The organism is Metapseudomonas resinovorans DSM 21078 (assembly GCF_000423545.1).
Taxonomy (GTDB): Bacteria; Pseudomonadota; Gammaproteobacteria; order Pseudomonadales; family Pseudomonadaceae; genus Metapseudomonas; species Metapseudomonas resinovorans.
This window is the reverse complement of the sequence record NZ_AUIE01000007.1, coordinates 166291-219961: the sequence shown is the minus strand read 5'-3', so window position 1 is coordinate 219961 and position 53671 is coordinate 166291. Positions and strand designations below refer to the sequence as shown.

Here is a 53671-nt window from a genome sequence, read left to right as displayed (position 1 = left end):
GTCGAATTCCATGTATTCGCGTTCCACAGTCAATCTCCTCAAGGCTCTTCGATATTTTGTGTTGGAGGGCTAGGCTCGATCCCTGACCTGAGCGGGCGCATTATATCCAGACCCTTTGTTCGGTCCAATACAAACGTTTGTTTGAATTTTGTGAAACCCTGATAGGATAAGGCTCTGCGGCTTATGACGGGTCATTTTGCTGTATTGACCGGAATAGGCGATACGGTCAAGATACGGGCGGTTTTGCGCTCGCTGTCTGGGCTGAGAGTCGGTTCCGGCCGACCTGCATTACTGGCCAGGCTCGTCTTGGCGACATTCTTATTAACCGGAGAGTAACGAGGAATCCATGAAGGTTCTTGTAGCTGTCAAACGAGTGGTCGACTACAACGTCAAAGTCCGCGTCAAGGCGGACAACTCCGGCGTCGACCTCGCCAACGTGAAGATGTCGATGAACCCCTTCTGCGAAATCGCCGTGGAAGAAGCCGTCCGTCTGAAAGAAAAAGGCGTAGCGAGTGAAATCGTCGTCGTCACCATCGGCCCGAACACCGCTCAAGAGCAGCTGCGTACTGCCCTGGCCCTGGGCGCTGATCGCGCCATTCTGGTCGAGTCCGCCGACGAGCTGAACTCCCTGGCCGTGGCCAAGCTGCTGAAGGCTGTGGTCGACAAGGAGCAGCCTCAGCTGGTCATCCTCGGCAAGCAAGCCATCGACAGCGACAACAACCAGACCGGCCAGATGCTGGGCGCCCTGACCGGCTACGCCCAAGGCACCTTCGCTTCCAAGGTTGAAGTGGCTGGCGACAAGGTCAACGTCACCCGTGAGATCGACGGTGGCCTGCAGACCGTTGCGCTGAACCTTCCGGCGATCGTCACCACCGACCTGCGCCTGAACGAGCCGCGCTACGCGTCGCTGCCGAACATCATGAAAGCCAAGAAGAAGCCGCTGGACGTGGTCACCCCGGACGCCCTGGGTGTTTCCACCGCTTCCACCGTCAAGACCCTGAAAGTTGAAGCACCGGCCGCCCGCCAGGCTGGTATCAAGGTCAAGTCCGTGGCTGAACTGGTCGACAAACTGAAGAACGAGGCGAAGGTAATCTGATGGCTATCCTGGTTGTTGCTGAACACACGAACGCCGCGCTGGCAGCCGCCACCCTCAACACCGTGACTGCCGCTCAGAAAATCGGTGGCGACATCCACGTCCTGGTCGCGGGTGCTGGTGCAGGCGCTGCTGCCGAAGCCGCCGCCAAGATCGCTGGCGTGTCCAAAGTGTTGGTAGCCGACAATGCTGCCTACGCCCACCAACTGCCGGAAAACGTCGCGCCGCTGATCGCCGAGCTGGGCAAGGGCTACAGCCACGTGCTGGCCGCCGCCACCAGCAACGGCAAGAACATCCTGCCGCGCGTGGCTGCCCTGCTGGACGTCGACCAGATCTCCGAGATCATCAGCGTCGAGAGCGCCGACACCTTCAAGCGTCCGATCTATGCCGGTAACGCCATCGCCACCGTGCAGTCTTCGGCTGCCGTGAAGGTGATCACCGTGCGTTCCACCGGTTTCGACGCCGCTGCCGCTGAAGGCGGTTCCGCTGCCGTTGAAGCCGTGGGCACCGTTTCCGACGCCGGCAAGTCCGCCTTCGTCGGTGAAGAGCTGGCCAAGTCCGATCGTCCGGAACTGACCGCTGCCAAGATCGTCGTATCTGGCGGCCGTGGCATGCAGAACGGCGACAACTTCAAGCACCTGTACGCCCTGGCCGACAAGCTGGGCGCGGCTGTCGGTGCTTCCCGTGCCGCCGTCGATGCCGGCTTCGTGCCGAACGACATGCAGGTCGGCCAGACCGGCAAGATCGTCGCGCCGCAGCTGTACATCGCCGTGGGCATCTCCGGTGCCATCCAGCACCTGGCCGGTATGAAGGACTCCAAGGTCATCGTCGCGATCAACAAGGACGAAGAAGCCCCGATCTTCCAGGTGGCTGACTACGGCCTGGTGGCTGACCTGTTCGAAGCCGTACCGGAACTGGAAAAGCTGCTGTAATAGCGCTTCCCGGCCTGCCGTGCAGAAAACCCGCTCTTCGGAGCGGGTTTTTTTGTCCTTCAGCTTCGGCTGGCATCGAGGAATGCCTGATAGTGCCGGGCGGTTTCCTCGGGGCGTTCGATCATGGGCGCGTGACCGCAGTTTTCCATGATTACCACACTGGGTTTCTTCAGCAACGGCTTCATGACCTCGATGCTGGACACATCCAGCACCCTGTCGCGATCGCCCCAGAGCAGCAGGGTAGGGGCCTTGATCCGCGGCAACTCGGGCTCCAGCGGGATATAGCGCTCCCGTAGCTGGCGGAAGACCTCATCGTAGTGCGCCTCGTTGGCCATGGATTGCTCAGCCAGGTAGGCCTTTACCGAGGTGGGGAGGGGCGGTGCCTCGACGAAGACGAAATCCAGCATCCGTTGGAAGTCCTCCGGGCTCCGGACCACCAGCGGGTTGGGCTGGCCGCTTTCGATCAGGCGGAACAGCTCGCTCTTGTTCGGTGCCGTGATGCCGCCGTTGTCGAACAGCGCCAGGCTATGCACTTGCAGCGGGTAGCGGGCGGCGAAGATTCCGGCGATATGGCCGCCCATGGAATTGCCCACCAGATGCACCTTGCCCAGCTCCAGGGTCTTGATGAATGACTCCAGACGCTCGGCCTGGGTGCCGATGTCGTAGCTGCCGGCGGGACGGTCGCTGTCGCCGAAGCCGGGCAGGTCGAGGGCGATGACGTGGTAGCGCTCGGTGAAGTGACGAGCGAAGCGCAGCCAGTTGTCCTTGTTGGCGCCGAAACCATGGATCATGACGATGGTTTCGCCCTTGGCCGGACCGCCCTCGTAGTAATGGATGTTAAGATCGCCCAGCGCGATCTGTCGCTCCGACAGTCCGGCGAGTTGGCGCTCCACCAGACGCACGCTGCCTGTCAGCGCGGCGGGGGAGAAATAGAGGGTTGCCGCCGCAGCCGCCAGGAGAATGGTGACTGTGATGAGGAACTTCTTCATGACCCGTCCTTATCGCGAATGGTTCTTTTAGCCGCCTGTACGCTAGCATGAAGCTCGTTTCAGGCGATGCCGCCTACGCTGCGGCCAATCGAATGTCCAGTCCGGGAAACCTCAGATGCCAAGACTCCGCCTCTCATGCCTGCTCCTAGCGCTATGCCTGCTACCCGGACTCGGGCAGGCTGCCGGGAAATGCGAGCGGCTGGTGGCCACCGGTAATCCGGAGTATCCGCCCTACCTATGGCGCGACCCTGAGAACCCCAAACAACTGATAGGCGCCAATGCCGACCTGCTCAAGCAGATCGCCAAGGAATTGGGGTTGAAGGTTGAGATCCTCTACACCGGGCCCTGGTCCCGGGCCCAGGATGAGGTGCGCACGGGGCGGGTCGACCTGATCGCCGGCGCTTTCATTACCCTGCCACGCCTGGAAACCATGGACTACGTTCATCCAGCCTTCCTCGAAACCGAGAGTGTCGTCTGGGTGAAGCGCGACCGGGCGTTTCCTTACAGTGGCTGGGACGACCTGCGCATCCACACTGGCGGCACGCTGGTGAAGAACAGTTTTGGTGAGGCCTTCGACCGCTTCGCCAGGGAAAACCTCAAGCTCGAAGAGGTCCCCAGCCTGACCCAGGCCTATCAGAAGCTCCTGCTGGAGCGAACCGACTACGTGCTCTACGAGCGTTACCCCGGGCTGGTGCTGGCCGACACACTCGGCATGGCGGATGACCTGGTCGCTCTGGAACCACCCATTTCCAGTGAAGGTCTGTACCTGACCCTGTCCCACAATTCGGCCTGCAACGACCCCTGGCTGCGCGGACAGCTGGCAAGAAAAATGACAGAATTGGTCGCCGCCGGGGTGCCGGAAACCCTGCTGCAGCGCAACCTGGAACGGTGGAAGGCCCTGCAGATGCAACCCGCCGCCATGCCTGAATGATTAGGAACCCTCTAGTGAGCAAGACACCCCTGTTTGCCGTCGGCCTTGCGGTGCTGACCTTGGCCGGCTGCGCCAATGACCCGGCGCCCAACGAGCAGATGCGCCTGACCCAGAAGGCGGTGGAGCAGGCCAAGGCCGTAGGCGCCACCGAACAGATCGAGGAAATGAAGCTTGCGCAGGACAAGCTCGCCCTGGCCGAGAAGAACATGGGCGAGGAGGACTACAAGCGCGCCCGTATTCTGGCCGAGGAAGCCGAGCTCGATGCACGCCTGGCTGAAGCCAAGGTGCTGACCAAGAAGAGCCAGGACCAGCTGGCTGAGCTGACGTCGAGGATCAATCGCTTGCGCAAGCAGTTGGGAGAGGTTCAGTGAAGCGGAATCATGCATTGCGCGTCGGCCTGCTGTTCAGCCTCGGACTACTCGGCGGGTGCGCCAACCAGCAGCAGACCGAACAGAGCCTGGAGCAGGCCCGGCAGATGTTCCAGAAGGTCAAGGAGGACCAGAATGTCCTCAGCGCGGCGCCGAAGGATGTGATCCGCTCGGGCGAATCCCTGGCTCGTGCCGAACGTCTGTCCAGCTACTGGGGCAATGACGCCGACGTCGTCCATTACGCCTACCTCAGCCAGCGCTACGCCGAAATCGCCAGCCAGCATAGCGAGCAGAGTCAGAACCAGACCCGCGTCGCCAAGCTGCAGCTGGAGCGCGAGCGTCTGCAACTGGCGCTGCGTGAAGCGAAACTGCTCAGCGTGCAGCAGCAGGGCAAATGGCTGGAGGATCAGATGATCGCCCTGGCCGCCACGGAAACCGACCGTGGCCTGGTCATGACCCTGGGCGATGTGCTGTTCGACACCGGCCGGGCCGATCTCAAGGCGTCTGCCAACCGCACGGTGCTCAAACTGGTGCAATTCCTCCAGCTCAATCCGCGGCGTGTCGTGCGCATCGAAGGCTATACCGACAGCAGCGGCAAAAAGCAGGACAACCTGAAGCTCTCAACCGACCGTGCCCAGGCCGTGGCTGATGCCCTGGCTGACCTCGGCATCGATGCCAAACGTATCCAGGTCCAGGGATATGGTGAGGCCTTCCCGGTGGCGGAGAACGCCTCCAATCGGGGCAGGGCGCAGAACCGACGCGTGGAGATCGTCTTCTCCAACGAGAAGGGTGAGCTCGGGCCGGCGCGTTGAGTCGCAACATAGAAAGCCCCGGTGACCGTTCGGCACCGGGGCTTTTTCTTGCCTGGACAATTTCACTGTATCGCACACAATTTCATGATCTGTACCGGTGCAGTTTTAAGGGCTTCGGATAGTGTTTCGGTCCAGTGATACAGGTGCCGCCGTTATGACCAATCTGTTGCTCTACCAACGCATCGCCCAGCAACTGGCCGATGATATTCGCCGTGGTGTCTACCAGCCGGGCGAACGCGTACCTTCGGTGCGCAAGCTCAGCTCTCAGCTCAGTGTCAGCCACGCCACGGTGTTGCAGGCCTATGCCAGCCTGGAGGATCAGGGGCTGATCCGTGCGCGTCCGCAATCCGGCTTCTATGTACACCAGACCCCCGCACTGACCGCATCCACTCCCGATATCGCCCGCGTTGAGCGCCCCGGCCTGGTCACTCGCGCCAGCATCATCCAGCAGGTCCTGGCCGAATCCCGCCGCGAAGGCGTGTTCCCATTGGGGGCGGCGGTTCCCCATGTCGACTACTTGCCGGTACGCACCCTGCACCAGCAGTTGGCCAAGGTCACCCGCTTCCACAGCCCGCGCGCCTTCAGCTACATGTTCAGCCCGGGCTTCGAGCCGCTGCGGCGCCAGGTGGCGATCCGCATGCGCGATGCCGGTGTCGTGGTAGACCCGAGCGAAGTGGTGATCACCCACGGTTGCGTGGATGCGCTGCAGATGAGCCTGCGGGTGCTGACCCGGCCGGGTGACCTGATCGCCACCGAGTCTCCGACCTACTACGGCCTGCTGCAACTGGCTGACCTGCTCGGCCTGAAAGTGATCGAGATTCCCAGCGACCCCACCACCGGCATCAGCCTGGAGGCCCTGCAACTGGCCGCAAACCAGTGGCCGATCAAGGCCCTGGTGCTGACCGCGCGGCTGAGCAATCCACTGGGTGGCACCATTCCCGAGGAGCGGCAGAAACAACTGTTGCGCCTGTCCTCTGATTTCGACATCCAGATCATCGAAGACGATATCTACGGCGAACTGATGTTCGACCAGGGGCCTTCCAAGGCGATCAAGGCCTACGACCTGGACGACCGGGTGATCTACTGCTCCAGTTTCTCCAAGACCCTGTCGCCCGGCGTGCGCATTGGCTGGATGATCGCCGGCAAGTACCAGGCGGAAATCCAGCGCCTGCAGACGTTCAGCACCCACTCGGCATGCAGCGTCACCCAGATGGGGGTGGCGGCGTACCTCGAGAACGGCGGATACGATCGGCACCTGCGTTACATCCGCCAGGAGTACCGGAAAAACCTCACGGCCTTCCAGCTGGGGGTGCAGCAGTATTTCCCCGAAGGCACCCAGATTACGCGCCCCAACGGCGGCTTCATTCTCTGGATCAGCCTGCCGGCGAAGGTGAACACCAAGGACCTGCACGTGCGCGCCTTGCAGCAGGGCATCAGCATCGCGCCGGGTCTGATCTTCAGTAATACCGAGCAGTTCAACCACTGTGTACGGCTGAACTGTGGCATCCCGTGGACCCGTGAAGCCGAGCGCGCCATCATGACCCTCGGGATGCTGGCCAAGCAGCTCTGTCAGGAGGCCGGCCTGTAACCGGCCTTCTGAAACTGATTTTTCTTGAAGGCTTAACCCCTCCTGCAGGACGGCTACGTCTACTGGTGCGAATGGCTCATTCGTACTCAGGAGGCGACCATGTCCAGCCGTAACTTCCTTCAGCAACAACCCTGGGCCGCGGGCTTCACCGCCGGCCTGCTGCTGGCCCTGGCTGCCTGCAGTGCCCAGGATGCGTCGGCGCCGGCCACCGGCAAGGTCGATGAGGTTCCACCTCCGCCCGTGCTGGCCACGCCTGAGCTTGTGCTCAAGGAGGAGGCGAATAGCCGTGCGCCGGCTTCCCTGGCCAAACGTGCCGACTACGCCGCCGAGGCACGGCAGATGCCCATGATCGCGCCAGCGCCCATGGCGGATGCACTGCAACCGGGCTACCGCGATGTGCCGCGCGAGCAGTACCAGCACCTCGCCGACAACCCGGTGCATGCCGTCGCCAGTGAGCCGGTCTCCACCTTCAGCATCGATGTCGACACCGGCAGCTACGCCAACGTACGGCGCTTCCTCAATGGCGGCCAACTACCGCCGGCCGATGCCGTGCGGCTGGAAGAGATGGTCAACTACTTCCCCTACAGCTATCCGCTGCCGGAGGGCGACGTGCCCTTCGGCATTGGTATCGAACTGACACAGACCCCATGGAGTCCGCAGACCCGGCTGTTGCGCGTGGCGATCAAGGCCTCTGACAGCAGCATCGAACAACTGCCGCCGGCCAACCTGGTGTTCCTGGTGGATGTCTCCGGCTCGATGGATCGTCGCGAGGGGCTGCCCATGGTGCAGGGCACCCTCAAGCTGCTGGCGGATCAGTTACGTCCGCAGGACCGCGTATCCCTGGTCACCTACGCCGGGGAGGCGAGCGTGGTGCTTGGATCTACGCCAGGCAGCGAGAAAGCCAGGATTCGCGCCGCCATCGAGCAACTCAGCGCGGGTGGCTCCACGGCTGGCGAATCAGGCATCCAGCTGGCCTACGCCGAAGCGCACAAGGGCCTGATCCCGAATGGCATCAACCGCATCCTGCTGGCGACCGACGGCGACTTCAACGTCGGCATCAGCGACTTCGAGACCCTCAAGCAACTCGCCGCGCAGAAGCGCAAGGGCGGGGTGTCACTGACGACCCTGGGCTTCGGCGTGGACAACTACAACGAGCGGCTGATGGAGCAACTGGCCGATGCAGGTGACGGCAACTACGCCTACATCGACAACCTGCGCGAAGCGCGCAAGGTGCTGGTGGACCAGCTGGGCTCCACGTTGTCGGTCGTGGCCAAGGACGTGAAGCTGCAACTGGAGTTCAACCCGGCCGAGGTCAGCGAGTACCGCCTGCTGGGCTACGAGAATCGCGCGCTCAAGCGTGAAGACTTCAGCAATGACAAGGTAGATGCTGGCGAGATTGGTGCCGGCCACACCATCACAGCGTTGTACGAGATCGTACCCACCGGCTCCAAGGGTTGGCTGGAACCACTGCGCTACCAGCCGGCGGCCAAGACCGAGGGCAAGGCCGGTGAGCTGGCCTGGCTGCGGGTACGCTACAAGGCGCCAGGTGTGGAGCAGAGTCGACTGCTGGAGCGTCCCATTGGCGCCAACAACGTCGTCGACCTGGACGAGGCCAGTGAGGATCTTCGCTTTGCCGCCGCAGTGGCAGCCTTCGCCCAACAGCTCAAGGGCGGTCAGTACACGGGGTCTTTCGGTCTGACCGACAGCGCCGGTCTCGCTCGGAGCGCTCGGGGCGACGACCGCTTCGGCCTGCGTGGCGAGTTCGTGCAACTGGTGGAACTCGCGCAAAGCTTGCAAACTCCTGCCCCATCCCACGCTCGGAAGGAATGACGTGAACGCGACTCTCACGGATGACGACGCCGACTTGTTGCGGCGTTACCGTAACGGCGATGCCGAGGCCTTTGGTGTGCTCTATGCCCGCCATCGCCTCGGTCTCTACCGTTTTCTCTGCGGTCTTTGCGGCGATGGTGCCCTGGCCGAGGAGATCTTCCAGGAAACCTGGCTGAACCTGATCCGCAGCGAGTCCGAGCAGCGTGGCCAGGCCAGTTTCAAGACCTGGCTCTACCAGATCGCCCGCAATCGTCTGATCGATCATTGGCGCAAACACGGCCGTTTGCAGGGCCGCGAGGAAGCCTTCGACGAAGCCCTGCACGGCGACGCCTTGCCGGGCAGCAGTCCTGATCCGGAGCGGGAGCTTTCCCTCAGCCAGGACCAGCAGCGTCTGCGCGCGGCCCTGGACGAACTGCCGGGCGAGCAGCGCGAGGTGTTCCTGCTGCGCGCCCATGGTGACCTCGAGCTGACCGAGATCGCCGAACTCACCCGCACGTCGGCCGAGACGGTAAAGAGCCGTCTGCGCTACGCCCTGCAGAAGTTGCGTCGGCTGCTGGCCGACCCGGCCGCGGCCGAGGAGGTATCCGCATGAACCAAGACCCGCACAAGCCGGACGCCATGGAACGGGAACTGCTCGAACACTACCGCTGCCACAGCCACGACGAACCCTCGGCGGCACTGGACCAGCGCATCCTCGCGGCGGCAGCCGCCCAGGCGGCGCAGAATCGGCCAGAGCCCCTCCCATCCTTTGGTGACTTGCACGGCTGGTTGTTCGGTGCCGGAGGCCGGCAACGCTGGGCGGTCGCCCTGGCCGGTTTCGCGACACTGGGCATTGGTTTGAGCCTGACCTTGCGCACCCAGGATGAGGCTGAGCAGCGATTCGATGCGCCCCCTGCCGCTGCCGCGCCGTATTCCACGCCGGCTCCGGCGGCAGCGCCGATGTCCCGGGCGGCACCGGCCACCCTGGCCAGTCCTCCACAGGCGGAAAAGAAAGCCTCTGCCATGGCGGACAGCAGCGCCGAGGTCGAGGCGCGTCAGGTAGAACCTAGGCATCTGGGTGAGTCCGCCCCCAAAGAGGAACTGGCAAAGGCCGCGCCGCTCCCCGAACCGGAAGCGAGTCTGCGTCGTGTGCTGGAACTCAATGCAGCAGGCAAACGCGAGGAGGCGCACAAACTGCTGGATGAGTTGCAGATTCGCTATCCACAACGGGACATCGCCGCCGAACTGCGAGAGCTGGAGCGTGACCGCTGATATTGGTCGCGCCAGGCTTGCCAGCGTAGGGGCGAAGGTGGAGCATGGCGCCATCACTACCCCTGCTAGAGCCTCCATGCGTTCCATTCATCTGCTTTGTGCCGCTCTGGCACTGACGTTGCTCACGGCGTGCGACAAGGACGCGCCGTCGCAGCCCAAGGCGCCTCCCGCGCCGCCGCCCATCTCTGCCAGCCCGGAGTCGACGCCCTCGACTCCGGAGCCGGCTGCGCCGGTCATGCCTGCACCTCTGCAAAAGCCTGTTCCGCCACCGCCGGTACCGACCCCGAAACCCGTGCCGCCGCCTCCCGTGCCGGCACAACCCAATAAGCCGCCAGAAGCCGCGACTGCCGCGGCACCGCTGCCCAAGGCCAAGCTCGATCTCAGTCTGCCCAGGGATCTGGTTGATCAGTTGGCGCCGGGCGATGTGACCGACGCTCTGTCGGAACAGCCGCTGTTACCGCAGATGTTCGTGGAGAAGCCCACCCCGGAAAGTCCGTTCCAGCTCAACGGCAAACTGATCACCAACGAACGGGAAGACGACTACTGGCGTTCCGTGGAAGGCGCCGAACTGCAGTTCGAATTCAAGCGCTAGAGCGGGCTTGCAAGCCGGGCAGTGTGCACGGCCACACGACGGGTTGAGTGAAGCGATACCCATGCGGGGTCTATTCGTTCCCGCCACCTTGCAAGCGCCCAGCACCCACTTCAGAACCGATACTCCCCACGCTGAATGGCCTCGTACAAGCTGCCGTCCAGCGGGCGGAATCCCGAGTCGCCAGGCAGGCGCGCGAAGAGGGGGGCGTTCACCGCTTCCGGGTCGTATGCCTGCTTCTTCAGGTCGGTCTTCTTGTACTTGAAGGTGCCCGTGGTCTCTACCTCATCCAGTAGGCGCACGAACAGCGGCGAGGCATAGGCCGGCAGCTCGCGGTCCAGGTGCTTGGCCAGGGCCTGGCCATCCAGCTGCGCGCCGCTGGCCAGGCGCAGCGCGGCCATGCCACAGCGTCCGTTGGTGCCGGGGATTTCCACGCCATAGACCACAGCATCCTCCACGCCGGGGAAGGCACCCAGTGCGTTCTCCACCTCGGTGGTCGAGACGTTCTCGCCTTTCCAGCGGAAGGTATCGCCGAGGCGATCGACGAATTGCGCGTGCTTGCAGCCAATGCCGCGCATCAGGTCGCCGGTGTTGAACCAGGCATCGCCTTTCTTGAACACGTCACGCAGGATTACCGCCTCGCTCTTGGCGGGGTCGGTGTAGCCGTCGAACGGCCATTTCGGGCTGATCTCGCTGATCAGCAGGCCCGACTCGCCCTTGGCTACTTCCTGGAGGAAGCCTCGGCGGTCGCGCAGGGGGCGGTCGTTTTCCTGGTCGTAGCGGACGATGGCGAAGGTCGCCGGGGAAAAGCCCACCGTATTGTCGAAATTGAACACATTGGTGAAACCAATGTTGCCTTCGCTGGAGGCGTAGAACTCCATTACGCGCTCGATGCCGAAGCGCGCCTTGAACTCGGCCCAGATCGATGGGCGCAGGCCATTGCCGATCATGCAGGAAAGGCTGTTGCCCTGCTCCTCGGGGCAGGGTGGCTGGTTCAACAGGTAGCGGCACAGTTCGCCGATATAGCCGAAGCAGGTGGCCTGGTAGCGCGCCACATCCTTCCAGAAATTGCTCGCGGAGAACTTCCTGCGTAGGGCGATGGCGGCGCCACCGGCCAGCACTGAGGCCCAACTCACGGTGACTGCGTTGTTGTGGTAGCAGGGTAGCGTCAGGTAGAAAACGTCGTTCTCACCAAGGCCAAGGCCCGAGTGACCGAAGCCACCGTAGGCCTTGATCCACTTGCCGTGGCTGAGGATGGAGGCCTTGGGCATGCCGGTGGTGCCCGAGGTGTAAATGTAGAAGCAGGCGTCCTTGAGGCGCACCTGGCCGGTTTCCGCCGGATTGTCGCTGGACTGGCCCAGGGCAAGGCGCATCAGGTTCTGCCAGCCAGGCGGAGCGTCGCCGGGTTCGGTCAGGCTGTCACTGTCGGCTACCCAGTAGCAGCGACGGGCATCGTCCAGCTCGTCGCGAACGTCGTCGAAGGCGCCACGCAGCTCCTCGCCCACTACGAAATGCCGGGCCTTCACCAGCGTGAGGCTGTGGCTCAGCACCTTGCCACGCTGGGTGGTGTTCACCATCGCGGCGATGGCCCCCAGTTTGGTCAGGGCCCCGAGCACCGCCAACACTTCGATGCGGTTCTCCAGCATTACCGCCACCACGCTGCCATGGGCTACACCTTCGGCCTTCAGGGCATAGGCCAGGCGGTTGCTCCAGGCATTGAACTCGGCATAGCTGAGCCGTCGCTGCTCGTCGATTACCGCCGGACGCTGCGGATACAACCGTGCTGCGCGCTCCAGGGCCCAGCCCAGGGAAAGCGCCTTCTCGCGGTTACGGATGCCGGTGTAGTAGAGGCCCAGCAGCATGCGCGGCAGGCGTGGCAGGTTGGCCGGCAGGCGGGCGATGAAACTCAGCGGGGAGATCAGTTCGGCTTGGCTCATGATTCTCGCGTGTTGTCGTTGTTGTACGCAGGCGTTTTCCCGACTCTAGAACGGGCGGCCAAACCCCGCCATGACCCTGGCGCGGCGGGATGAAGGCAGATGGGCAAATCAGCGGAGGGGGAGAGATCTCTGTGGGGTCGAATGAATTCGCCCCCACAGGTGTGTTTCGCCAACCGGGGGTGTTCTCAATCCAGGAACAGGTCCGGCACCAGCGAGCCGCCTTGCGGGTCGTAGCGGTATTGCTCGAACTCGGTCTGGCCCTGTTCGCGCAGCAGCTCTTCGTCGATCAGCAGGCGGCCGGTAATGCTGCGGTCGGTGCTGGAGAGGATGGCGTGAGCCGCGTCTGCCATGATGGCGGGGGTGCGGGCGCGCTTGAAGGCGTCACGGCCACCCAGCTCGAACTCGATGGCGGCGGTGGCGATGATGGTTCTGGGCCATAGCGAGTTGACGCTGATGCCGTACTTCTTGAACTCATCGCTCATGCCGATGCTGAGCATGCTCATGCCGTACTTGGTGATGGTGTAGGGGCCGTGCTGGGCGAACCACTTTGGTGCCAGGTTGAGCGGCGGCGAAAGGTTGAGAATATGGCCGCTGGCGCTTTGCTTCAGGTAGGGCAGGGCGGCCTGGCTGCAGACCATCACCGCGCGGGTGTTGATCTGATACATCAGGTCGAAGCGTTTGGGTTCCAGATGCTCGACGCCGGTGAGGCGGATGGCCCCGGCGTTGTTGACCAGGGCATCGATGCCACCGAAGTGCTCGGCGGCCTTGGCCATGGCCTCACGCACTGCGTTCTCGTCGCGCACGTCCAGTTGCAGGGGCAGGGCTTTGCCGCCGGCGGCTTCCACTTCATCTGCCACGCTGAAGATGGTACCCGCGAGCTTGGGGTGGGCTTCCGCGCTCTTGGAGGCGATGACGATATTCGCGCCGTCGACGGCGGCGCGCAGCGCGATCTCGCGGCCTATACCGCGGCTGGCGCCAGTGATGAACAGGGTCTTGCCGGACAGTGACATTGCAGTGCTCCTGGTTTTTGTTGTCATGGGGCCGCGATGCGGCCCTTGGCGAATGAACTCGCCCTTACAGGGCCTCTTCGACTTCCACCAGCAACTGGCGGCTCTTGACCTGGTCGCCGCGGGTGACCTGGACACGGCGGATCACCCCGTCCACGCCGGCTTTCAGCGGGTGCTCCATCTTCATGGCTTCCAGGACGACCAACAGCTGGCCCTTGCTGACCCGTTCGCCTTCGCTCACCAGCACCTCGACGATGGCGCCGTCCATCGGTGCCTTGACCATGCCCGAGCCGGCACCAGACTGGCCACCGGCCGGCTCGTGGGTGATGTCCTGAAGTTCCAGGTTGCCGTTGTGGCCGAAGAGCCAGAGTTGCTGTGCCTGTTGATGGTAGGCAACACGGCGGCGGATGCCGTCCAGTTCCACCACCGCCCAGCGACCATCGGTTCGCAGCAGACGGATGGCGATTTCAGCCTCGCCCACGTTGGCCAGCAGTCGTGGCTGCACGCCGGACTCCTGTACCGACAGCTCCACTTCGTGCTTCTGCTCGCCGTGACGCAGCACCAGGCGCCAGGGTGCGTTGCCGGAGCTGCGCCAGCCTGCCAGCCCGCCCTGGTGGGCGCTGGCCGATGCCGAGGCTTGGTAGAGCAGGGTAGCGGCGATGGCGAGTTCGCCCGGCGAGGCGGGTTGGCTGCTCAGGCTGGCATCGTTGCTGAACTCTTCGCCGATGAAGGCCGTGGTGGCGTTACCGGCGGCAAAGCTTGGGTGCTTGAGCAGGTTGGCAAGGAAACGCTGGTTAGCCTTGACCCCCAGCAATACGCAGTCCTCCACCGCCCGCGCCAGTTTGCGTCGGGCTTCATCGCGGGTGTCTCCCCAGGCGACGACCTTGGCCAGCATGGGGTCGTAGAACGGCGTAACGGCCTGGCCTTCCTCCAGCCCGTGATCGATGCGAATGCCGGGAAGCTCCGCCGGCTCCCACCGCAGCACATTGCCGGTCTGGGGCAAGAAGCCAGCAGCGGGGTCCTCGGCATAGAGACGAACCTCGATGGCGTGGCCGTCCAGGCGGATTTCATCCTGCTGCAGTGGCAACGGCTGGCCTTCGGCGACGCGGATCTGCCAGGCGACCAGGTCCTGGCCAGTGATCAGTTCGGTGACCGGGTGCTCCACCTGCAGGCGGGTGTTCATTTCCAGGAAGTAGAAGTCGCCGCTGGCATCCAGCAGGAACTCCACCGTACCCGCGCCGACGTAATTGACGGTGCGGGCGGCTTCGACGGCAGCCTTGCCCATCGCCTGGCGCAACTCGGGGGTCATGACCGGGCAGGGGGCTTCTTCGATGACTTTCTGGTGGCGGCGCTGCACGGAGCAATCGCGTTCGCCGAGATAGACCAGGTTGCCCTGCTGGTCACCGAACACCTGGATTTCCACGTGGCGAGGCTGCAGGACGGCCTTCTCCAGAATCAGCTCGGCGCTGCCGAAGGCGTTCTGTGCCTCCGAGCGGGCGGTACGAAGTTGTGTGGCCAGTTCTCCAGGGCCCTTCACCAGGCGCATACCGCGTCCGCCGCCACCGGCGCTGGCCTTGATCATCAGCGGATAGCCGATGCGCTCGGCCTCGCGTGCCAGGGTGCTGTCGTCCTGTTCGGCGCCTTCGTAGCCGGGAATGCAGGGTACGCCGGCCTCCAGCATGGCCAGTTTGGAGAGGCGCTTGCTGCCCATCAGGTGGATGGCTTCCACCGTCGGGCCGATGAAGCTGATGCCGGCAGCCTCGCAGGCACGGGCGAAGTCGGCGTTTTCGGAGAGGAAGCCATAGCCGGGGTGAATGGCGTCGGCGCCGGTCTTCTGTGCGGCACCGATGATGGCGTTGATCGACAGGTACGACTGACCGACCGGAGCCGGGCCTATGCAAACCGCTTCGTCCGCCAGCTGCACATGGCGCGCATCAGCGTCGGCCTCGCTGTAGACCGCGATCGTGCGGTAGCCGAGCGCTTGGGCGGTGCGCATCACTCGGCAGGCAATCTCGCCGCGGTTGGCGATCAGGATCTTGTTGAAGCTGGGCATGGACTGTTTCCCTCTCCCCAACCCTTTCCCGAAGGAAGAGGGGGCTGTTCGGTATGGGCGCTGGTTACTCGGCCCAGCTGGGTTTGCGTTTTTGCACGAAGGCCAGGGTGCCCTCGGTGCCTTCGGCGCCGGTGACGGCCAGGGCGAACTGCTCTGCAGCGCTGTCCAGCAGCGGGCCAATAGGCTCGCTTTCGGTGGCCAGCAACAGGGCCTTGGTCCGAGCGTTGGCGCCAGGGGCGCAGCGGCGAACCTGCTCGAGGCTTTCAGTCAGGCGCTGCTCCAGGGCGGCGCTATCGGCCTCGGCGAAGTGCACCAGGCCCAGGCGCAGGGCTTCGGAGCCGTCAAATCGCGCGGCGGTCAGGGCCAGACGGCGGGTTTGGGTCAGGCCGATGCGCTTGACCACGAACGGTGCGATCTGTGCCGGCAACACGCCGAGGCTGGTTTCCGGCAGGCCGAACTGGGCGCCTTGCAGGGTAATGGCGATATCCGAGACGCAGGCCAAGCCGAATCCACCACCGAGCACTGCGCCTTCCAACACCGCAATCACCACCTGGGGTTGTGCCTGGGCTTCCTCCAGCAGGCGGCCGAAGGCGCGGTTCAACGCCTGGTAGGCGGTACTGCCGGTCGCCCGCGCGCTGGCCATGTCCTTGATGTCGCCCCCGGCGCAGAAGTGGCCACCGGCACCGCGCAGCACCAAGGCACGCACATTGGCGTCATTGCGCGTGGCGGCCAGCACCTCGCGCAGTTCCTCGACCATGGCCAGGCTCATGGCGTTGCGGCTGTCCGGCCGGTTCAGGGTGACATGCAGCACGCCACCGGCCTGTTCCAGCAGCAGGGTTTCGCAGTTCGGCAATCCACTCATGCCGCTGTCCTCGTTGGTTCGTCCGTGGGCTGTAGGATGGGTGGAGCGGAGCGATACCCATCATGGGGCGATGGGTATCGGCGCGACGCGCCTCCACCCATCCTGCAGGCCTTCAGCCCTTTTTCTTGCCGGGCAGAATGCCCATCAGTTTGCAGATGATGCCGAGCATGATTTCGTCGGCGCCGCCGCCGATGGAAACCAGTCGCGTATCGCGGTAGGCGCGGGAGACGTGGTTGTCCCACATGAAGCCCATGCCGCCCCAGTACTGCAGGCAGGCGTCGGTGACTTCGCGGCCGAGGCGGCCGGCCTTGAGCTTGGCCATGGAGGCGAGACGGGTGACGTCCTTGCCGCTGACGTAGAGTTCCACGGCCTGGTAGACCAGCGCGCGCAGGGCTTCGATCTCGGTCATCAGCTCGGCCAGGCGGAAGTGGATCACCTGGTTGTCGATCAGCGGATTGCCGAAGGTCTTGCGCTCCTTGCAGTAGTCGATGGTGACGTCCACGCAGTGCTCCAGGCCCTTGATCATGTTGGCCGCGCCGAACATGCGTTCTTCCTGGAACTGCAGCATCTGCATCATGAAGCCGGCGCCCTCGTGGCCGATGCGGTAGCGCTGCGGCACGCGGACGTTGTCGAAGAATACCTGGGCGGTCTCGGAGCTGCGCATGCCGAGTTTGTCCAGATGGGCGCTGAGGGTGATGCCGGGGGTGTTCATCGGCACCATGATCAGCGACTTGTTGACGTGGGGCTTGTCGTCCGAGGTGTTGGCCAGCAGGCAGATGAAGTCGGCGCTGGGGGAGTTGGTGATCCACATCTTGCTGCCGTTGATCACGTAATCGTCGCCGTCCTTGCGGGCGGTGGTCTTCATGCCCGCCACGTCTGAGCCGGCGCCTACTTCAGAGACCCCGATGCAGCCGACCATTTCACCGGTGATGGCCGGGCGCAGGAACTCCTCGCGCAGCTCATCGGAGCCGAAACGGGCCAGGGCCGGCGTGCACATGTCGGTCTGCACGCCGATGGACATGGGAATGCCACCGCAATGGATGGTGCCGAACTCTTCGGCTGCGACGATCGAGTAGCTGTAGTCCAGGCCCATGCCGCCGAATTTTTCCGGTTTGGAAATGCCCAGCAGGCCCAGCTCGCCGGCCTTCCTGAAAATGTCGTGGATGGGGAAGCGGCCTTCTTTCTCCCACTGGTCGACGTGGGGGTTGATCTCCCTGTCGACGAAATTGCGCACCGTGCGGCGGAGTTCTTCGTGTTCCTGGGTGAAGATCATGTGTTGTTCTCCTTATCGAATCATCAGAACCGGGCCACGCCGAAGCTGTTGGCCTTGAGCGGGCGGGCGTCGGCCTCCGCGCAGATATCCAGCAGATAGCCCAGCAGCCGTCGGCTGTCACGGGGGTCGATCAGGCCGTCATCCCAGAGGTTGGCGGTTCCGTAGAGGGCGGTGGACTGGCTGTCGAGCTTCTGCGCGGTCATCTGTTCGAGCATGTCGAGCATCTTCGGGTCGGGCTCCTTGCCCTCCTTGGCATGCTTCTCCTCGGTGACGATGCGCAGCACCTTGCCGGCCTGGGCGCCGCCCATCACGGCCGTGCGGCTGTTTGGCCAGGCGAAGATGAAGCGCGGGTCCAGACCCCGGCCACACATGGCGTAGTTGCCGGCTCCGTAGGAACCACCCACGACCAGGGTGAGTTTGGGTACACGGGCATTGGCAACGGCCTGGATCATCTTCGAACCGTGCTTGATCACGCCCAGCTGCTCGGATTCGGTGCCGACCATGAAACCGGTGGTGTTGTGCAGGAACAGCAGCGGCACGTTGGCCTGTTCGCACAACTGGATGAACTGCGCCGCCTTGGACGCACCTTGCGGCGTAATCGGGCCGTTGTTACCGATCAGGCCACAGGGCCGGCCTTCGATGCGCAGGTGGCCGCAGACGGTCTGGCTGTCGAACTCGTTCTTGAAGTCGAGGAACTCCGAGCCATCGGCGATGCGGGCAATGATCTCGCGCACGTCGTAAGGCTTCTTCGGGTCGGCCGGAACCACGCCCAGCAGCTCCTCGGTGCTGTACAGCGGTTCGTGCCATTCGGGCTTGGCGCGGACTGGCAGTTGGGCGTTCCAGGGCAGCATGGCGAGGATGTCGCGGGCCAGGCGCAGGCCATCGGCGTCGTTCTCCGCCAGGTATTCGGCAGTGCCGGCCACTTGCGCGTGCATCTCGGCGCCACCCAGTTCTTCGTCTGTGGCCACTTCACCCGTAGCCGCCTTGAGCAGGGGAGGGCCGGCGAGGAACATCTTGGCCTTGCCGCGCACCACGATCACGTAGTCCGACAGTCCGGGCTGATAGGCGCCGCCGGCAGTACTGGAGCCATGCACCACCGTGACCTGGGGGATGCCCATGGCGGAGATTCGCGCCTGATTGGCGAAGCCGCGAGCACCCTCGACGAAGATTTCCGCCGCGTAGTTGAGGTTGGCACCGCCGCTTTCGGTGAGGGCCACCATCGGCAGCTTGTTCTCCATGGCGATCTGCTGCAGACGCAGCGTCTTCTTGAGCCCGGTGGGGGAGATGGTGCCGCCCTTGATGGCGCTGTTGCTGGCACTGATCAGGCAGCGGGTGCCGGCGATGTAGCCGATGCCGGCGATGATGCCGCCACCTGCTTGGGTGCCGTCCTTGTCGTCGTGCAGCTTGTAGCCGGCCAGGGAGCAGAGTTCGAGGAAAGGGCTGCCCGGGTCCAGCAGCAGGTTCAGACGCTCGCGGGGCAGGAGTTGGCCGCGCTTTTCGAACTTCGGCTTGGCCTCGGCCGCCTTGTCCAGCACCTTCTGTTCGATCTCGCGGAAGCTGGCGATGGCGGCCAACATGGCCTCGCGGTTCCTGGCGAAGTCTTCGCCCAGGGCGTCGAGTTCGGATTGGATTACGGCCATCATTCCTGGTCCTTCAGCACGTCGGGCAGATAGGCCCGGTGGAAGCCGTTGTAGGCCTTGCTCTGGCCGGGCCTGGCCTTGGCCAGCGGGAAGGCGCGGCTGCCCTGGCTGGCGGCGCCGTCGATGCGGATGGTGTTGCCACTGATGAAGGCGGCGCCGGGGGAGAGCAGGAAGACGATGGCAGCGGCCACTTCCGATTCGCTGCCGATGCGCTTGAGTGGTACGTGTTCGCGCAGGGTGGGGATGATGGCCTTGAAGGCGCCTTCGTAGGTGTCCATGCCGCTGGAGGCGATCCAGCCCGGTGCCACGGCGTTGACCCGCACCCCGGCGTAGCCCCACTCGATGGAGGCGGTCTTGGTGAAGTTCTCCATGCCGGCGCGGGCGGCGCCGGAATGGCCCATGCCGGGCATGCCACCCCACATGTCGGCCAGCATGTTGACGATGCTGCCACCGGCCTTGCTCATGGCCTGGTTGAACACCTCGCGGGCTACCAGGAAGCCGCCCACCAGGTTGGTACGCACCACGGTCTCGAAACCTTTCTGGCTGATCGAGGCGAGCGGGGCGGGGTATTGGCCGCCGGCGTTGTTGACCAGGTGGTGAATGGCGCCGCGCTCGGTGAGCACGGCAGCGACCATCGCTTTCACCGCGTCTTCGTCGCGAATATCGCAGGCCTGCCAACTGGCGCTGCCGCCGTCTTCGATGATCTCGCCAGCGGTCTTCTCCAGCTTCTCCGGCTTGCGACCGACCAGCACCACGTGGGCACCGAGGGCCGCCAGCTCATGGGCGGTGCAACGGCCGATGCCGCTGCCGCCGCCGGTGACCATGATGGTCTGGTCGCTGAACAGGCCGGGCTTGAATACCGAATCGTATGCCATGGATTGCGTCCTCAGAGGCTGTCGGCCAGGGCCTGGGGCACCGGCACCGGGAATTCCAGGAGTTGCTGGGCAAAGGCCTTGCCTTGCGGGTCGATGCGCAGGCTGGCGACACCGCCGCCACCCAGGGCGTTTTCCAGCAGGAAGTTCAGGCTATGGCTGCCCGGCAGGTACCAGCGCGCGACGCGCCCGAGCTGTGGGTCGAGCACATGGCCCATCCAGTCGACCACCGCTTCTGGTGTCAGGGCTTCTGCAATCCAGGGCAGGTACTCCGGCTTGCGCGCCATGACGCCGATATTGCTGTGGTTGCCCTTGTCGCCCGAGCGCGCCACCGCCAGTTTCACCAGGGGCACGCTGGCACTGGCCTGGCCATCGGCGGCAGGCGGTTGAAGGTCGTCGGCGAGGGCAGCGACGTCGAAGCCTTCCAGGTTTGGCAGGTCGCAGGGGCGGCGCTGGCCGTCCATTTCCACGTCCAGGTGGCAGGCGGCTTTGTCCACCAGGAAGGAGAACAGACGGATCACCGGGTAAACGGTGGGGCGGCCGCCAACGATGCCGGTCAGGCCCGGCGCCATGCCGGTGGCAGCCTGGGCAATCTCGCGGGAGAAGAGCACCAGGGCATCCTTGCGGCTGTGACTGACGGCGATCTTGATCACCACCTCGCGGCTGTCCTGTCGCTGGCCATGGGGGCCGTAGGTGGCTTCACTGCCCAGCAGCTCGATGTTCACCTCGCGGTAGGGCCCCCAGCCGCGTTCGGCGAAGATTTCCTCGGTCTTGGCGATGATGGCGCGGCTGACCCGCTCGGCCTTCTTCACCGCATCAATGCCGGCCAGCAGGCAACTGGCCGTGCAACGGAAACCGTCCGGGTAGGTGGCGCTCACCTTGTATTGCGGTGTCGGCGGCAGGCCGCGGGCGCCGAGTACACGCACACGGTTCGGGCCGGCCTGCTCCAGGGTGACCTGGGTGAAGTCGCAGACCACGTCGGGGAGCAGGTAGGCGCGTGGGTCGCCGATCTCGTAGAGCATTTGCTCGCCGACCGAGAAAGGCGTGACCAGGCCGCCGGAACCATCCGGCTTGGTCACGCAGAAACTGCCATCGGCCTCGACTTCGATGATGGGGAAACCGATGTGTTCGTAATCCGGTACCGACTCCCAATCGGTGAAGTTGCCGCCGGTGCACTGGGCACCGCACTCGATCAGGTGACCGGCGAGGGCGGCCTGGGCCAGCTTGTCGTGATCGCTCCAGGCCCAGCGGAACTCATGAACGAGGGCAGCACTGACCACTGCGCTGTCCACCACCCGGCCGGTAATGACGATGTCGGCACCCTGTTCCAGGGCAGCCACTATGCCGGGCGCGCCCAGGTAGGCGTTCACCGAAACGCACATGGACGGCAGCGGTGCATCACTGAACATTTCGCGGATGCCGGACTTGGCCAGTTCGCCCAGCCTGGGCTGCAGGTTGTCGCCATGCAGCACGGCGATCTTCAGGGACACACCGGCCTTTTCGCAGGCGGCGGCCAGCGCGCTGGCGCAGGCCACCGGGTTGACCCCGCCGGCGTTACTGATCACGCGGACTTTCTTCTCCGCGATTGTTGGCAGCAGGGGGGCCAGGACCTCGACGAAGTCGGTGGCGAAGCCGGCATTCGGGTCCTTCAGGCGAGCACCAGCCATGATCGACATGGTGATCTCGGCCAGGTAATCGAAGACCAGGTAATCCAGCGTGGCGCCATGCACCAGTTGGGCGGCGGCAGTGGAGGTGTCGCCCCAGAAGGCAGAGGCGCAGCCGATGCGTACGGTTCTTGTCATTGGATTATTCCGCAGCACTGTTGGGTGATAGATCGAACACTACCAAGCAAGCGCTTGGTTGAAAAGTCCCGGTTCAGTTCTTTTTTCGCCCGAGCGCTTGCTTGGGCGCATTGCCCAGCATAGATTTCGTTAATCAAGACAGAGACTTGCAGACCATTCTTAAGTTGGAGTGGCTGACTGCAGCGGGGATGCCAATGAGCGTTGACGATGAAAAAGCCCAAGCGGTGATGCACGAGCTGGTAGCCAGCGGCCAGATCACCGACCCCGAAAGCGCCCGTGGCAAGCTGTTGCAGACCGCTGCCCACCTGTTCCGCAGCAAGGGTTACGAGCGCACCACGGTGCGCGACCTGGCGAGTGCCGTGGGCATCCAGTCCGGCAGCATCTTCCATCACTTCAAAAGCAAGGATGAGATCCTCCGTTCGGTCATGGAGGAAACCGTCCTCTACAACACGGCGCTGATGCGCGCGTCCCTGGGCGACGCTAGTGACCTGCGCGAGCGGGTGCTGGCGCTGATTCGTTGCGAGCTGCAATCGATCATGGGCGGTACCGGCGAAGCCATGGGGGTGCTGGTGTACGAATGGCGTTCGCTGTCGGAAGAAAGCCAGGAATACATCCTCCAACTGCGTGACAGCTACGAACAGATCTGGCTACAGGTGCTGGGCGAGGCGCGGGCCGAGGGCTACTTCACCGCTGATCCGTTCATCCTGCGGCGTTTCCTCACCGGTGCCCTGAGCTGGACCACCACCTGGTTCCGTCCGGAAGGACCGATGAGCCTCGACCAACTGGCCGAGCAGGCCTTGTCGCTGGTGATCAAGGACGCCTGACGGCAAACGTGAACTCTGTCACAGCCTGCGCGGCTGAACCTGGGTGGCTGTAACTTTAATCACGTACTCTGCGGCGCAGGGCCGTATCTGCAGGGAGCAGCGGTAGAGATGGAAGTTGGCAGGGGGTTGTCCCTGAAAGCCTTGTGGTACTCCGTAGTTCTGTTGGTTTCAGCGCCCGTGATGGCGTCGCAGACCGTCCAGGTCGCCGGCGCGCACTTTCCACCCTACGTGATCAAACCCGAATCGGCCGAGGCCAGTGGCTTGCTGCTGGACATGCTCGCGGCGCTCAATGAGTTGCAGGCGGACTACCGTTTCGTCGTGCGCCCCACTGCAATTCCACGGCGCTTCAAGGACTTCCAGGACGGGCGGATCGACCTGGCCGTGTTCGAGAATCCGGACTGGGGTTGGCAAGGCATTCCCGGGGCGCGGATCGACATGGGGCTGGAAGATGCGGAAATCTTCGTCGCCAAGGCCCAGCCGGAGCGCAGCCAGCACTACTTCTTCGAGCTGGCCGGTAAACGCCTGGCGCTCTACAACGGTTATCACTACGGTTTTGCGGGGTTCAATCCCGACCCTGAGTTCCTTCAGCGCGAGTTCAACGCGAAGCTCACCTATTCCCACGACAGCAATCTGAAAATGCTGCTGAAGGAGCGCGCAGACATCGCCCTGGTGACCCGTTCCTATTTCAACGCCTACCTGGAACAGAACCCGGAGCAGGCCGGCAGCTTCCTGGCCAGCGATCGGCTGGACCAGCGCTACCACCATTACGCCCTGCTGCGGCCTGGGGCCCCCATCACGGCGGCGCAGTTTTCCGCCTTGCTTGAAAGGTTGCGCGCCGGTGGACAGTTGCAGCAGATCTTCGGGCGCTATGGCATCGTGGTCAGGCCAGTCGCAGCGGATAGCTCAGCAACAGCAGATGGCAGAGATTGACGCCGAGGTGCAGCGCCACGGCTACGGCGAGTCGGCCGCTGTAGTGGAAGGCCAGGCCATATCCCAGGCCGGCTACCGCCGCCAGTAGGGCGAACAGCGGACTGAAGGGCAGGTGGACGGCGCCAAAAATTGCCGCGCTAAGCAGGACGCCGTTGCGAGCCCCCAGCCTGACGACCAGCGCCGGTTGCAGCAGTCCACGAAACACCAGCTCCTCCGCCAGCACCGTGGCCAGCAGATTGACTGCGAGCCATTCCCAGAGCATCGCCGGCCATTTCGGTTGCCAACCCACCAGGCCAGTCGCCATGGCCAGCACGGGTACCAGCAGCAGGGTTGCCAGTACCACGAGCCATGCCCGCTGCGCGGAGGGTGCCGGCGGTGTCGGGCGGCCCAGCCACCAGGCGAGTAATGTCATACCCACCAGCAGTTTGTCCCAGGACAGGCGCAGGGCGTAGGGCGCTGCATCGGGGCTCAGGCGCTGCGGTTCGCCCAGAGGCAACGGGCTGAAGCCGGGCACCAGGTGGGCGGCCAGTGCTACCGAGGAGAGCAGGGTGACTGGCAGCCAGATCCAGGCTGGCAGTTGGCGATCAGCGAGGACCCAGCCCGCATAGGCGACGCCCGCCAGCAGGGCGCTTACCTGCACGCCGCCCAGTCCTTGGCCGAGCGCGAGGACAATCAGCGGGAACAGCAGTTGCAGGTGAAGCGGCATGACGCTTCCTTGCGCTGATGCAGCGGTCCTTTGTTCGGGGGCGGGCACGGGGTCAGCGGTCCTTGGCGTCCTTGGCATCCATCTCGGCATTGCGCTTGCGGATGCGCTTGAGCTGCTCCTCCGTCAGCGGCAGTTTTTTCGCTGTGTCGCGCAACAGCATCAGGCTACCGACTATGGAGCCGATGGCCAGGACCAGTATCAGCCAGGCATACCAGGGCATGATCATCTCCTGCGGAAAGGGGCGTTACTGTATTCGATTGTGCGCGCCTTTCCACGTTCCCGAGAATCATCGATTCGCCAGCGCCGACTGAAGGAGGCCGCCGCTGGTTCAGCGGGCGCCGCAGCCGGTGGTCGCCTTCGACCGGGTGTCCAGCAGGCGCGCGCGAAGCGTGTCGTAGGTCCAGTTGAAGGCCAGGGTGTAAGGCAGGAAGAACAGCAACAGGCCGATATCCAGCAGGAAGGCCTCCACCAGTCCGATCGACAGCCACCAGGCCGCCAACGGAACCAGAGCCACGATCAGACCCAGTTCGAACAGCACGGCGTGGGCCAGGCGCACCGGTAGGGTGCGCTGGAAGCCAAGGCTCCGCTGGGCCCGGTCGAACAGGCTGTTGAAGAGCATGTTCCAGAGCATCGCCACAGTGGAGAACATCAGGGTCAGCGCGCCCATGTGCGCCAGCGACTTGTCCAGCACCAGGGACAGCACCGGGGCAGTCAACAGGACGGCCAGGCCTTCGAAGGCCAGGGCGTGGAGTACCCGCTCCTTGAAGGACTTGTTCAGGGCGGTGGTGGTGGTCCGAGGCATGACGATCTCCAGGCTCCGTATGAAGGTATGGCCTGTATTCTCATCGGTTGTTGGGATAGGGTTAAGTTAGATGTCATCGGGAAAGCCGATATGAACTACTCGCCTGAATCACTTGAAGCCTTTGCCCAGGTCGTCTCCCTTGGCTCGTTCAGCGCCGCCGCGCGAAAGCTGGGCAAGAGCCAGTCCACCGTCAGTGAGGCCATTGCGCGGCTGGAAATCGACCTGGGGCTGACCCTCTTCGACCGAAGCAGCCGCCAGGCCCAACTGACCGATGCTGGACGCGCCCTGCTGGGGCGGGTCGAGGCAATTCTTGCGGCGTCAGATCGCTTGCAGCATGCGGCGGCTCAACTCGCTGGAGGATTGGAGCCCCGCGTCAGCCTCGCGCTTTCGGATGCCTACCAGTCGGCGCAGTACGAGGAACGCCTGGCTGAGCTGGATCAGCGCTACCCCGATCTCGAGTTCGAATGCCTGATCGCCGAGGATCGCGATGTGATCGAACTGGTTGCGCAGGGGCGCGCCACGCTGGGGTTGCTGGCCGCTCAGGGCAGCTACCCGCCAGAACTGGGCTCGGCGATGGTGGCCGAGCGCGCTGACTTCGGACTGTTCGTGGCCCTTGACCATCCCCTGGCGCAGCGGGTGGATGTGCGCGTGAGCGACCTGTCCGGATGGCGCTTGTTGCGCCTGAACACCCTGGGTGATGCCGTGGCGGTTGACGATGGTCTGCCGGACAGCAGCGGGCGCTGCTGGTCGGCGCCGAGCTACCTGATGTTGCTGGAAATGGCCATCCAGGGATTCGGCTGGGCGGAGTTGCCGCGCTGGCTGGTCAGCGGCTACGCCAACGGGCGCCTGAAGGAGCTGCAGGTACCCGGTTGGCCGCGCAGCCAGGCGGTGGATGTGGTCTGGTCCCGGCAGCGACCACTGGGCCCGGCGGCAAGCTGGTTGCTGGAACGGCTGTTGGGCCGATAGGCTGGCCGTGGAAACGGCGCGCCGGACCGGGCGCATCGATCAAGGAGGACTTCGTGCAGATACCCGTCACTATCCAGGCCGGCTTGTGGGGCTGGCTGGCCGCTAGCAGCCTGCTCATTGGAGCCGCCATTGGTTTCTTCACCAAGCTGCCGCAGAAGGTGGTTGCCTCGATCATGGCCTACGGCAGTGGGGTGCTGATTGCCGCGCTGTGTTTCGGCCAGATCCCGGAGGCCGAACGCCTTGGCGGACTCTGGCCGACTCTGGGCGGTTTGCTGGCCGGTGGCATCGTGTTCGTCCTGGCCGACCAGTACATCGATCACCTGGAGCAACATCACCGCAGCAAGGCTGCGAATGGTGGAAACGGCATGGTCGCCTTGCTGATAGCCGTCGGTGCCTTCCTGGACGGTATCCCCGAGTCCTTTGGCCTGGGACTGGGCCTGCTGGACGGTGGTGAGGTCAGCCTGCTGATGCTGGTGGCCATTTTCCTTGCCAACCTGCCCGAGGGGTTGGCCAGCGCCGCTGGCCTGCGCGAGGAGAAGCGCAGCGGCTGGCTGGTGTTCGGCCTCTGGGGTGTCATCGCGCTTTTGTCGGGTTTGGCTGCCATGGCCGGGCCGGGGCTATTCGCCGGGCTGTCGCCGACCTGGCTGGCTTTCGCCCTGGGATTCTCGGCGGGGGCCGTGCTTTGCATGCTGGTGGACACACTGCTTCCCGAAGCCTTCGAGAGTACCCACGCCTGGACCGGGCTGATCACCTTGGCCGGATTCATGACAGCCTTCGCGCTGGACCACATCGTGTAAGGCAGCGGCGCGCGTTGGCTTCCGCTACAATGCGCGCCGTTTCCGATTCGTATGAGATTGCCCCATGTCCGCCTGTCAGACGCCGATCATTGTCGCCCTCGACTTTCCCACCCGTGACGCTGCCCTGCGGCTGGCCGACCAGTTGGACCCCAGGCTGTGCCGGGTCAAGGTGGGCAAGGAGCTGTTTACCAGCTGCGCTGCGGAAATCGTCTCGACGTTGCGTGATCGGGGTTTCGAAGTCTTCCTTGACCTGAAATTCCACGACATTCCCAACACGACTGCCATGGCGGTGAAGGCTGCTGCCGAGATGGGTGTGTGGATGGTCAACGTCCATTGCTCAGGTGGCCTGCGCATGATGGCGGCCTGCCGTGAAACCCTGGACAAGTTCAACGGGCCCAAGCCGCTACTGATCGGTGTGACTGTGCTGACCAGCATGGAGCGCGAGGACCTGGCCGGCATCGGTCTGGACATCGAGCCCAAGGAGCAGGTGCTGCGCCTGGCAGGCCTGGCCGACAAGGCCGGCATGGACGGCCTGGTGTGTTCGGCCCAGGAAGCCACGGACCTCAAGGCTGCCTATCCGCGCCTGCAACTGGTGACTCCGGGTATCCGTCCGGCCGGCAGCACCCAGGACGACCAGCGCCGCATCCTCACGCCGCGCCAGGCCCTGGATGCCGGTTCCGACTATCTGGTGATCGGCCGCCCGATCAGCCAGGCCGCCGACCCGGCCAAGGCCCTGGCCGCTGTCGTGGCCGAACTGGCCTGACGTCGTTGGTGCGCTGCCCTGGCAGGCAGCGCACCATTTGCGCCGATCAGCGCACTTTCAGCACAAGTTTCCCAAAGTTCTCCCCGCTGAACAGCTTGCCCAGGGTTTCCGGGAAAGTTTCCAGCCCGCTCACCACGTCCTCCTTGCTCTTCAGTTCGCCGCTGGCCAGCCAGCCGGCAATGTCCTTGACCGCCTCGCCAAAGCGCGGCGCGTAGTCGAATACCACCATGCCTTCCATGCGCGCGCGGTTCACCAGCAGCGCCAGGTAGTTGGCCGGTCCTTTCACTGCTTCCTTGTTGTTGTACTGGCTGATGGCGCCGCAAATGACGATGCGTGCCTTGCGGTTGATGCGGGTGAGCACGGCATCAAGGATATCGCCGCCAACGTTGTCGAAGTAGACATCCACGCCCTTGGGGCATTCGCGCTTGAGCGCGGCGTGGAGGTTTTCGGCCTTGTAGTCGATGGCACCGTCGAAGCCCAGTTCTTCCACCAGATAACGGCATTTGTCGGCGCCGCCGGCAATACCCACAACGCGGCAGCCCTTGATCCGAGCGATCTGCCCGGCCACTCCGCCCACCGCCCCGGCGGCACCGGAAATCACCACGGTTTCTCCAGCCTTGGGCTGGCCCACGTCGAGCAGGGCGAAGTAAGCGGTCATGCCGGTCATGCCAAGAGCGGACAGGTAGAGGGGCAGCGGCGCCTGGTTGGGGTCCACCTTGTGGAAATCGCGCGGCTCGCCGAGGAAGTAGTCCTGCACGCCCACCACGCCACAGACATGGTCGCCTACCTGGTAATCGGGGTGCTGGGACGCCACCACCCTGCCAATACCCAGGGCGCGCATCACCTCGCCAATCGCGACGGGGGGGATGTAGGAGCGGGCGTCATTCATCCAGCCGCGCATGGCCGGGTCCAGGGACAGGTAGAGGTTCTCCACCAGTACCTGGCCGGGGGCGGGTTCGCCTGTTGGGGTTTCCACGTAGGAAAAGGTGTCGCGGGTGGCCGGGCCGACCGGTCGCTGGGCGAGGAGGAACTGGCGGTTGAGCTGGGACATGGCAGGAACTCCGAAAGGGAAAGCTCTGGTGATAGTCGCGCGGGGCGGCAGTGGCAAGTTCGGTGGCGGGGCGGAATGTGCCGTCATCCATGTCAATGATTCAGTGGTCTGGCTTTCATCAGTGGGCTGGATGGTGTGTCCACCAGAGCCTTGATGATGCTGACGCCGTGCCATGGCGGATGACTAGACTGCGCTGCAGTTTCCATTCCCGTCGAGGATGCACAGATGAGCATGAAGTTCTCCGGCCAGGTTGCCCTGGTAACCGGCGCTGCCAACGGTATCGGTCGCGCCACTGCCCTGGCGTTCGCCGCCGAGGGCCTGAAGGTGGTGGTTTCCGATGTGGATGTCGCCGGTGGTGAAGGCACCGTGGAGTTGATTCGTGCCGCCGGTGGCGACGCGCAGTTCATCCGCTGTGACGTGACCCGCGACGCGGAGGTCCAGGCGCTGATGGAGGGCACCGTAGCCGCCTATGGCCGTCTGGATTACGCCTTCAACAACGCCGGCATCGAGATCGAGAAGGGTAAGTTGGCCGAGGGCAGTGAGGCGGAGTTCGACGCCATCATGGGCGTCAACGTGAAGGGCGTCTGGCTCTGCATGAAGCACCAGATCCCGCTGTTGCTGGCCCAGGGGGGAGGCGCCATCGTCAACACCGCGTCGGTGGCGGGCTTGGGCGCGGCGCCGAAGATGAGCATTTATGCAGCTTCCAAGCATGCCGTGATCGGGCTGACCAAGTCGGCGGCCGTCGAGTATGCAAAGAAGAAAGTGCGGGTGAACGCCGTGTGCCCTGCAGTGATCGACTCCGATATGTTCCGCCGCGCCTACGAGGCAGACCCGAAGAAAGGCGAGTTCGCCGCGGCCATGCACCCGGTGGGACGCATCGGCAAGGTGGAGGAAATCGCTGCGGCGGTGCTCTACCTCTGCTGCGATGCGGCCGGTTTCACCACTGGCCACGCGCTCGCGGTGGATGGTGGAGCTACCGCGATCTGAAGCAGCTGTTGGGGAATATCAATTCGCTCACAACGAGCAAAAGAGAAAGGCGCCAATCGGCGCCTTTCTTCATTTGTCCTTGCCGCTGTCCACGTTGAGGATCAACAGCGTCAGCACGCCGGCGATCAGGCCCCAGAAGGCCGAGCCGATGGACAGCAAGGTCATGCCCGAGGCGGTGACCATGAAGGTGATCAGCGCCGCCTCGCGCTCCTTGGGTTCCTGCATGGCGGCAGTCAGGCCGTTGCTGATGGAACCGAACAGCGCCAGGGCGGCGATGGATAGCACCAACTCCTTGGGCAGGGCGGCGAACAGCGCTGCCAGGGTCGCGCCAAAGGTACCGGCGATACCGTAGAAAATCCCGCACCAGACGGCGGCGGTGTAACGCTTGTTGCGGTCCTCGTGGGCATGGGGGCCGGTGCAGATGGCGGCACTGATGGCCGCCAGGTTGATGCCGTGGGAACCGAAGGGCGCCAGCAGCAGTGAGGCGATCCCCGTGACCGAGATGAGCGGCGAAGCCGGCACCTGGTAGCCGTCGGCGCGCAGCACGGCAATGCCGGGGATGTTCTGCGAAGCCATGGCGACGACAAACAGCGGAATGCCGATGCTGATCACCGCCGTGACAGAGAAGTCAGGCGTCGTCCAGACAGGTTCCGCCAGGGCGAACTCGAAGCCGCTGAAATTCAGCAGGCCCAGCGCAGCCGCCACCACGCAGCCCACCAGCAGTGCCACCAGCACGGCATAGCGGGGTTGCAGGCGCTTGAACACCAGGTAGCTGAAGAACATCGCCAGCACCAGGGCGGTGCGATGTTGGGCTGCGATGAAGATTTCGCTGCCAATCTTGAACAGGATGCCGGCCAGCAGGGCGGCGGCCAGCGAGGCGGGCAGGCGCCGCATCAGGCGCTCGAAACCACCGGTCAGCCCCACCAGCGCGAGCAGCGCGGCGCAGACGATGAAGGCGCCGATCGCCTCGCCGTAACTCACGCCGGGCAGGCTGGTAATCAGCAGGGCTGCACCAGGCGTGGACCAGGCGACGACTATGGGCGTGCGGTAGCGCAGCGACAGGCCGATGGTGGTCAAGGCCATGCCGATGGACAGGGCCCAGATCCAGGAGGAAATCTGCGCATTGCTCAGGCCCGCGGCCTGCCCAGCCTGGAACATCAGCACCAGGGAGCTGGTGTAGCCGGTGAGCATGGCGATGAAGCCCGCCACCACGGCCGAGGGCGACGAGTCGGCCAGGGGACGCAGGCGCGGCGGGTTGGCCGGGGTTTCCGAAGTGGGGGTCATCAGATCTTTCCGTGCGCGTCGGCCAGGATGGGGTAGAGCGAGGCTACCAGCAGCAGGGCCATGCCGATGTTGAACAGGCGCAGTATGCGCGGTTCGGCCAGCCAGCGGCGCAGCAGGCTGCCGGCCACGGTCCAGAGTCCGACGCTGGGGCAATTCACCAGGGCGAATAGCGCGGCGATCAGTACCACGTTGACGACGAAGTTCTCCTGCGGGGTGTAGGTGGTGATGGCGCCTATCGCCATGACCCAGGCCTTGGGATTGACCCACTGGAAGGCGGCGGCCTGGAGGAAGGTGAACGGCTTCGGTCGTTTTTCAGTGCTGTCCGCATCCGGGGCGCCCGAGCCGGCGATTTTCCAGGCGAGGTAAAGCAGGTAGGCGGCGCCGATGTAGCGCAGTGCGATGTACAGCTCGGGAACCTGCTGGAAGACCTGGGACAGGCCCAGGCCCACGGCCATCACCAGGATCATGAAGCCGATACTGATACCGAGCATGTGCGGCACGCTACGGCGCACGCCGAAGTTCACACCCGAGGCGAGCAGCATCATGTTGTTGGGGCCGGGCGTCACGGAGGTGACGAAGGCAAAGAGGATGAAGGCGAAGATCAGTTCCAGGCTCATGGCGGTCACCTTGTCGTTGTGTCCGCAGACTAAAGCCAGGCACTGTGCAACGTCCCGATACAGCAATGCGCGCGTTGAGCATTACAGTCGATTGGCACCCTGCAGATCAGCGGCTACTGTGATGCTTTTGCTGCCTGGAGCCATGCACATGGATGAGAACCCCTATGCCGCCCCGCGGGTGGATCTGGTGGAAGAAGCAGGACCGCGGCAGATGAGCGGCTGGACGCCCGGCCATCTCAGGCTGCTCGCCTGGCTGAGCCTGGTCTGTGCGGTGAGTACGCTCATTCTGACCGGACTTGCTGTGGCCGCCGGCGCTACCGAAGACCCGCTGATGACCAACCTGTCCGACTGGTTCGGCGTGGCCCTGACCCTGCTGGGCTGTTACCTGCTGATCCGTTTCAAGCTGTTCGCCGAGGCGCGATTCTCGGCCGAGGGGCTGGCGCCGCCGGTCTGGGCAGTGATCATCGGCAGCCTGGTGATCGAGGCGCTGGGCTTTCTGATAGGCGATGCCAGTACCCAGCCGGGCTGGCCGATGTTGTTCTACTTCGGTCTGGTGGCCATGCTCGGCGCCCTGACCGCCTGGTTGGGTGTGCGCCTGCTCAAGGTGCAGAACGCCTATCCGGCGTTGCGGGTCATGGGATGGCTGGACCTGGTGGGCGGCATCATGATGGCCACTATCGTCTTGATGATGCTCGGCCTACTGCCGCTGATCGCCAGCAACGTGGCACTGATGCTGGTGTTTTTCCGCGGTGCGCGGGAACTGGAGCCTGCTGCCTAACCTTCCGCGTCTTCGTTCTGCCTTGCAGTGCAGAGCGCCTGGTTGACCTCCAGCCAGCCGCGCACCGCTTCTTCCCCGGCCTCGCCAAAGGCGCGCTGCAACAGGCGCGCCTGTTCCCGGCGCAGGGCCTGTTCCAGCTTCGCACCTTCTACGGTGAAACCCAGCTGGCGCTTACGCTTGTCATCGATGGCGGCGACGCTCTCCACCAGCTTCATCTCGATCAGCTGCCGCAAAGGGGTGTTCAGCGCCTGCTTGGTCACCCCCAGGTAGCCGAGCAGTTCCTTGACGCTCAAGCCGGGATACTTGGCGATGAAGAACAGGATGCGGTGATGCACTCGCGACAGTCCGCGGCGGGCGAGAATTTCGTCCGGCTTGCTGGTGAAGGCCTGGTAGCCGAAGAAGAACGCTTCCATGGCTGCTTGCTGAACGGCGGAGTTTTTCAGGTCAAGCATATTGACGTATCTGTGGCGGTCGTCGTAGTTTCGGTCAAGCAGTTTGACTTAATTTCCTCGCTTCCGCACCCGGTGACAATCCATGGCCTTCTCTGAACGCATCGCCCGCCTGAAAAGCTCCCTGATCCGCGAAATCCTTGCCGCCGCCCAGCGTCCGGAAGTGATGTCCTTCGCCGGAGGCTTGCCAGCCGAGCCAATGCTGCCGAAGGTCGACTGGGCAGAGATGCCGGCAAGCATGGGCCAGTACGGCATGAGCGAAGGCGAGCCAGCGCTGCGTGAAGCCATCGCCGCCGAAGCGCGTGCTCTCGGCGTGCCCTGCGAGGCGAGTCAGGTACTGATTGTCAGCGGCTCCCAGCAGACCCTGGACCTGGCCTCCAAGCTGTTCATCGATCCGGGCACCGAGGTGCTGCTGGAAGCACCGACCTACCTGGCGGCCCTGCAGGCATTCCAGCTGTTCGGTGCCGATTGCATCGCCGTACCCCAGGAAGCCGACGGTCCCGAGATCGCTGCCCTGCGCCAGCGCCTGGAGCGGCACAAGCCGTCCTTCGCGTATCTGATCCCGACTTTCCAGAATCCGTCCGGCACGCGCTACAGCGAGGCCAAGCGTGACGCGGTCGCCGCGCTGCTGGACGAGTTCGGCGTGACCCTGATCGAAGACGAGCCCTACCGTGAGCTGGTATTCGACGAAAGCAGCGCCACCCCCATCGTCAGCCGCCTGAAGAAGGCCAGCTGGATCTACACCGGTACTGTGTCCAAGACCCTGCTGCCTGGGCTGCGTGTGGGCTTCCTGATCGCAACGCCGGACCTGTTCCCGCACCTGCTGCGCCTGAAACAGTCTGCCGACCTGCATACCAACCGCATCGGCCAGTGGCAGGCGCTGCAATGGTTCGGCACCGAGCAGTACCGCCAGCATCTGGCCGAGCTGCGTGATTTCTATCGTGCGCGTCGCGACTCCATGCAGGCTGAGCTGGAGGAACACTTCGGCGAGCTGGCCACCTGGGAAATCCCGCAGGGCGGACTGTTCTTCTGGCTGACCCTGAAACAACCACTGGACACCCGCACCCTGCTCAAGCCGGCGCTGGAGCAGAACGTCGCCTTCATGCCGGGCGAGCCGTTCTTCATCGATCCGGACAAGCACCCGGGCCATCTGCGCCTGAACTTCAGTCACGTGGCACCTGAGCGTCTGGGCGAAGGTCTGAAGCGTCTTGCTGGCGTCATTCGTCAGGCCCAGGCAGCCGAAGCTGCCTGATCACAGGGGAGGAGAGCGATGTACAAGGTTTACGGCGACTACAAATCCGGCAACTGCTACAAGGTCAAGCTGACCCTCAACCTGCTTGGCCTACCGTATCAGTGGGTGCCGGTGGACATCCTCAAGGGTGAAACCCAGAGCCCCGAGTTCCTGGAAAAGAACCCCAACGGCAAGATCCCGGTCCTGGAGCTGGAAGACGGCACCACCCTCTGGGAATCCAATGCCATCCTGAACTTCCTTGCCGACGGCAGCGACCTGCTGCCCGCCGAGCCACGTCTGCGCACCCAGGTGCTGCAGTGGCAGTTCTTCGAACAGTACAGCCACGAGCCATACGTGGCCGTCGCGCGCTTCATCCAGCTCTACCAGGGCATGCCGGAAGATCGCCTGGAGGAGTACAAGGTTTGCCAGGTGCGCGGGCATAAGGCCTTGAAGGTGATGGAGAAGCAGCTGCAGCGTACGCCGTATCTGGTGTGTGACCATTACTCCATTGCCGACATCGCGCTGTACGCATACACCCATGTGGCCCACGAAGGCGGTTTCGACCTGTCCGGCTATCCGGCGATTCTTGCCTGGATGGAGCGCGTGGCCAGCCATCCGCGTCATGTGGGCATGTTCGATTGAGGTCCTCTCAGCAGCGACGAAGCCGGCGTAAGCCGGCTTTTTCGTGATGGCGGGTCTTCCGGGCCTGTACTAAGTTGGACGCTTCAGCCCGCCAACGAGCGCAATCCGGAGTGTCGCCCATGAAATACCGAGGCAGTTGCCATTGCGGGAAGATCGCCTTCGAGGTCGAGGGCACCCTGGAACAGGCCATGGAGTGCAATTGCTCGCTGTGCAGCCGGCGCGGCTACCTGCTCTGGTTCGTCCCGCGAGAACAGTTGAGGCTCTCTACACCGGAGTCCGACCTGTCCACCTACCGCTTCAACCGCATGCATATTGCCCATCACTTTTGCGCCCACTGCGGCTGCGCGCCCTATGGCGAAGCCAGCGATCCCAAGGGTAAGGCCATGGCGGCCGTGAACGTGCGCTGCCTGGAAGATGTCCCGCTGGACAATCTCAAGGTGGTGAAGGTCGACGGGAAGAGCTTCTAGCCCGGATGCCTTCGCGCAGAGCGCAGAAACGAAAAAGCCGGCTGGCGCCGGCTCTTTCGTGGGGATGGAAACTCAGTTGTTGATCAGGCTGAGGAATTCGCTGCGGGTGGCGGCGTTTTCACGGAACTCGCCGAGCATCACCGAGGTGACCATCGAGGAATTCTGCTTCTCCACACCGCGCATCATCATGCACATGTGCTGGGCCTCAATGACCACGGCCACGCCGAGGGCGCCGGTGACCTGCTGAACGGCTTCGGCGATCTCGCGGCTGAGGTTTTCCTGGATCTGCAGGCGGCGCGCGAACATGTCGACGATGCGGGCGACCTTGGACAGGCCCAGCACCTTGCCGTTAGGAATGTAGGCCACGTGGGCCTTGCCGATGAACGGCAGCAGGTGGTGTTCGCAGAGCGAGTACAGCTCGATGTTCTTCACCAGCACCATTTCGCTGTTATCGGAGCTGAACAGGGCGCCGTTGGTGACTTCTTCCAGCGTCTGCTGGTAGCCGCGGCAGAGGTACTGCATCGCCTTTGCGGCACGCTTCGGGGTATCGAGCAGGCCTTCGCGGGAAACGTCTTCGCCGAGCTGGCCGAGGATCGCGGTGTAATGCTGTTCCAGGGACATGGAAATTCCTGTGGGGATTTACGCAAAAGCGCAGGGTAGGGCGCGAACGGGCGGCTGGCAAGGGTGGGTTGCGCTGAAGGCCTGTCTTGACGCCGGGTGTTTTACTCGTCGCGGCCGTCCAGCATGGTTCGGCGCAACATCACATAGACCGCGCCAGTTCCGCCGTGCTTCGGCAGGCAGGACGTGAAGCCCAGCACCTGCGGGTGCTGGCGCAGCCAGGTATTGACGTGGCTCTTGATCAGCGGGCGCTTGCCGTCCAGGCGTGCCGCCTTGCCGTGGGTTACGCGTACGCAGCGCACTTCGAATCGGGTGGCTTCGGCGATGAAATCCCAAAGGGTTTCGCGGGCCTTCTCCACAGTCATGCCGTGCAGGTCGAGACTGCCGTCGAAGCCGATCTGACCCTGCTTGAGTTTGCGCATCTGGCCTTCCTGAACGCCGTCGCGGGCCCAGTGCAGCTCGTCTTCGGCACCGACGTCGATGACGAACTGATCGGACAGGCCGTCGACCTTGACGCTGGCGACGCTCAGGGTGGCGTTCTGCCTGCGGTTGGCCAGCTGTTTGTGGTCGGCGCGTACCTTGCCGGTATCGGCGCGATCATTCCGGATGCGCTTCACGCCGCGCATCTGTTCGGCAAACAGGGAGCTATCGTCGTCTACTTGGGCGTTGTCGTGGGTATCGTCTTGCATACTGGCCTCCGCGAAGGGCGGCTAGTTTACCCAAATACCCCGTGTGGGGCTCAGTCGCGTTTCTTCATGAGGTGAGGTGACATGCTCAGGCCGTTGCGGCGTCGGGACCACCGTCGACAGAGGCGCCAGGCGAGTACGCCGATCCAGAGAAAGAGCAGGCCGAAGAGCAGCAATACGATCGCCGCACCGGTGCTGTCGTTGAGGGGGCCGAGGGCGGGCGGGCGGCCAAGGAGGGTGGCTGCGCCGGCCATTGCGAGCAGTACGCCGAAGCTGGCCAACAGCGCGGCGAGTGCCGCTGCGAAACGCCAGCGCCAGCTGCCTGGGCCGCGTGGGCGCAGGCGGCGGGCATCGAAACCATCGGATAACTTCATCCGGACGTCCTCTTGCTTGATCGGGGTATGACCGGCGCCAGCTGGCGGTGGTTCCGGTCAACCCCGTCGCGGATGTCGCGGGATATTGCGACGCCTCGTTAGATAAGCGCCTTGGCCTGCGGCACCACACTGGCGAAGTTGTCGGCGAGGGCGATCACCTCGACACGGTGCATGTCTTCCGCGCTGATAACGCCGCCGTCGACGGTTGGCAGGTCGCGGGTCGCGCAGGCTGCGCTCACCAGCGTGCAGCGATAACCATAGTCCTTGGCAGCGCGGACCGTGGTGCTGATGCTGGAGTGGGTCATGAATCCGCAGACGATCAGGTCCAGGTGCCCGATAGCTTGTAGGCGGTCATGCAGGTCGGTGCCGGCGAATGCGTTGGGCAAGCGTTTCTCGACCACGATCTCGCCCGGCAGGGGCGCGACTTCGGGCAGGTGCTCTCCGCGTTCGCCACGGGGATCGAAGATGCCGCCGGGTACACCGAGGTGTTTCACATGGACGATGGCGCTGCCCATGGCGCGGGCGGCGGCAAGGAGGCTGGCAATCTCGCCAAGGGCGGCATCGAGGCCGGGCAGGGCGAGGACGCCGCTGCGGTACTCTTCCTGAGCGTCGATGATCACCAGGGTGGCATTGTTCAGGTTGGCCGGCGGATAGCCGCGGCCACTGAGCTGGAACATGGATTTCGGGGCGGACATGCGAATCTCCAGGTACGACATGGCCACCATTGTCCGCCCTGCGGCGCAATAAGTGAACCATGGGCCAAGGTCCAGTTGCCCGGCGAGGACGCGGCGCTCAACTGCCAGGCGGGCTGCAGGGTGGATTGTGCGGCGTTTTCGGGGGGCCGTTCGTCGGCGCCTGCGGGCTGCCCCAAGACGGTAGGGGTGCTAGAATCTTCGGCCCGTTTTCCGAGGTAGCTGCCGTGTCCGAATCCCGCCTGCGCACCCTGCGTGACCACATCCGCTGGGCTGTCAGCCGTTTCCATGCTGAGAACCTGTTCTTCGGTCATGGCACCGACAACGCCTGGGATGAAGCCCGTCAACTGGTGTTGGGCGCACTGCACTTGCCTTACGAGATTTCTGACAGCTACCTGGACTGTCGACTGGAAGAGGACGAATGCGCTCACCTGCGCGAGCTGCTGCGTCGGCGCATCGACGAGCGTGTTCCGGTTGCCTACCTGCTGGGCGAGGCCTGGTTCTGCGGCATGCCTTTCGTGGTCGACGAACGGGTGCTGGTGCCGCGCTCGCCCATCGCCGAGTTGATTCAGCAGCAGTTTGCACCCTGGTTGCCCCAGGACCCGGCGCGTGTCCTCGACCTGTGCACGGGCTCGGGCTGCATCGGTATCGCCTGCGCCCATACGTTCGCGCACGCGGAGGTGGTGCTCGCTGACCTTTCCTTCGACGCCCTGGAAGTCGCCAACCTGAATATCGAGCGCCACGGCCTGGAAGAGCGCGTCTACACGGTACAGGGCGATGGTTTTGACGGCCTGCCGGGGCAGCGCTTCGACCTGATCGTGTCGAACCCACCCTATGTGGATGCCGAAGACTTTGCCGACATGCCGGCTGAATACCACCACGAGCCCGAACTGGGCCTGGCCTGTGGCAATGATGGTCTGGACCTGGTGCGGCGGATGCTGGCCGAGGCGGCTGACCACCTGACAGAGAGGGGCTTGCTGATTGTCGAAGTGGGCAACAGCCAGTTGCACGTCGAGGCACTTTATCCGGAGGTGGATTTCCTCTGGCTGGACTTCGAGCATGGCGGACACGGTGTATTCATGCTTAGCGCCAGGCAGTGCCGGGAACACCAGTCGTTGTTCCGCGCGCGACTGAATCCCTGACCCTTCGGGTCAGCGGGTGATGACCCAGATCAGCAGACCCGCCTGAAATACCGCGAAGGCCACCAGGCAGGCGATGGTAAAGCGCAGGCCGCTGTCTTCACGTTTGTAGAGGGCAATGCGCTCTTCAAGTTTGCGAATCTCCACCTCTTGCCGCCGCAAGTTCTGGTCAGCCTGTTCAAGCATCGCGGCGGCTTCCTGCAGACCCACCAACTGGACCTTCTCGCGGTGCCAGTCGCCGTGCAGTTCGCTGATCCGGCCAGCGCTGTAGCTCGCCTTCAGCTGCAGGTTGTCCAGGTAATTGATCTCGAATCCCTGCGCCTTGAGGACGTGGTCGCGACGCAGGCGCGCCTCGTTGTCCAGGGCGTCCTTGGCGGGCAGGGCGCCGCCCTCTATTCGATAGTGGGCCCAGCGTTGCTTGGCCCAGGCGATGCCCTGGGCCAGTAGAAAGCGTCCCAAGCCGCGGTTCTGCGGTTCCAGTTGCAGGCCGCCGTCCGGGCCGAAGCGGACTTCCTTGCTGCGGTGATCAGCCCAGACTTCCAGCAGGTTCTGCTCCTTGCGCACCTTCTGGCCGGGAAGCCCGATGCTCAGGCGCAGCACGCTCTGCTCCTTGTTGTGCCGTTCCACTCGGCCCAGTTCGACAAAGCGCAGTGGTCGTGTGCCGGTGTGGCGGTCGATGGGTTGGGGGGCGAGGCGTAGCAGGTCGAAATGCTCGGCCGCCAGCTCCGCCCAGGGATGGGGCGGGGCGGCGGCTTCTGTGGCGCTCTGCTGTTCGGCTGGGCTTTCGCTCATCGGGAAGTACCTTGCAAGAACCTGCGACGACTGACTTGGTACGTCAGTGCGGATTCTGTATGTAATTGCCCGTGTCAGGCGAAATTTCCTACAGAATCTTTCGCCTTTATCGACCGTTCTTCGCATTTCTGGAGTCGGGCAGTTCCTGGATGAAGGCCAGGATGCGCTCGCCCAGCTCTCGTGCCAGGGGCAGCCGTGGGTCGCGGTAGGATGCCATCTGCTGCTCCATATCCATGGGAACGATACGCAGCATATGGTTCATGCCCACGATGATGGCCAACTGGGCGTCCGGTTTGGCGGCCTTGAGCAGCTTGGCATCGCTCACGCTCACCTGGATATCGTGGCTGCCCTGCAGGATCAGCGCGGGTATCGGCAGTTGGCCAAAGGCCCGTGCCGGGTCCTGGCGAAACAGGGAAATCAGATACGGCTGTACGCTCGGGCGAAATAGCACCTCCAATGGTTGCGGCACTTCGGCCACCTGCTGGCCTGCCCGCAAGCTGGTCAGCAAGGCGTCGCTCTGGGTCAGCAGGGGAGGGGGCAGGCGGTCCTGCAACTGGTCGCGCAGCAACTGGTCGATCGGGCGGGCACTACCGGAAATGCTGACCAGCGCATCAGCACCCGCTGCCGCCGCCGCGAGGCTGGCAATCAGCGCTCCTTCACTGTGACCGATCAGGATCAGTTGGGAAAACCTCGCGTCCTGCTTCAGCTGTTGGCCCCAGGCTGCGGCATCACCGGCGTAGAGCTCAATGCTGAGCTGGCGCTCATCCACTCCTGCGTCCTGGCTGGCGGCAATGCCGCGCTTGTCGTAACGCACGCTGGCAATTCCATTGCGCGCCAGCAACTGGGCAAGTTTCTTCAGGCTGTCATTGCGCCCGCCGAGGGGATTGTTGCCATCACGGTCGGTGGGGCCGGAGCCGGAGATGATCAGCGCTACAGGCACGGGCTGATCGGTCTTCGGGCGCAGCAAGGTGCCGCGCAGGATGCCGCTGCCGGTGTCCAGTTCGATCGGGCGTTGCAGCACGCTCTGGGGGGCGGCCTGGGCCAGACCGGCAAGAAGGGGAAGGATCAGCATTAGAAGTCGCAGCATTGCTTTGAAGTCGATATCCGGAATGGCGGGTTGGACGCGGCAGCGGGCGCAAGGTTCGAGGGGTGAACTGGCCGGACGCCGCGGGTATACTGCTCGACCTTCGAACGAGGCCCATTTCTGCGGAGCACTGTGCATGTCCGGCAACACCTACGGCAAGCTGTTCACCGTCACCACTGCTGGCGAAAGCCATGGTCCGGCGCTGGTCGCCATCGTCGACGGCTGCCCGCCGGGGCTGGACCTGTCCCTCGAGGACCTGCAGCGTGACCTGGACCGCCGCAAGCCGGGCACCAGCCGCCACACGACCCAGCGCCAGGAAGCTGACGAGGTGGAAATCCTCTCTGGCGTATTCGAGGGCAAGACCACCGGTTGCGCCATCGGCCTGCTGATCCGCAACACCGACCAGAAGTCCAAGGACTACTCGGCGATCAAGGACCTGTTCCGCCCGGCCCATGCCGACTACACCTACCACCACAAATATGGCATTCGCGACTACCGCGGCGGCGGCCGTTCCTCGGCGCGGGAAACCGCGATGCGAGTGGCTGCTGGCGCCATCGCCAAGAAGTTCCTGGCTACTCAGGGCATCACCGTGCGCGGCTACATGAGCCAGCTCGGCCCCATCGAGATTCCCTTCAAGACCTGGGATTCGGTGGAGCAGAACGCCTTCTTCAGCCCTGACCCGGACAAGGTCCCCGAGCTGGAGGCCTACATGGACCAACTGCGCCGTGACCAGGACTCTGTCGGCGCGAAGATCACCGTAGTTGCCGAAGGTGTGCCGCCGGGCCTGGGCGAGCCGATCTTCGACCGCCTGGACGCCGAACTGGCCCATGCGCTGATGAGCATCAACGCCGTCAAGGGCGTTGAGATCGGTGCTGGCTTCGACAGCGTGGCCCAGCGTGGCACCCAGCACCGCGACGAAATGACCCCGGAAGGCTTCCTCTCCAACAACGCCGGCGGCATCCTCGGCGGCATCTCCTCTGGCCAGCCGATTGTCGCCAATCTGGCGCTGAAACCGACTTCCAGCATCACCACGCCCGGTCGCTCCATCGACGTTCATGGCAACCCGGTGGATGTGGTCACCAAAGGCCGCCACGATCCGTGCGTGGGCATTCGCGCGACCCCGATCGCCGAAGCCATGATGGCCATCGTGCTGATGGACCACCTGCTGCGCCACCGCGCGCAGAATGCCGGCGTTCGGGTCGAAACCCCGGTGCTCGGCCAGCTGTGACGGGCGGCGCGAACGCGCTGCCCTATTGGCGGCTTTCCAGCTTCTATCTCTTCTACTTTTCCCTGCTGGGCGCCACGGCGCCCTTCCTCGGTCTTTACTTCGCACACCTGGGCTTTTCCAGCGCACGTATCGGCGAGCTGCTGGCGATCCCCATGCTGATGCGCTGCGTAGCGCCCAACCTCTGGGGCTGGCTGGGCGACCGCAGCGGCCGGCGCCTGGACATCGTGCGCTTCGGCGCCTTCTGCACCCTGCTGACCTTCTCGCTGATATTCGTCAGCCAAAGCTACGCCTGGCTGGCGCTGATCATGGCCTTGCATGCCTTCTTCTGGCATGCCGTGCTGCCGCAGTTCGAGGTGATCACCCTCGCACATCTCCGGGAGCAGGCGGCGCGCTACAGCCAGGTACGTCTCTGGGGCTCCATCGGCTTCATCCTTACGGTGATTGGCTTGGGCGAGCTGTTCGAGCTGTTCAGCCTTAATCTCTATCCCTGGGCGCTGGTGTTCATCATGAGCGGTATCGTCCTCAGCAGCTTCTGGGTGCCGAATGCCGCGCCCCAGGCGCGTCCGGACGTGCCGGGGCAGAGCGGCTTTATCGACCAGTTGCGCCAGCCGGGCGTACTGGCCTTCTATCTGAGCGTGGGCCTGATGCAGCTGTCCCACGGGCCTTACTACAGTTTCCAGACCATCTACCTCGAATCCCTTGGCTACTCGCGCAGCCTGATCGGCCAGCTCTGGGCGCTGGGCGTGGTGGCTGAGGTGCTGCTGTTCATGGTGATGGCGCGCATTCTCACGCGCTATTCGGTTCGCGTGGTGCTGTTGGCCAGTTTCCTGATCGCCGCCCTGCGCTGGCTGCTGATCGGTAATTTCGCCGACCAGTTGCCGGTACTGCTGTTTGCACAACTGCTGCATGCCGCTACTTTCGGCAGCTTTCACGCTGCCGCCATCCATTTCGTGCAACGTCGGTTCGGACCGCGCCAGCAGGGGCAGAGTCAGGCGCTCTACGCCGCCCTGGCCGGCATCGGCGGCGCCCTCGGTGCGCTCTACTCGGGCTACAGCTGGAGCAGCCTGGGACCGGTCTGGACTTACGTTATCGCTACGCTCGCGGCGCTCGCCGCAGCCGTTATCATTGCCACCCAATTGCAGGAGGAGCGGGCATGAATCGCCAACAACTCGCCCAGGAAATCATCGAAGCCGGCCGTTTCCTGTACGACCGTGGCTGGTCGCCGGCCACCAGCAGCAACTATTCGGCGCGGCTGTCCGCGACCGAGGCGCTGCTGACCGTTTCCGGCAAGCACAAGGGTCAGCTCGGCCCGGACGATGTGCTGGCCACGGATATGGACGGCAACAGCCTGGAGCCAGGCAAGAAGCCCTCGGCGGAAACCCTGCTGCACACCCAGCTTTACCGCTGGAAGCCGGAAATCGGCGCAGTGCTGCATACCCATTCGGTGAATGCCACTGTGCTGTCGCGCCTGACGCTGGCCGATTCCCTGGTGTTCGCCGATTACGAGCTGCAGAAAGCCTTCAGCGGCATCAGCACCCACGAGTCCCAGGTGCTGGTGCCGATCTTCGACAATGACCAGGACATCGCCCGTCTGGCCGCCAAGGTGCAGCCCTGGCTGGACCAGCACGCTGACTGCGTGGGTTACCTGATCCGTGGCCATGGCCTCTATACTTGGGGGCCGCGCATGAGCGACGCCCTGCGCCAGGTCGAAGCCTTCGAGTTCCTCTTCGAGTGCGAGCTGAAGACGCTCTCGATCACCCAGCGCTGAAGCTTCCTTCGCATGAAGATGCCTGACTGATACCGGTGTCGTCCGACCCGCCAAAGAGCCGGGAGGACGCCCGCAAGGAGTACCCAGATGAGCAGCCTGACCGTTTACCACGAATCCAGCCCCGACCTGCCGAACAAGGTGCTGACCCACCTGGATGACATCGCCTCCACCCTCGCGTCCGTCGGAGTGCGCTTCGAGCGTTGGGAGGCTTCCGCCCCCATCGCGCCGGGTGCCAGCCAGGAGGAGGTGATCGCCGCCTATCGCCCGCAGATCGACCGGTTGATGCAGGAGCAGGGCTACGTCACCGTCGACGTCGTCAGCTTGACCCGCGACCACCCGCAGAAAGACGAACTGCGAGCCAAGTTCCTCGACGAGCACCGCCATGGCGAAGACGAGGTGCGGTTCTTCGTCGCCGGGCGCGGCCTGTTCACTCTGCACATAGACGACTACGTCTATGCCGTGCTTTGCGAAAAGAACGACCTGATCTCGGTGCCGGCCGGCACCCGTCATTGGTTCGACATGGGCGAGCACCCGCATTTTGTCGCCATCCGCCTGTTCAACAACCCGGAAGGCTGGGTCGCCAAGTTCACCGGCGACGAGATCGCCAAGCGTTTCCCGCAGCTGGAAGACTGAGTTGCAGGAGCCGGCTTGCCGGCGAATGGGTACGAGGTACCTTCGCGAGCAAGCTCGCTCCTACGACAGCCATACCGATTCATCTGGAGTTCCCAATGCCCATCAAGGCCATCCTCACTGATATCGAGGGCACCACCAGCGCGGTGAGCTTCGTCTTCGACGTGCTCTTCCCCTTTGCTGCGCGCCACCTGCCGGAGTTCGTCCTGACCCATGCCGGCGAGCCGGCGGTGGCGCAGCAGATCGACGCCGTGCGGGCCGAAAGCGGAGAGGCCGGGGCTAGCCTGGAGCGGGTGGTGGACATCCTCCTTGGCTGGATCGCCGAAGACCGCAAGGCCACGCCCCTCAAGGCGTTGCAGGGCATGGTCTGGGAGCAGGGCTACCAGGCTGGCCAGCTCAAGGGCCATGTCTACCCAGATGCCGTTGAGGCACTGCGCCGCTGGAAGGAAGAGGGCTATGACCTCTTTGTCTACTCTTCGGGTTCCATCCAGGCGCAGAAGCTGATCTTTGGTTGCTCCGAGGCAGGCGATCTGGCGTCGTTGTTCTCCGGCTATTTCGACACCACCTCGGGAGCCAAGCGAGAGGCCGCGTCCTATCAGCGCATCGCGTCCGCGATTGGCCTGCCGGGCGAGCAGATACTCTTCCTTTCCGACGTGGTTCAGGAGCTGGATGCTGCGCGCGAGGCTGGCATGCAGACTATTGGCCTGGCTCGCGAGGGTGGCGTGCTGGACGGCCATGAAACCGTGGCGAGTTTTGCGGTGATCGACCTGACACGCTTTTGACGCTGTTTGAAATCGTCTGACGGAGCGTGAGGAAGGCTGTCGTCGGCCGATCTATCCTTGGGGTGACTGCATCCATCCGTGAGCGTCCCCCATGGGTTCCTGCCTCTGCGTCGTTGCGGCTTGTCCCGATCCGATCCTTTACAGGGCAGTTGGCGGGTGGGTGCTGGAACTGGCGCTCTGGCCATGACCCGTCTATTCGTCCTGATGTTGCTCGCGTTGCTGGCGTTGCCAGCGCCCGCTGACCAGAAGTCAGCCTGGCAGGCTCTGCGCGAAGGCAAGGCATTCCTGCTGTTGCGTCATACCACTGCCCCGGGTACTGGCGACCCGGAAGGCTTTCGCCTGGGGGATTGCAGCACCCAACGCAATCTCAGCGACAAGGGACGCCAGGAGGCGAAGCGGTGGGGCAAGCTGCTGGTGCGGCGCAAGGTGGAGCAACCGCGCCTCTATACCAGCAACTGGTGCCGTGCCCAGGACACCGCCCAGGAAATGGGCCTGGGGGCGGTGGAAACCCTCTCCGCGCTGGACTCCTTCTTCAGTGATCCGGACAGCCAGGCCGCGCAGACTGTCGAGTTGCGCAAGGCCATCGACAAGGTGCCCAAGGACAGGCCGGTGGTGATGGTCAGCCACCAGGTGAATATCAAGGCCTTGACGGGAGTGTTGGCGAAGAACGGGGAGGGGTTGATCATCGAGTTGCCCTTGGCCGACCCACCAAAGGTCATGGCGCGTATCCGTCAGCCCTGAACGTTCAGATCAGCAGCAGTTGGTCCTGCTCCGGCTGCAGCTTCACACCTTCCAGCTTCAGCAGCAGTGCCTTGCGCGGCAGGCCGCCGGCATAGCCGGTCAGGCTGCCATCGCGGCCGATCACCCGGTGGCAGGGGATGATGATGGAGATGGGGTTGGCGCCATTGGCGGTGCCGACGGCGCGTACGGATTTCGGGTTGCCGATGCGTTCGGCCAGTTCGCTGTAGCTGGTGGTGCGGCCGTAGGGGATATCCAGCAGGGCCTGCCAGACCCGCTGCTGGAAGGGCGTACCCCGTGGCGCGAGACGCAAGTCGAAGCGCTTCAGGTGCCCCTCGAAGTAAAGGTCAAGCTGGCGGCAGGGTTCGTCCAGTTGTCGACCGGCTGGCACCCAGCCAGTGTTGGGCTGCCAGCGTTCGGTGTTGTCCATGTAAAGCAATTGCAGGCCGGACTCGTCCCCGGCGAGCAACAGCGGGCCGGTGGGGCTGTCGTGGTAGCGGTAATGCATCTTCACTTCTCCTCGGCGTAGCTCTGCCAGAGATAGACGGCGGCGTAGGCGCGCCATGGTCGCCATTGTTCGGCACGGCTGGCCAGTTCCCGTGCATTGATGCCCCCTGGCCCCCAAAGTGGCGACTTGAGCAGCCCGAGGTCGGCGGAGGGGAAGGCGTCCGGCTGCCCGAAAGCGCGCAGGGCAATGTATTCGGCGGTCCAGCGACCGACACCGGGCAGGGCGCAGAGACGCTCGATCAGGGATTCGATGCCCGCCGCCAAGTTCAGTTCCAGGCTGCCATCGGCCACTGCCTGGGCAAATCGACGCAATGTGTCGACACGTTTGCCAGGCATCCCGATACCAGGCAGTGGATCGTCGGCGATGGTCTGCGGAGTAGGGAAGAGCCGTTGCGGGCCTTCGACTTCGGCATCTGCCAATGGCTCGCCAAGACGCTCCACCAGGCGCCCGGCGATGGTCACCGCCGCCTTCACCGTCACCTGTTGACCGATGATGGTGCGCACCCCTTGCTCAAAAGGGTCGAACGCAACGGGTAGGCGCAACCCCGGATAACGTGCCAGCAGCCCTTGCAGCAGCGGGTCACGGCCCAGGTGCTGGGCGATGGCAGCCGGATCGCAATCCAGGTCGAACATTTGCCGGATGCGCGGTGTCAGCTGCGGCTCCAGGTCCTGAGCCGACGGGCTCAGTTCAAGCTCCAGGGCGCCGGGTATCGGACGCAGACGGAACCATCCGCTGCGCGCGCCCAGGCGGAAGCTGCGGCAATAGCTGTCGGGCGTCAGGTGTTCGACGCCGGGTAGGCGTCGCAGGGCAAAATGTTGCTGGAACTGCTTCCAGCTCCAGGGCTCGAAGTAATGAAGGCGCATGGGCTCGATGGGCTCGCGGGTTCGAATGGTGGAAGCAATTGCAGTCATGGAGCGACGATATTCTCTTGGCGCCGCGTCGTCTCTGCAAAACTGACTTTCAAATTCTCCCGCTGCGGTTCGACCTGACATCGAAGCCATCGTAGAATGCGCGCCTTTTCATGGGGCGGAGGCACCGTCCGCTAATACAGCCAGCAGGGGAGACAACCCATGAGCGATTACCAGGAAACTCTCTACGACGGTTATGGCCAGCGCTTCCGCATGGACAAGCTGCTGCACGAAGTGCGCACCGAACACCAGCACCTGGTGATCTTCGAGAACGCGCGCATGGGCCGCGTGATGGCGCTGGACGGCGTGATCCAGACTACCGAGGCCGACGAGTTCATCTATCACGAGATGCTCACCCACGTGCCGATCCTCGCCCATGGCGCGGTGAAGAGCGTGCTGATCATTGGCGGTGGTGATGGCGGCATGTTGCGCGAAGTGCGCAAGCACCGTGATATCGAACGCATCACCATGGTCGAGATCGACGGCACAGTGGTGGAAATGTGCAAGGAATTCCTGCCGAACCACTCCAAGGGTGCCTATGAAGACCCGCGCCTGAATCTGGTGATCGATGACGGCATGCGCTTTGTCGCGACCACCCAGGAGAAGTTCGACGTCATCATCTCCGATTCCACCGACCCCATCGGTCCGGGCGAGGTGCTGTTCTCCGAGAACTTCTACCAGGCCTGCCGCCGCTGCCTGAACGATGGCGGTGTCCTCGTGACCCAGAACGGCACCCCCTTCATGCAGCTGGGCGAAGTGCAAACCACTGCCAGCCGCATGGACAGCCTGTTTGCCGATTGGCACTTCTACCAGGCCGCCGTGCCCACCTACATTGGTGGCGCCATGACCTTCGCTTGGGGCGCAACCGACCCGGAAATGCGCAAACTGCCGGTGGAAACCCTGCGCCAGCGCTACGCTGGCAGCAGCATCGTGACCCGTTACTACAACCCGGAAATCCACGTCGGCGCCTTCGCCCTGCCGCAGTACGTGCTGCACGCGGTGAACAAGCCGAGCAACGATTGAAGGTGTGCGGGTAGACGAAGAAGGGGTCGGAAGGCCCCTTCTTTATTTCTGCTTTAGTAGGATGGATGGCGCTTCTTCATCCACCAGCGGTGCCCCGCTGCCCTCCAGTGGTGGACCGGTGAAGCGTGGTCCACCCTACTGATGAAGCCTGCATTTGGCCTTGGCCGGATAAGCAGAATGAAAAAGCCCGGCAACTTGGCCGGGCTTTTTCATGGAGGGGTGGATCAGATCTCCGTCGGCCGCACGTGGCCGAAGAGCTCCTGGGATACCCGAACGCGCTCTTCCGGGGTTTCCTGGACACCCTTGGCCTTCAGCTCTTCGAGGCGGGCCTCGACAGCGTGGGCGCGATGGGTCAGGCCGCAGTCGTTGGCGATCTGGATGTTCAGGCCGGGACGGGCGTTGAGCTCGAGGATCAGCGGGCCCTTGTCCTGGTCCAGCACCATGTCGACACCGATGTAGCCCAGGCCGCACAGCTCGTAGCAGCCGGCGGCCAGCTTCATGAAGCCATCCCAGTTCGGTAGCTGCACACCGTCCACCGCGTTGGTGGTGTCCGGGTGCTTGGCGATCTTGTTGTTCAGCCAGGTACCGCGCAGGGTAACGCCGGTGGCCAGGTCCACACCGACGCCGATGGCGCCCTGGTGGAGGTTGGCCTTGCCGTTGGACTGCCGGGTCGGCAGGCGCAGCATGGCCATCACCGGGTAGCCCATCAGCACGATGATGCGGATGTCCGGCACGCCTTCGTAGCTGATGCTCTTGAAGATCTGGTCCGGGGTCACGCGGTACTCGATCAGCGCGCGGTCACGGTGCCCGCCGAGGGAGTAGAGGCCGGTGAGGATCGAGGAAATCTGGTGCTCGATTTCCTCGTGGCTGATGATCTTGCCGGATACCGTCTTGTAGCGGCCTTCGAAGCGATCAGCGATCACCAGGATGCCGTCGCCGCCGGCGCCTTGCGCCGGCTTGATCACGAAGTCGTTACGCTCGCCGATGATCTCGTCGAGCTTCTCGATTTCCTTCTCGGTGGAGATGACGCCGTACATTTCGGGTACGTGGATCCCCGCCTCGATGGCGCGCTGCTTGGTGATGATCTTGTCGTCGACGATCGGGTACAGGTGCCGTTTGTTGTACTTCAGCACGTAGTCTGCGTTTCGCCGATTGATGCCCATGATGCCTTTGGCTTCGAGGGCTTTCCAGGTCTTGATCAGGCCGAACATGGCTCAGTCCTTCAGGAAGGCTTTGAAGCGGAAGAGTTCGGTCAGGCGGTAGCCGCGGTAGCGACCCATCGCCAGCATGAAGCCCACCATGATCAACAGCACAGCCGGGAAGGTGAAGATGAAGTAGGTCAGCTCCGGCACGGTCATCAGCAGGTGCGCCAGGGTGGCCGCGACCAGGGTTCCGATCGCCACCTTGAAGGCATGGCCGCCGCCGCGTTCTTCCCAGGTAATCGACAGGCGTTCGATGGTCATGGTCAGAATCACCATCGGGAACAGGGCAACCGACAGGCCGCGCTCCAGGCCGAGCTTGTGGCTCAGCAGGCTGATGACCGCGATCAGCACCACCACGAAGGTCAGCACCACCGATAGTCGCGGCAGCATCTGCAGCTTCAGGTGTTCGAGATAGGAACGTAGCGACAGGCCGAGCGCCGTGATGATGGTGAACAGCACGATGCCGAAGCCCAGCTGGGTTTCGCGGAAGGCGAGGGCGATCAGCACCGGGGTGAAGGTGCCCAGGGTCTGCAGGCCGCCGAGGTTACGCAGGATCAGGATCACCAGCACACCAATCGGGATCATGATCATGATCTGGTAGGTCTGCTGGGTCTGCAGCGGCAGGCCGTAGAGCGAATACTCGAGGAAGTCCGCGTCGGTGTTCTCGTCGGTCAGCTTGGCCAGGCGGATGGCGTTCATCTCGCTGTTGTTCATGCTGAAGGTCACCTGGACCTTCTTGCCGCCGTCGACGGTGATCAGGTTGTTGTCGCCGGTCCACCAGATCAGGCGGTCGTTGGGCAGACCTTGCTCACCGGTATCCGGGTTGAAGTACAGCCAGTTCTCGCCGTTGAAGCTGCGCAGCCAGAGCTCGGGGCTTTGGGCCTGCTCGCTCACCAGGCGGATGGTATGGACGCGCTCCATCGGTACGTGGGCGATGGACAGCAGCAGTTCAATGACCTTGGCCTTGTTCGGTGTGCTCTGATCGCCGGCCAGCAGCAGCTTGACGTTGTCATCGTTGAGGTTGTTGACCCGCTTGATGGTCTCGCTGATGAAGGTCTCGACGTCCGCCGAGTGCTGGCGGATGGGTGCCAGCAGGGCTTCGGCAGCTATCTTCTCGGGGCCTTCGACCGGGATGCTGTCTCGGAAGATCGGGCCCTTGTCCTTCGCTTTCTCGGCGCTGTAGCGCTTGGTCAGTACCAGGCGGTAGTAGAGCGTCTGGTTGCCGCTGGCACGACGGGCGGACCAGGTCACTTTGCGGTTGCCGTCAACGCGATTGATGCTCACCCCGTAGTTATTGGAGATGAAGCTCTCGTTGAGGCTGACGTAGTCCCGGTTCAGTGGCGGGACGAACATCTGGACCTTGACCGGATCGCGCGGGCTGGCCTGGAACTCGACCTTGGCGTCGATGTTCCACAGGTCGTCGGTCTCATCCTCGGTGATCGGGATGCCCTGAATGAATATCTGGTAGGCCGTTATCAGAATGCCCAGGCTCACCAGGAGGGTGATCAGGACTTTCAGATGCAGGGTAAGAGAGCGCATGTGGGTTACTCGTCAGAGTTTGCGTCGGTGGCACAACCGGGTTTGCCGGCAGCGTATTTAAGGCTCGGGTCGACCAGTGCATCGAAGCGCTTGAGCGCCTCGGAACCGATCAGAAGCGGGTATTGGAAAGCACTACGGTCGGTGAGGTTCACTTCGATATGCCGCAAGGCGGTGCCCATGCACACTTCCAGCTCAATGACCGGGCGTGCAGTGTAGGTCTTGCCTTCCTCGGGGTCGTAGTCGCCGGCGCGGCGTTTGATCTTGCTGATTCGCGCCAGGGGGCGTTCGATCGGATGTTCGTGGGCATCGTCTATGGCCAGGTAGAAGCGCACCCAGGGTTCGCCATCCTTCTTGAAGCGCTTGATGTCGCGCGCACTGAGGGAGGCGGTCTTGGCGCCGGTATCGAGCTTGGCTGCGACTTCCAGGTCGAGATCCTTCAGCTTGGCGTATTCGTTGAGGCCGTAAACGGTCTTCTCGGTGGCGAGGCCAAGGCTGGGGAGGGCGAGCAGGCAGGCAAACAGGGCGAAGGGCTTGAGTGTCATAAGTCCTTTGAACGTAACGCGGTCATCGGTCCAGGAGCCCGGCCCACGGCCATCTTGGCTGCGGCGCCTGGTCTGGGAGTCTAGCAGGCAAGTCATTGGCGCCCAGACTGGCGCTGGCGGCGCGCATTCTAACACGCGGATTTTCCGACGCGACAGACGCTTATGCCGCCAAAGCTCAGGGCGTGATGGTGTAGATGGAATTTCCGGGCTCAAGATGGATTGTCGACAATTGGTCGGGTTTGGTTTGACAGGCTAGCTTTTTTAGCAGTAATTTTGCTTCACCAAACAAGAATGTGTCGACAATCATGCTGGGCGCCACTGAAAACCCCGTCGCTGAACCGCTGGACTCGGAAACGCTTGCCGAGAGTGTCTTCCGGCGTATCCAGACCGCCATCGTGCGTGGAGAGATCGCCCCGGGTAGCAAGATCTCCGAGCCCGAGCTGGCGCGTACCTACGGCATCAGCCGCGGGCCGCTGCGTGAGGCGATCCACCGCCTGGAAGGGCAGCGCCTGCTGGTGCGGGTGCCGCATGTCGGTGCGCGGGTGGTGTCGCTCAGCCATGCCGAGCTGATCGAACTCTACGAAATCCGTGAGTCCCTGGAGGGCATGGCCTGCCGTCTGGCCGCCGAGCGCATGAGCCAGGCCGAGATCGACGAACTGCGTCGGGTGCTGGATACCCACGAGCGCGACGAGGCCTTCCAGGCAGGGCGTGGCTACTACCAGCAGGAAGGCGATTTCGACTTCCACTATCGGATCATCCAGGGCAGCGGCAACCAGACCCTGACCCAGATGCTGTGCGGTGAGCTCTATCAGCTCGTGCGCATGTATCGCCTTCAGTTCTCCACGGTGCCGAACCGGCCCCGCCAGGCTTTCAACGAGCACCACCGAATTCTCGATGCCATCGCCGACCGAGACGGCGAACTGGCCGAGTTGCTGATGCGCCGTCACATCGGTGCCTCCAAGCGCAATATCGAGCGCCACTACAAGGAAGCGCTCGCCAACCCGTCCAAAACACGAGGTGAGTCATGAGTCAGAAAACCGCCGGCCAGCGCTTCCGCGACGCGATTGCCGAGGAGCATCCGCTGCAGGTGATCGGCGCCATCAACGCCAACCATGCACTGCTGGCCAAGCGTGCCGGCTTCAAGGCCATTTACCTGTCCGGTGGCGGTGTTGCCGCCGGCTCGCTCGGCCTGCCGGACCTGGGCATCAACACCCTGGATGATGTGCTCACCGACGTGCGCCGTATCACCGACGTGTGTGACCTGCCGCTGCTGGTGGATATCGACACCGGCTTCGGTCCCAGTGCCTTCAATATCGAGCGCACGGTCAAGAGCCTGATCAAGGCGGGTGCTGCTGCTGCCCATATCGAAGACCAGGTCGGCGCCAAGCGCTGCGGCCATCGTCCGGGCAAGGAAATCGTCTCCACCGAGGAAATGGCCGATCGCGTGAAGGCCGCTGCCGATGCCAAGACCGACCCGAACTTCTTCCTGATCGCCCGCACCGACGCCATTCAGGCCGAGGGTGTTGATGCCGCCATCGAGCGCTGCCTGCGCTACGTGGAGGCGGGTGCTGACGCCATCTTCGCCGAAGCGGCCTACGATCTGCCGACCTACAAGCGCTTCGTCGATGCGCTGGGTGTGCCGGTGCTGGCCAACATCACCGAGTTCGGCACCACCCCGCTGTTCTCCCGCGACGAACTGGCTTCGGTCGGCGTCGCCATCCAGCTTTACCCGCTGTCGGCCTTCCGTGCCGCCAACAAAGCGGCTGAGGCTGTCTACACCGCCATTCGCCGCGATGGCCATCAGAAAGAGGTTATCGACCTGATGCAGACGCGCGCCGAGCTGTATGACCGTATCGGCTACCACGCCTTCGAGCAGAAGCTCGACGCCCTGTTCGCCGCCAAGAAGTAACCGGACGCGGGCCGCGTTCTCAGCATCGCGGCCCGCGGATAAAACAAGACACAAGCAACCGGATTGAAATGAGGAGAATCACGCGATGAGCGCTACCGAAAATACCACTGCCTTCAAACCCAAGAAGTCCGTGGCCCTGAGTGGCACCGCTGCCGGCAACACCGCCCTGTGCACCGTTGGCCGCACCGGTAACGACCTGCACTACCGCGGATATGACATTCTCGACTTCGCTACTGACTGTGAGTTCGAGGAAATCGCTCACCTGCTGGTGCATGGCAAGCTGCCGAACGTTGCCGAGCTGGCTGGCTACAAGTCCAAGCTGAAGGCCCTGCGCGGCCTGCCGGCTGGCGTGAAGGCCGCGCTGGAGCAACTGCCGCCGTCCGCCC

The 53671-nt window shown here is 63.7% G+C and carries 59 protein-coding genes (2 of these 59 running past the window's edge); 31 read left to right on the top strand and 28 right to left on the bottom strand.

The genetic code is table 11. The annotated features are described in order from the left end of the window. On the bottom strand, positions 1-27 hold the start of the coding sequence (locus G559_RS0108695; protein ID WP_028627854.1) for an electron transfer flavoprotein-ubiquinone oxidoreductase. 1638 nt of this gene lie to the left of the window's left edge; 27 of the gene's 1665 nt are visible here — the first part of the coding sequence; it begins with the start codon at positions 25-27; the stop codon falls past the left edge of the window. Positions 28-346: 319 nt separating this feature from the next. Between G559_RS0108695 and G559_RS0108690 the strand changes: the two genes are divergently transcribed. Together G559_RS0108690 and G559_RS0108685 are read left to right on the top strand one after the other, a co-directional pair. Beyond that, complete coding sequence (locus G559_RS0108690) at positions 347-1096, top strand: electron transfer flavoprotein subunit beta/FixA family protein (protein WP_028627853.1); 750 nt, start codon at positions 347-349, stop codon at positions 1094-1096. Then, positions 1096-2025, top strand: a complete 930-nt coding sequence (locus tag G559_RS0108685) for an electron transfer flavoprotein subunit alpha/FixB family protein (protein ID WP_028627852.1) — start codon at positions 1096-1098, stop codon at positions 2023-2025. Before G559_RS0108690 ends, G559_RS0108685 begins: the two co-directional genes overlap by 1 nt. Before the next feature lie 59 nt (positions 2026-2084). On the opposite strand, the gene G559_RS0108680 is transcribed toward G559_RS0108685, so the two are convergent. After that, positions 2085-3014, bottom strand: a complete 930-nt coding sequence (locus G559_RS0108680; protein WP_028627851.1) for an alpha/beta fold hydrolase — start codon at positions 3012-3014, stop codon at positions 2085-2087. A gap of 115 nt (positions 3015-3129) precedes the next feature. On the opposite strand from G559_RS0108680, the gene G559_RS0108675 reads away from it, so the two are divergent. From G559_RS0108675 to G559_RS28705, 8 genes are all read left to right on the top strand, one after another. Next, complete coding sequence (locus G559_RS0108675) at positions 3130-3945, top strand: substrate-binding periplasmic protein (protein WP_028627850.1); 816 nt, start codon at positions 3130-3132, stop codon at positions 3943-3945. A gap of 14 nt (positions 3946-3959) precedes the next feature. Beyond that, positions 3960-4316 (top strand): DUF4398 domain-containing protein, encoded by a 357-nt coding sequence (locus G559_RS0108670; protein ID WP_028627849.1) that lies wholly within the window; start codon positions 3960-3962, stop codon positions 4314-4316. Beyond that, positions 4313-5125: an OmpA family protein gene (locus G559_RS0108665; RefSeq protein WP_051246491.1), complete on the top strand. Its 813-nt coding sequence runs from the start codon at positions 4313-4315 to the stop codon at positions 5123-5125. Before G559_RS0108670 ends, G559_RS0108665 begins: the two co-directional genes overlap by 4 nt. 154 nt (positions 5126-5279) lie before the next feature. Next, positions 5280-6713 (top strand): aminotransferase-like domain-containing protein, encoded by a 1434-nt coding sequence (locus G559_RS0108660; protein WP_028627847.1) that lies wholly within the window; start codon positions 5280-5282, stop codon positions 6711-6713. Between the two features lie 99 nt (positions 6714-6812). Next, positions 6813-8543, top strand: coding sequence for a vWA domain-containing protein (locus tag G559_RS0108655; RefSeq protein WP_028627846.1), 1731 nt, complete (start codon positions 6813-6815; stop codon positions 8541-8543). Position 8544: 1 nt separating this feature from the next. Next, entirely contained in the window at positions 8545-9135 is a 591-nt protein-coding gene (locus tag G559_RS0108650) for an RNA polymerase sigma factor (RefSeq protein ID WP_028627845.1), read from the top strand. Then, a complete protein-coding gene (locus tag G559_RS0108645) occupies positions 9132-9794 on the top strand; it encodes a hypothetical protein (RefSeq protein ID WP_028627844.1) in 663 nt (220 codons plus the stop codon). The genes G559_RS0108650 and G559_RS0108645 overlap by 4 nt, the downstream gene beginning before the upstream one ends. A gap of 76 nt (positions 9795-9870) precedes the next feature. Further along, positions 9871-10386: a hypothetical protein gene (locus G559_RS28705; protein WP_036997157.1), complete on the top strand. Its 516-nt coding sequence runs from the start codon at positions 9871-9873 to the stop codon at positions 10384-10386. Between the two features lie 110 nt (positions 10387-10496). Here the strand turns inward: G559_RS28705 and G559_RS0108635 are convergent, their stop codons facing one another. The 8 genes from G559_RS0108635 to G559_RS0108600 all read right to left on the bottom strand — a co-directional run bounded on the left by G559_RS0108635 (position 10497) and on the right by G559_RS0108600 (position 21829). Then, positions 10497-12320 carry a long-chain-acyl-CoA synthetase gene (locus tag G559_RS0108635; RefSeq protein ID WP_028627842.1) on the bottom strand — a complete coding sequence of 608 codons (1824 nt, stop codon included), beginning with the start codon at positions 12318-12320 and terminating at the stop codon, positions 10497-10499. Positions 12321-12505: 185 nt separating this feature from the next. After that, positions 12506-13330 (bottom strand): SDR family oxidoreductase, encoded by an 825-nt coding sequence (locus G559_RS0108630; RefSeq protein WP_028627841.1) that lies wholly within the window; start codon positions 13328-13330, stop codon positions 12506-12508. Positions 13331-13394: 64 nt separating this feature from the next. After that, positions 13395-15380, bottom strand: a complete 1986-nt coding sequence (atuF, locus tag G559_RS0108625; RefSeq protein ID WP_028627840.1) for a geranyl-CoA carboxylase subunit apha — start codon at positions 15378-15380, stop codon at positions 13395-13397. 64 nt (positions 15381-15444) lie between these two features. Then, on the bottom strand, positions 15445-16242 hold the full coding sequence (locus G559_RS0108620) for an enoyl-CoA hydratase/isomerase family protein (protein ID WP_028627839.1): 798 nt from the start codon (positions 16240-16242) through the stop codon (positions 15445-15447). A gap of 112 nt (positions 16243-16354) precedes the next feature. Next, complete coding sequence (atuD, locus tag G559_RS0108615) at positions 16355-17515, bottom strand: citronellyl-CoA dehydrogenase (RefSeq protein ID WP_028627838.1); 1161 nt, start codon at positions 17513-17515, stop codon at positions 16355-16357. Between the two features lie 23 nt (positions 17516-17538). Then, positions 17539-19155: a geranyl-CoA carboxylase subunit beta gene (gene atuC, locus G559_RS0108610; RefSeq protein ID WP_028627837.1), complete on the bottom strand. Its 1617-nt coding sequence runs from the start codon at positions 19153-19155 to the stop codon at positions 17539-17541. Then, on the bottom strand, positions 19155-20030 hold the full coding sequence (locus G559_RS0108605; protein WP_028627836.1) for an SDR family oxidoreductase: 876 nt from the start codon (positions 20028-20030) through the stop codon (positions 19155-19157). Before G559_RS0108605 ends, atuC begins: the two co-directional genes overlap by 1 nt. Before the next feature lie 11 nt (positions 20031-20041). Beyond that, entirely contained in the window at positions 20042-21829 is a 1788-nt protein-coding gene (locus tag G559_RS0108600) for an acyclic terpene utilization AtuA family protein (protein WP_028627835.1), read from the bottom strand. A 194-nt stretch (positions 21830-22023) separates the two neighbouring features. Between G559_RS0108600 and G559_RS0108595 the strand changes: the two genes are divergently transcribed. Beyond that, a complete protein-coding gene (locus tag G559_RS0108595) occupies positions 22024-22653 on the top strand; it encodes a TetR/AcrR family transcriptional regulator (RefSeq protein ID WP_211228782.1) in 630 nt (209 codons plus the stop codon). 180 nt (positions 22654-22833) lie between these two features. Further along, positions 22834-23583: a substrate-binding periplasmic protein gene (locus G559_RS0108590; protein ID WP_036997155.1), complete on the top strand. Its 750-nt coding sequence runs from the start codon at positions 22834-22836 to the stop codon at positions 23581-23583. On the opposite strand, the gene G559_RS0108585 is transcribed toward G559_RS0108590, so the two are convergent. The 3 genes from G559_RS0108585 to G559_RS0108575 form a co-directional block, all read right to left on the bottom strand. Further along, positions 23534-24289, bottom strand: a complete 756-nt coding sequence (locus G559_RS0108585; protein WP_028627832.1) for a CPBP family intramembrane glutamic endopeptidase — start codon at positions 24287-24289, stop codon at positions 23534-23536. The genes G559_RS0108590 and G559_RS0108585 overlap by 50 nt on opposite strands. Before the next feature lie 52 nt (positions 24290-24341). After that, positions 24342-24509, bottom strand: coding sequence for a DUF2897 family protein (locus tag G559_RS29790; RefSeq protein ID WP_081667983.1), 168 nt, complete (start codon positions 24507-24509; stop codon positions 24342-24344). Between the two features lie 108 nt (positions 24510-24617). After that, positions 24618-25091: a multidrug/biocide efflux PACE transporter gene (locus G559_RS0108575; RefSeq protein WP_036997153.1), complete on the bottom strand. Its 474-nt coding sequence runs from the start codon at positions 25089-25091 to the stop codon at positions 24618-24620. A 90-nt stretch (positions 25092-25181) separates the two neighbouring features. On the opposite strand from G559_RS0108575, the gene G559_RS0108570 reads away from it, so the two are divergent. The 3 genes from G559_RS0108570 to pyrF all read left to right on the top strand — a co-directional run bounded on the left by G559_RS0108570 (position 25182) and on the right by pyrF (position 27617). After that, on the top strand, positions 25182-26057 hold the full coding sequence (locus tag G559_RS0108570) for a LysR family transcriptional regulator (protein ID WP_028627830.1): 876 nt from the start codon (positions 25182-25184) through the stop codon (positions 26055-26057). A gap of 53 nt (positions 26058-26110) precedes the next feature. After that, a complete protein-coding gene (locus tag G559_RS0108565) occupies positions 26111-26854 on the top strand; it encodes a ZIP family metal transporter (RefSeq protein WP_028627829.1) in 744 nt (247 codons plus the stop codon). Between the two features lie 64 nt (positions 26855-26918). Beyond that, positions 26919-27617, top strand: coding sequence for an orotidine-5'-phosphate decarboxylase (pyrF, locus tag G559_RS0108560; protein ID WP_028627828.1), 699 nt, complete (start codon positions 26919-26921; stop codon positions 27615-27617). A 46-nt stretch (positions 27618-27663) separates the two neighbouring features. Here pyrF and G559_RS0108555 read toward each other — a convergent pair whose 3' ends face one another. Continuing rightward, entirely contained in the window at positions 27664-28668 is a 1005-nt protein-coding gene (locus G559_RS0108555) for an NADP-dependent oxidoreductase (RefSeq protein WP_028627827.1), read from the bottom strand. A 225-nt stretch (positions 28669-28893) separates the two neighbouring features. Between G559_RS0108555 and G559_RS0108550 the strand changes: the two genes are divergently transcribed. Then, on the top strand, positions 28894-29655 hold the full coding sequence (locus tag G559_RS0108550) for an SDR family oxidoreductase (RefSeq protein WP_028627826.1): 762 nt from the start codon (positions 28894-28896) through the stop codon (positions 29653-29655). A gap of 69 nt (positions 29656-29724) precedes the next feature. Here G559_RS0108550 and G559_RS0108545 read toward each other — a convergent pair whose 3' ends face one another. Next, the gene (locus tag G559_RS0108545; RefSeq protein WP_051246485.1) at positions 29725-30939 is read right to left on the bottom strand and encodes a benzoate/H(+) symporter BenE family transporter; all 1215 of its coding nucleotides are present in this window, start codon (positions 30937-30939) and stop codon (positions 29725-29727) included. Then, a complete protein-coding gene (locus G559_RS0108540) occupies positions 30939-31556 on the bottom strand; it encodes a LysE family translocator (RefSeq protein ID WP_028627824.1) in 618 nt (205 codons plus the stop codon). Before G559_RS0108540 ends, G559_RS0108545 begins: the two co-directional genes overlap by 1 nt. Positions 31557-31704: 148 nt before the next feature. Here G559_RS0108540 and G559_RS0108535 point away from each other — a divergent pair, with 148 nt between their 5' ends. Then, positions 31705-32334, top strand: coding sequence for a hypothetical protein (locus G559_RS0108535; protein ID WP_028627823.1), 630 nt, complete (start codon positions 31705-31707; stop codon positions 32332-32334). Here G559_RS0108535 and G559_RS28700 read toward each other — a convergent pair. After that, positions 32331-32786 (bottom strand): MarR family winged helix-turn-helix transcriptional regulator, encoded by a 456-nt coding sequence (locus G559_RS28700; protein WP_036997150.1) that lies wholly within the window; start codon positions 32784-32786, stop codon positions 32331-32333. The two genes, G559_RS0108535 and G559_RS28700, sit on opposite strands and share 4 nt — an antisense overlap. A gap of 82 nt (positions 32787-32868) precedes the next feature. Between G559_RS28700 and G559_RS0108525 the strand changes: the two genes are divergently transcribed. The 3 genes from G559_RS0108525 (at position 32869) to G559_RS0108515 (ending at position 35123) form a co-directional block, all read left to right on the top strand. Then, positions 32869-34035: an aminotransferase-like domain-containing protein gene (locus tag G559_RS0108525; protein ID WP_028627822.1), complete on the top strand. Its 1167-nt coding sequence runs from the start codon at positions 32869-32871 to the stop codon at positions 34033-34035. Between the two features lie 18 nt (positions 34036-34053). After that, a complete protein-coding gene (locus G559_RS0108520) occupies positions 34054-34656 on the top strand; it encodes a glutathione S-transferase family protein (RefSeq protein ID WP_028627821.1) in 603 nt (200 codons plus the stop codon). 119 nt (positions 34657-34775) lie between these two features. Then, the gene (locus G559_RS0108515) at positions 34776-35123 is read left to right on the top strand and encodes a GFA family protein (protein ID WP_028627820.1); all 348 of its coding nucleotides are present in this window, start codon (positions 34776-34778) and stop codon (positions 35121-35123) included. Between the two features lie 72 nt (positions 35124-35195). Here G559_RS0108515 and folE read toward each other — a convergent pair whose 3' ends face one another. The 4 genes from folE to G559_RS0108495 form a co-directional block, all read right to left on the bottom strand. Beyond that, positions 35196-35744: a GTP cyclohydrolase I FolE gene (gene folE, locus G559_RS0108510; RefSeq protein WP_028627819.1), complete on the bottom strand. Its 549-nt coding sequence runs from the start codon at positions 35742-35744 to the stop codon at positions 35196-35198. A 101-nt stretch (positions 35745-35845) separates the two neighbouring features. Further along, positions 35846-36430, bottom strand: a complete 585-nt coding sequence (locus G559_RS0108505; protein WP_028627818.1) for a Smr/MutS family protein — start codon at positions 36428-36430, stop codon at positions 35846-35848. 50 nt (positions 36431-36480) lie between these two features. After that, positions 36481-36801, bottom strand: a complete 321-nt coding sequence (locus G559_RS0108500; protein ID WP_028627817.1) for a hypothetical protein — start codon at positions 36799-36801, stop codon at positions 36481-36483. Between the two features lie 98 nt (positions 36802-36899). Beyond that, positions 36900-37496 (bottom strand): cysteine hydrolase family protein, encoded by a 597-nt coding sequence (locus G559_RS0108495; RefSeq protein WP_028627816.1) that lies wholly within the window; start codon positions 37494-37496, stop codon positions 36900-36902. A gap of 224 nt (positions 37497-37720) precedes the next feature. Between G559_RS0108495 and prmB the strand changes: the two genes are divergently transcribed. Further along, a complete protein-coding gene (prmB, locus tag G559_RS0108490) occupies positions 37721-38635 on the top strand; it encodes a 50S ribosomal protein L3 N(5)-glutamine methyltransferase (RefSeq protein WP_028627815.1) in 915 nt (304 codons plus the stop codon). A 9-nt stretch (positions 38636-38644) separates the two neighbouring features. Here prmB and G559_RS0108485 read toward each other — a convergent pair whose 3' ends face one another. Both G559_RS0108485 and G559_RS0108480 read right to left on the bottom strand, forming a co-directional pair. Beyond that, positions 38645-39424, bottom strand: a complete 780-nt coding sequence (locus G559_RS0108485) for a hypothetical protein (RefSeq protein WP_028627814.1) — start codon at positions 39422-39424, stop codon at positions 38645-38647. Positions 39425-39530: 106 nt separating this feature from the next. After that, a complete protein-coding gene (locus G559_RS0108480; RefSeq protein ID WP_028627813.1) occupies positions 39531-40511 on the bottom strand; it encodes an alpha/beta hydrolase in 981 nt (326 codons plus the stop codon). Positions 40512-40644: 133 nt separating this feature from the next. Here G559_RS0108480 and aroC point away from each other — a divergent pair, with 133 nt between their 5' ends. From aroC to G559_RS0108450, 6 genes are all read left to right on the top strand, one after another. After that, the gene (gene aroC, locus G559_RS0108475) at positions 40645-41736 is read left to right on the top strand and encodes a chorismate synthase (protein WP_028627812.1); all 1092 of its coding nucleotides are present in this window, start codon (positions 40645-40647) and stop codon (positions 41734-41736) included. Further along, positions 41733-42893 (top strand): MFS transporter, encoded by a 1161-nt coding sequence (locus tag G559_RS0108470; protein ID WP_028627811.1) that lies wholly within the window; start codon positions 41733-41735, stop codon positions 42891-42893. Before aroC ends, G559_RS0108470 begins: the two co-directional genes overlap by 4 nt. Further along, positions 42890-43504 (top strand): methylthioribulose 1-phosphate dehydratase, encoded by a 615-nt coding sequence (locus G559_RS0108465; RefSeq protein WP_028627810.1) that lies wholly within the window; start codon positions 42890-42892, stop codon positions 43502-43504. Before G559_RS0108470 ends, G559_RS0108465 begins: the two co-directional genes overlap by 4 nt. An 87-nt stretch (positions 43505-43591) precedes the next feature. Beyond that, a complete protein-coding gene (locus G559_RS0108460; protein ID WP_028627809.1) occupies positions 43592-44137 on the top strand; it encodes a 1,2-dihydroxy-3-keto-5-methylthiopentene dioxygenase in 546 nt (181 codons plus the stop codon). Between the two features lie 95 nt (positions 44138-44232). Continuing rightward, the gene (gene mtnC / locus G559_RS0108455) at positions 44233-44916 is read left to right on the top strand and encodes an acireductone synthase (RefSeq protein ID WP_028627808.1); all 684 of its coding nucleotides are present in this window, start codon (positions 44233-44235) and stop codon (positions 44914-44916) included. Positions 44917-45099: 183 nt separating this feature from the next. Beyond that, a complete protein-coding gene (locus G559_RS0108450) occupies positions 45100-45657 on the top strand; it encodes a histidine phosphatase family protein (protein WP_028627807.1) in 558 nt (185 codons plus the stop codon). A gap of 4 nt (positions 45658-45661) precedes the next feature. Here G559_RS0108450 and G559_RS0108445 read toward each other — a convergent pair whose 3' ends face one another. Together G559_RS0108445 and G559_RS0108440 are read right to left on the bottom strand one after the other, a co-directional pair. After that, positions 45662-46162 (bottom strand): methylated-DNA--[protein]-cysteine S-methyltransferase, encoded by a 501-nt coding sequence (locus tag G559_RS0108445; RefSeq protein ID WP_028627806.1) that lies wholly within the window; start codon positions 46160-46162, stop codon positions 45662-45664. 2 nt (positions 46163-46164) lie between these two features. Further along, entirely contained in the window at positions 46165-47073 is a 909-nt protein-coding gene (locus tag G559_RS0108440; protein ID WP_245586483.1) for a DNA-3-methyladenine glycosylase family protein, read from the bottom strand. A 159-nt stretch (positions 47074-47232) separates the two neighbouring features. Between G559_RS0108440 and speE the strand changes: the two genes are divergently transcribed. Beyond that, a complete protein-coding gene (gene speE / locus G559_RS0108435) occupies positions 47233-48093 on the top strand; it encodes a polyamine aminopropyltransferase (protein ID WP_028627804.1) in 861 nt (286 codons plus the stop codon). Positions 48094-48317: 224 nt separating this feature from the next. Here the strand turns inward: speE and G559_RS0108430 are convergent, their stop codons facing one another. The 3 genes from G559_RS0108430 to rloA are packed head-to-tail and all read right to left on the bottom strand — an operon-like array spanning position 48318 to position 51376. Further along, a complete protein-coding gene (locus tag G559_RS0108430; RefSeq protein WP_028627803.1) occupies positions 48318-49304 on the bottom strand; it encodes an alpha-L-glutamate ligase-like protein in 987 nt (328 codons plus the stop codon). Positions 49305-49307: 3 nt separating this feature from the next. Beyond that, entirely contained in the window at positions 49308-50834 is a 1527-nt protein-coding gene (gene rloB / locus G559_RS0108425; RefSeq protein WP_028627802.1) for an osmotic stress tolerance membrane protein RloB, read from the bottom strand. A 5-nt stretch (positions 50835-50839) separates the two neighbouring features. Continuing rightward, a complete protein-coding gene (rloA, locus tag G559_RS0108420) occupies positions 50840-51376 on the bottom strand; it encodes a retropepsin-like aspartic peptidase RloA (RefSeq protein ID WP_028627801.1) in 537 nt (178 codons plus the stop codon). A gap of 305 nt (positions 51377-51681) precedes the next feature. Between rloA and G559_RS0108415 the strand changes: the two genes are divergently transcribed. From G559_RS0108415 to prpC, 3 genes are all read left to right on the top strand, one after another. Further along, complete coding sequence (locus tag G559_RS0108415) at positions 51682-52404, top strand: GntR family transcriptional regulator (RefSeq protein WP_028627800.1); 723 nt, start codon at positions 51682-51684, stop codon at positions 52402-52404. Continuing rightward, a complete protein-coding gene (gene prpB / locus G559_RS0108410) occupies positions 52401-53285 on the top strand; it encodes a methylisocitrate lyase (RefSeq protein WP_028627799.1) in 885 nt (294 codons plus the stop codon). Before G559_RS0108415 ends, prpB begins: the two co-directional genes overlap by 4 nt. An 85-nt stretch (positions 53286-53370) precedes the next feature. Continuing rightward, on the top strand, positions 53371-53671 hold the beginning of the coding sequence (gene prpC, locus G559_RS0108405) for a bifunctional 2-methylcitrate synthase/citrate synthase (RefSeq protein WP_028627798.1). The gene runs 857 nt beyond the window's last position; the window shows 301 of its 1158 coding nt (coding positions 1-301); its start codon is at positions 53371-53373; its stop codon lies beyond the right edge, outside the window.

What these genes read in the sequence shown, in the direction of transcription:
- G559_RS0108690 (WP_028627853.1), top strand. Translation starts at nt 347, where the DNA reads ATGAAGGTTCTTGTAGCTGTCAAACGAGTGGTCGACTACAACGTCAAA.
- G559_RS0108685 (WP_028627852.1), top strand. Translation starts at nt 1,096, where the DNA reads ATGGCTATCCTGGTTGTTGCTGAACACACGAACGCCGCGCTGGCAGCC.
- G559_RS0108680 (WP_028627851.1), bottom strand. Translation starts at nt 3,014, where the DNA reads ATGAAGAAGTTCCTCATCACAGTCACCATTCTCCTGGCGGCTGCGGCG.
- G559_RS0108675 (WP_028627850.1), top strand. Translation starts at nt 3,130, where the DNA reads ATGCCAAGACTCCGCCTCTCATGCCTGCTCCTAGCGCTATGCCTGCTA.
- G559_RS0108660 (WP_028627847.1), top strand. Translation starts at nt 5,280, where the DNA reads ATGACCAATCTGTTGCTCTACCAACGCATCGCCCAGCAACTGGCCGAT.
- G559_RS0108655 (WP_028627846.1), top strand. Translation starts at nt 6,813, where the DNA reads ATGTCCAGCCGTAACTTCCTTCAGCAACAACCCTGGGCCGCGGGCTTC.
- G559_RS0108645 (WP_028627844.1), top strand. Translation starts at nt 9,132, where the DNA reads ATGAACCAAGACCCGCACAAGCCGGACGCCATGGAACGGGAACTGCTC.
- G559_RS28705 (WP_036997157.1), top strand. Translation starts at nt 9,871, where the DNA reads ATGCGTTCCATTCATCTGCTTTGTGCCGCTCTGGCACTGACGTTGCTC.
- G559_RS0108635 (WP_028627842.1), bottom strand. Translation starts at nt 12,320, where the DNA reads ATGAGCCAAGCCGAACTGATCTCCCCGCTGAGTTTCATCGCCCGCCTG.
- G559_RS0108630 (WP_028627841.1), bottom strand. Translation starts at nt 13,330, where the DNA reads ATGTCACTGTCCGGCAAGACCCTGTTCATCACTGGCGCCAGCCGCGGT.
- atuF (WP_028627840.1), bottom strand. Translation starts at nt 15,380, where the DNA reads ATGCCCAGCTTCAACAAGATCCTGATCGCCAACCGCGGCGAGATTGCC.
- G559_RS0108620 (WP_028627839.1), bottom strand. Translation starts at nt 16,242, where the DNA reads ATGAGTGGATTGCCGAACTGCGAAACCCTGCTGCTGGAACAGGCCGGT.
- atuD (WP_028627838.1), bottom strand. Translation starts at nt 17,515, where the DNA reads ATGATCTTCACCCAGGAACACGAAGAACTCCGCCGCACGGTGCGCAAT.
- atuC (WP_028627837.1), bottom strand. Translation starts at nt 19,155, where the DNA reads ATGGCCGTAATCCAATCCGAACTCGACGCCCTGGGCGAAGACTTCGCC.
- G559_RS0108605 (WP_028627836.1), bottom strand. Translation starts at nt 20,030, where the DNA reads ATGGCATACGATTCGGTATTCAAGCCCGGCCTGTTCAGCGACCAGACC.
- G559_RS0108600 (WP_028627835.1), bottom strand. Translation starts at nt 21,829, where the DNA reads ATGACAAGAACCGTACGCATCGGCTGCGCCTCTGCCTTCTGGGGCGAC.
- G559_RS0108595 (WP_211228782.1), top strand. Translation starts at nt 22,024, where the DNA reads ATGAGCGTTGACGATGAAAAAGCCCAAGCGGTGATGCACGAGCTGGTA.
- G559_RS0108590 (WP_036997155.1), top strand. Translation starts at nt 22,834, where the DNA reads ATGGCGTCGCAGACCGTCCAGGTCGCCGGCGCGCACTTTCCACCCTAC.
- G559_RS0108585 (WP_028627832.1), bottom strand. Translation starts at nt 24,289, where the DNA reads ATGCCGCTTCACCTGCAACTGCTGTTCCCGCTGATTGTCCTCGCGCTC.
- G559_RS29790 (WP_081667983.1), bottom strand. Translation starts at nt 24,509, where the DNA reads ATGCCCTGGTATGCCTGGCTGATACTGGTCCTGGCCATCGGCTCCATA.
- G559_RS0108575 (WP_036997153.1), bottom strand. Translation starts at nt 25,091, where the DNA reads ATGCCTCGGACCACCACCACCGCCCTGAACAAGTCCTTCAAGGAGCGG.
- G559_RS0108570 (WP_028627830.1), top strand. Translation starts at nt 25,182, where the DNA reads ATGAACTACTCGCCTGAATCACTTGAAGCCTTTGCCCAGGTCGTCTCC.
- pyrF (WP_028627828.1), top strand. Translation starts at nt 26,919, where the DNA reads ATGTCCGCCTGTCAGACGCCGATCATTGTCGCCCTCGACTTTCCCACC.
- G559_RS0108555 (WP_028627827.1), bottom strand. Translation starts at nt 28,668, where the DNA reads ATGTCCCAGCTCAACCGCCAGTTCCTCCTCGCCCAGCGACCGGTCGGC.
- G559_RS0108550 (WP_028627826.1), top strand. Translation starts at nt 28,894, where the DNA reads ATGAGCATGAAGTTCTCCGGCCAGGTTGCCCTGGTAACCGGCGCTGCC.
- G559_RS0108545 (WP_051246485.1), bottom strand. Translation starts at nt 30,939, where the DNA reads ATGACCCCCACTTCGGAAACCCCGGCCAACCCGCCGCGCCTGCGTCCC.
- G559_RS0108540 (WP_028627824.1), bottom strand. Translation starts at nt 31,556, where the DNA reads ATGAGCCTGGAACTGATCTTCGCCTTCATCCTCTTTGCCTTCGTCACC.
- G559_RS0108535 (WP_028627823.1), top strand. Translation starts at nt 31,705, where the DNA reads ATGGATGAGAACCCCTATGCCGCCCCGCGGGTGGATCTGGTGGAAGAA.
- G559_RS28700 (WP_036997150.1), bottom strand. Translation starts at nt 32,786, where the DNA reads ATGCTTGACCTGAAAAACTCCGCCGTTCAGCAAGCAGCCATGGAAGCG.
- G559_RS0108525 (WP_028627822.1), top strand. Translation starts at nt 32,869, where the DNA reads ATGGCCTTCTCTGAACGCATCGCCCGCCTGAAAAGCTCCCTGATCCGC.
- G559_RS0108520 (WP_028627821.1), top strand. Translation starts at nt 34,054, where the DNA reads ATGTACAAGGTTTACGGCGACTACAAATCCGGCAACTGCTACAAGGTC.
- G559_RS0108515 (WP_028627820.1), top strand. Translation starts at nt 34,776, where the DNA reads ATGAAATACCGAGGCAGTTGCCATTGCGGGAAGATCGCCTTCGAGGTC.
- folE (WP_028627819.1), bottom strand. Translation starts at nt 35,744, where the DNA reads ATGTCCCTGGAACAGCATTACACCGCGATCCTCGGCCAGCTCGGCGAA.
- G559_RS0108505 (WP_028627818.1), bottom strand. Translation starts at nt 36,430, where the DNA reads ATGCAAGACGATACCCACGACAACGCCCAAGTAGACGACGATAGCTCC.
- G559_RS0108500 (WP_028627817.1), bottom strand. Translation starts at nt 36,801, where the DNA reads ATGAAGTTATCCGATGGTTTCGATGCCCGCCGCCTGCGCCCACGCGGC.
- G559_RS0108495 (WP_028627816.1), bottom strand. Translation starts at nt 37,496, where the DNA reads ATGTCCGCCCCGAAATCCATGTTCCAGCTCAGTGGCCGCGGCTATCCG.
- G559_RS0108485 (WP_028627814.1), bottom strand. Translation starts at nt 39,424, where the DNA reads ATGAGCGAAAGCCCAGCCGAACAGCAGAGCGCCACAGAAGCCGCCGCC.
- G559_RS0108480 (WP_028627813.1), bottom strand. Translation starts at nt 40,511, where the DNA reads ATGCTGCGACTTCTAATGCTGATCCTTCCCCTTCTTGCCGGTCTGGCC.
- aroC (WP_028627812.1), top strand. Translation starts at nt 40,645, where the DNA reads ATGTCCGGCAACACCTACGGCAAGCTGTTCACCGTCACCACTGCTGGC.
- G559_RS0108465 (WP_028627810.1), top strand. Translation starts at nt 42,890, where the DNA reads ATGAATCGCCAACAACTCGCCCAGGAAATCATCGAAGCCGGCCGTTTC.
- G559_RS0108460 (WP_028627809.1), top strand. Translation starts at nt 43,592, where the DNA reads ATGAGCAGCCTGACCGTTTACCACGAATCCAGCCCCGACCTGCCGAAC.
- mtnC (WP_028627808.1), top strand. Translation starts at nt 44,233, where the DNA reads ATGCCCATCAAGGCCATCCTCACTGATATCGAGGGCACCACCAGCGCG.
- G559_RS0108450 (WP_028627807.1), top strand. Translation starts at nt 45,100, where the DNA reads ATGACCCGTCTATTCGTCCTGATGTTGCTCGCGTTGCTGGCGTTGCCA.
- G559_RS0108445 (WP_028627806.1), bottom strand. Translation starts at nt 46,162, where the DNA reads ATGCATTACCGCTACCACGACAGCCCCACCGGCCCGCTGTTGCTCGCC.
- G559_RS0108440 (WP_245586483.1), bottom strand. Translation starts at nt 47,073, where the DNA reads ATGACTGCAATTGCTTCCACCATTCGAACCCGCGAGCCCATCGAGCCC.
- speE (WP_028627804.1), top strand. Translation starts at nt 47,233, where the DNA reads ATGAGCGATTACCAGGAAACTCTCTACGACGGTTATGGCCAGCGCTTC.
- G559_RS0108430 (WP_028627803.1), bottom strand. Translation starts at nt 49,304, where the DNA reads ATGTTCGGCCTGATCAAGACCTGGAAAGCCCTCGAAGCCAAAGGCATC.
- rloB (WP_028627802.1), bottom strand. Translation starts at nt 50,834, where the DNA reads ATGCGCTCTCTTACCCTGCATCTGAAAGTCCTGATCACCCTCCTGGTG.
- rloA (WP_028627801.1), bottom strand. Translation starts at nt 51,376, where the DNA reads ATGACACTCAAGCCCTTCGCCCTGTTTGCCTGCCTGCTCGCCCTCCCC.
- G559_RS0108415 (WP_028627800.1), top strand. Translation starts at nt 51,682, where the DNA reads ATGCTGGGCGCCACTGAAAACCCCGTCGCTGAACCGCTGGACTCGGAA.
- prpB (WP_028627799.1), top strand. Translation starts at nt 52,401, where the DNA reads ATGAGTCAGAAAACCGCCGGCCAGCGCTTCCGCGACGCGATTGCCGAG.